Annotated in this window: 40 protein-coding genes, 1 tRNA gene and 2 pseudogenes (1 of these 43 running past the window's edge); 19 read left to right on the plus strand and 24 right to left on the minus strand. The window is 48.9% G+C overall.

All coding sequences use genetic code 11. From position 1 onward, the window contains the following. Positions 1-241: 241 nt before the first annotated feature. On the minus strand, positions 242-1,375 hold the full coding sequence (locus tag FN808_RS14575) for a hypothetical protein (protein WP_142715350.1): 1,134 nt from the start codon (positions 1,373-1,375) through the stop codon (positions 242-244). A gap of 248 nt (positions 1,376-1,623) precedes the next feature. Here FN808_RS14575 and FN808_RS19485 point away from each other — a divergent pair. Beyond that, positions 1,624-2,655 (plus strand): annotated as a pseudogene (locus tag FN808_RS19485) (recombinase family protein); the annotation flags it as partial. 566 nt (positions 2,656-3,221) lie between these two features. Here the strand turns inward: FN808_RS19485 and FN808_RS14590 are convergent. Beyond that, a tRNA-Asn gene (locus tag FN808_RS14590) sits at positions 3,222-3,296 on the minus strand. A 266-nt stretch (positions 3,297-3,562) separates the two neighbouring features. Between FN808_RS14590 and FN808_RS14595 the strand changes: the two genes are divergently transcribed. Both FN808_RS14595 and FN808_RS14600 read left to right on the plus strand, forming a co-directional pair. Further along, positions 3,563-5,218, plus strand: coding sequence for a UxaA family hydrolase (locus FN808_RS14595; protein WP_142715351.1), 1,656 nt, complete (start codon positions 3,563-3,565; stop codon positions 5,216-5,218). Between the two features lie 28 nt (positions 5,219-5,246). Next, positions 5,247-6,062 carry an SDR family oxidoreductase gene (locus FN808_RS14600; RefSeq protein ID WP_142715352.1) on the plus strand — a complete coding sequence of 272 codons (816 nt, stop codon included), beginning with the start codon at positions 5,247-5,249 and terminating at the stop codon, positions 6,060-6,062. Here the strand turns inward: FN808_RS14600 and FN808_RS14605 are convergent. From FN808_RS14605 to FN808_RS14645, 9 genes are all read right to left on the minus strand, one after another. Beyond that, entirely contained in the window at positions 6,059-7,306 is a 1,248-nt protein-coding gene (locus tag FN808_RS14605; protein ID WP_142715353.1) for a tagaturonate epimerase family protein, read from the minus strand. The genes FN808_RS14600 and FN808_RS14605 overlap by 4 nt on opposite strands. Positions 7,307-7,550: 244 nt before the next feature. After that, a complete protein-coding gene (locus FN808_RS14610) occupies positions 7,551-8,876 on the minus strand; it encodes a Gfo/Idh/MocA family protein (RefSeq protein WP_142715354.1) in 1,326 nt (441 codons plus the stop codon). Positions 8,877-8,904: 28 nt separating this feature from the next. After that, on the minus strand, positions 8,905-10,281 hold the full coding sequence (locus FN808_RS14615; RefSeq protein WP_142715355.1) for a 3-keto-disaccharide hydrolase: 1,377 nt from the start codon (positions 10,279-10,281) through the stop codon (positions 8,905-8,907). Between the two features lie 256 nt (positions 10,282-10,537). Next, positions 10,538-11,407: a sugar phosphate isomerase/epimerase family protein gene (locus tag FN808_RS14620; protein WP_142715356.1), complete on the minus strand. Its 870-nt coding sequence runs from the start codon at positions 11,405-11,407 to the stop codon at positions 10,538-10,540. Between the two features lie 116 nt (positions 11,408-11,523). Further along, complete coding sequence (locus FN808_RS14625; RefSeq protein WP_142715357.1) at positions 11,524-12,729, minus strand: acyltransferase family protein; 1,206 nt, start codon at positions 12,727-12,729, stop codon at positions 11,524-11,526. 117 nt (positions 12,730-12,846) lie between these two features. Further along, the gene (locus FN808_RS14630) at positions 12,847-13,746 is read right to left on the minus strand and encodes a sugar phosphate isomerase/epimerase family protein (protein WP_142715358.1); all 900 of its coding nucleotides are present in this window, start codon (positions 13,744-13,746) and stop codon (positions 12,847-12,849) included. A 111-nt stretch (positions 13,747-13,857) separates the two neighbouring features. After that, complete coding sequence (locus tag FN808_RS14635) at positions 13,858-17,214, minus strand: VCBS repeat-containing protein (RefSeq protein ID WP_142715359.1); 3,357 nt, start codon at positions 17,212-17,214, stop codon at positions 13,858-13,860. Positions 17,215-17,339: 125 nt separating this feature from the next. After that, positions 17,340-19,253 (minus strand): RagB/SusD family nutrient uptake outer membrane protein, encoded by a 1,914-nt coding sequence (locus FN808_RS14640; protein WP_185958427.1) that lies wholly within the window; start codon positions 19,251-19,253, stop codon positions 17,340-17,342. Between the two features lie 33 nt (positions 19,254-19,286). Further along, positions 19,287-22,541 (minus strand): SusC/RagA family TonB-linked outer membrane protein, encoded by a 3,255-nt coding sequence (locus FN808_RS14645; protein WP_221930067.1) that lies wholly within the window; start codon positions 22,539-22,541, stop codon positions 19,287-19,289. A 376-nt stretch (positions 22,542-22,917) separates the two neighbouring features. Here FN808_RS14645 and FN808_RS14650 point away from each other — a divergent pair, with 376 nt between their 5' ends. The 10 genes from FN808_RS14650 (at position 22,918) to FN808_RS18960 (ending at position 33,198) form a co-directional block, all read left to right on the plus strand. Beyond that, positions 22,918-23,943, plus strand: a complete 1,026-nt coding sequence (locus FN808_RS14650) for a LacI family DNA-binding transcriptional regulator (protein ID WP_142715361.1) — start codon at positions 22,918-22,920, stop codon at positions 23,941-23,943. 165 nt (positions 23,944-24,108) lie between these two features. Continuing rightward, on the plus strand, positions 24,109-25,509 hold the full coding sequence (gene uxaC, locus FN808_RS14655; RefSeq protein WP_142715362.1) for a glucuronate isomerase: 1,401 nt from the start codon (positions 24,109-24,111) through the stop codon (positions 25,507-25,509). A gap of 21 nt (positions 25,510-25,530) precedes the next feature. Next, positions 25,531-26,565: a sugar kinase gene (locus FN808_RS14660; protein WP_142715363.1), complete on the plus strand. Its 1,035-nt coding sequence runs from the start codon at positions 25,531-25,533 to the stop codon at positions 26,563-26,565. Between the two features lie 51 nt (positions 26,566-26,616). Beyond that, entirely contained in the window at positions 26,617-27,291 is a 675-nt protein-coding gene (locus FN808_RS14665) for a bifunctional 4-hydroxy-2-oxoglutarate aldolase/2-dehydro-3-deoxy-phosphogluconate aldolase (RefSeq protein WP_142715364.1), read from the plus strand. Between the two features lie 2 nt (positions 27,292-27,293). Next, complete coding sequence (locus FN808_RS14670; RefSeq protein ID WP_142715365.1) at positions 27,294-28,280, plus strand: TRAP transporter substrate-binding protein; 987 nt, start codon at positions 27,294-27,296, stop codon at positions 28,278-28,280. Positions 28,281-28,291: 11 nt separating this feature from the next. After that, complete coding sequence (locus FN808_RS14675; RefSeq protein ID WP_142715366.1) at positions 28,292-28,774, plus strand: TRAP transporter small permease; 483 nt, start codon at positions 28,292-28,294, stop codon at positions 28,772-28,774. A gap of 14 nt (positions 28,775-28,788) precedes the next feature. After that, a complete protein-coding gene (locus FN808_RS14680; RefSeq protein WP_142715367.1) occupies positions 28,789-30,084 on the plus strand; it encodes a TRAP transporter large permease in 1,296 nt (431 codons plus the stop codon). A 32-nt stretch (positions 30,085-30,116) separates the two neighbouring features. Further along, on the plus strand, positions 30,117-31,565 hold the full coding sequence (locus tag FN808_RS14685; protein WP_142715368.1) for a tagaturonate reductase: 1,449 nt from the start codon (positions 30,117-30,119) through the stop codon (positions 31,563-31,565). Positions 31,566-31,662: 97 nt separating this feature from the next. Continuing rightward, positions 31,663-32,853, plus strand: coding sequence for a mannonate dehydratase (uxuA, locus tag FN808_RS14690; RefSeq protein WP_142715369.1), 1,191 nt, complete (start codon positions 31,663-31,665; stop codon positions 32,851-32,853). Positions 32,854-33,045: 192 nt separating this feature from the next. Next, entirely contained in the window at positions 33,046-33,198 is a 153-nt protein-coding gene (locus FN808_RS18960) for a cupin domain-containing protein (protein ID WP_185958428.1), read from the plus strand. A gap of 241 nt (positions 33,199-33,439) precedes the next feature. Here the strand turns inward: FN808_RS18960 and FN808_RS14695 are convergent, their stop codons facing one another. The 3 genes from FN808_RS14695 to FN808_RS14705 form a co-directional block, all read right to left on the minus strand. Beyond that, on the minus strand, positions 33,440-34,597 hold the full coding sequence (locus FN808_RS14695) for a sialidase family protein (protein WP_142715370.1): 1,158 nt from the start codon (positions 34,595-34,597) through the stop codon (positions 33,440-33,442). Continuing rightward, positions 34,522-34,965, minus strand: a complete 444-nt coding sequence (locus FN808_RS14700) for a BNR-repeat neuraminidase N-terminal domain-containing protein (protein WP_185958429.1) — start codon at positions 34,963-34,965, stop codon at positions 34,522-34,524. The genes FN808_RS14695 and FN808_RS14700 overlap by 76 nt, the downstream gene beginning before the upstream one ends. Before the next feature lie 890 nt (positions 34,966-35,855). Further along, positions 35,856-36,626, minus strand: a complete 771-nt coding sequence (locus FN808_RS14705) for a creatininase family protein (RefSeq protein WP_142715372.1) — start codon at positions 36,624-36,626, stop codon at positions 35,856-35,858. Positions 36,627-36,858: 232 nt separating this feature from the next. Here FN808_RS14705 and FN808_RS19260 point away from each other — a divergent pair. Next, a pseudogene (locus tag FN808_RS19260) lies at positions 36,859-37,416 on the plus strand (AGE family epimerase/isomerase); the annotation flags it as partial. A gap of 18 nt (positions 37,417-37,434) precedes the next feature. Here FN808_RS19260 and FN808_RS14720 read toward each other — a convergent pair. From FN808_RS14720 to FN808_RS14730, 3 genes are read right to left on the minus strand one after another with little or no spacing between them, the layout of a single operon-like run. Further along, positions 37,435-38,142, minus strand: a complete 708-nt coding sequence (locus FN808_RS14720) for a GDSL-type esterase/lipase family protein (RefSeq protein WP_142715374.1) — start codon at positions 38,140-38,142, stop codon at positions 37,435-37,437. A gap of 20 nt (positions 38,143-38,162) precedes the next feature. Beyond that, positions 38,163-38,993: a class I SAM-dependent methyltransferase gene (locus tag FN808_RS14725; protein ID WP_142715375.1), complete on the minus strand. Its 831-nt coding sequence runs from the start codon at positions 38,991-38,993 to the stop codon at positions 38,163-38,165. A gap of 31 nt (positions 38,994-39,024) precedes the next feature. After that, the gene (locus tag FN808_RS14730; RefSeq protein ID WP_142715376.1) at positions 39,025-39,966 is read right to left on the minus strand and encodes a glycosyltransferase family 2 protein; all 942 of its coding nucleotides are present in this window, start codon (positions 39,964-39,966) and stop codon (positions 39,025-39,027) included. A 119-nt stretch (positions 39,967-40,085) separates the two neighbouring features. Between FN808_RS14730 and FN808_RS14735 the strand changes: the two genes are divergently transcribed. Then, entirely contained in the window at positions 40,086-40,409 is a 324-nt protein-coding gene (locus FN808_RS14735) for a MerR family transcriptional regulator (RefSeq protein ID WP_185958430.1), read from the plus strand. Between the two features lie 14 nt (positions 40,410-40,423). Here the strand turns inward: FN808_RS14735 and porW are convergent, their stop codons facing one another. Continuing rightward, positions 40,424-42,973, minus strand: a complete 2,550-nt coding sequence (porW, locus tag FN808_RS14740) for a type IX secretion system periplasmic lipoprotein PorW/SprE (protein ID WP_142715377.1) — start codon at positions 42,971-42,973, stop codon at positions 40,424-40,426. A 321-nt stretch (positions 42,974-43,294) separates the two neighbouring features. On the opposite strand from porW, the gene FN808_RS14745 reads away from it, so the two are divergent. The 3 genes from FN808_RS14745 to FN808_RS14755 all read left to right on the plus strand — a co-directional run bounded on the left by FN808_RS14745 (position 43,295) and on the right by FN808_RS14755 (position 49,314). Continuing rightward, entirely contained in the window at positions 43,295-44,179 is an 885-nt protein-coding gene (locus FN808_RS14745) for an MBL fold metallo-hydrolase (RefSeq protein WP_142715378.1), read from the plus strand. 245 nt (positions 44,180-44,424) lie between these two features. Beyond that, positions 44,425-46,923: an SLBB domain-containing protein gene (locus FN808_RS14750; RefSeq protein ID WP_142715379.1), complete on the plus strand. Its 2,499-nt coding sequence runs from the start codon at positions 44,425-44,427 to the stop codon at positions 46,921-46,923. 357 nt (positions 46,924-47,280) lie between these two features. Further along, positions 47,281-49,314 (plus strand): M1 family metallopeptidase, encoded by a 2,034-nt coding sequence (locus FN808_RS14755; protein WP_142715380.1) that lies wholly within the window; start codon positions 47,281-47,283, stop codon positions 49,312-49,314. Between the two features lie 284 nt (positions 49,315-49,598). Here the strand turns inward: FN808_RS14755 and rho are convergent, their stop codons facing one another. After that, the gene (rho, locus tag FN808_RS14760; protein ID WP_142715381.1) at positions 49,599-51,059 is read right to left on the minus strand and encodes a transcription termination factor Rho; all 1,461 of its coding nucleotides are present in this window, start codon (positions 51,057-51,059) and stop codon (positions 49,599-49,601) included. 133 nt (positions 51,060-51,192) lie between these two features. After that, positions 51,193-52,476 (minus strand): bifunctional folylpolyglutamate synthase/dihydrofolate synthase, encoded by a 1,284-nt coding sequence (locus tag FN808_RS14765; RefSeq protein ID WP_142715382.1) that lies wholly within the window; start codon positions 52,474-52,476, stop codon positions 51,193-51,195. Positions 52,477-52,549: 73 nt separating this feature from the next. Between FN808_RS14765 and FN808_RS14770 the strand changes: the two genes are divergently transcribed. Beyond that, a complete protein-coding gene (locus tag FN808_RS14770; protein ID WP_185958431.1) occupies positions 52,550-53,632 on the plus strand; it encodes a quinone-dependent dihydroorotate dehydrogenase in 1,083 nt (360 codons plus the stop codon). Positions 53,633-53,674: 42 nt separating this feature from the next. On the opposite strand, the gene alr is transcribed toward FN808_RS14770, so the two are convergent. The 4 genes from alr to FN808_RS14790 form a co-directional block, all read right to left on the minus strand. Further along, a complete protein-coding gene (gene alr / locus FN808_RS14775) occupies positions 53,675-54,850 on the minus strand; it encodes an alanine racemase (RefSeq protein ID WP_142715383.1) in 1,176 nt (391 codons plus the stop codon). Then, the gene (locus FN808_RS14780) at positions 54,847-56,004 is read right to left on the minus strand and encodes an amidohydrolase (RefSeq protein WP_142715384.1); all 1,158 of its coding nucleotides are present in this window, start codon (positions 56,002-56,004) and stop codon (positions 54,847-54,849) included. Before FN808_RS14780 ends, alr begins: the two co-directional genes overlap by 4 nt. 129 nt (positions 56,005-56,133) lie before the next feature. Next, positions 56,134-56,739, minus strand: coding sequence for a peptidoglycan DD-metalloendopeptidase family protein (locus FN808_RS14785; protein WP_142715385.1), 606 nt, complete (start codon positions 56,737-56,739; stop codon positions 56,134-56,136). Positions 56,740-56,835: 96 nt separating this feature from the next. Next, positions 56,836-57,671: the 3' portion of an alanine racemase gene (locus tag FN808_RS14790; RefSeq protein ID WP_142715386.1), read on the minus strand. 241 nt of this gene lie beyond the right edge of the window; the window shows 836 of its 1,077 coding nt (coding positions 242-1,077); its start codon lies beyond the right edge, outside the window — the gene reads right to left on this strand; its stop codon occupies positions 56,836-56,838.

The following is a 57,671-nucleotide window of genomic DNA, read 5'->3' on the forward strand; positions in this document are numbered from 1 at the left end:
TTGTCTTGCGTAGTCATGGTGAGTCTGCGTTTAGTGATTAGGTTGTTGGATACTCTAATCTAACTAAACTGTCAGATTTCATCGTGACTACTTCAAGTCAATACAAGATGAACTAATTAATATCAGATATCTACCCTTAAATTTTCGATATAATCCTTTATTAATAGAAAGGCATACTAACCCACTAAAATACTATCAGAAGCCCTCTCGCAATAAATTTAGTAGGCAAAACACTGTTCTATTAGGCTTGAGCCTTATGCTCATCCTCATAACTATCAAAAATCCTTCCCAGCAAATCAAAATGGCCTTTTAGGTTATTCTTCAAAATGTAATCCACATATGAATATTTTTGGGTATTGCTTCTCTTATAATAGCTCGAATCACTTCCTTCCAGATATAAGGGTTTTTCTCCACTAAACAATAACCCCATATCTACTTCAGCACTCCAAGAATTATTAAAAATATTTTTGGTAGCAGTCTTTTTAGCATATTTCTGAAACATTCTCTCCCCTTGTTGAGGTAAATCGCCAGCGTAATATTCGTTAACCTTCTTCCTGTATTTATTTAAAGTTTTAAAGCAAAGGTCATTAATTTTATCGAATCCTTTTTCAAGATCTATCGCATATAAGTTTTTTCCTCCCAAGTATTTATTTATTTGATATTTGGAGTCAAAAATATATTCAATTCTTAGGGTTGACTTATAATTATTACCAATCCCCCTAGCTCTTTCCTTTAAATCCTTATTGTAAATTCTCATTCTTTTACTACCAGTTCGCATCGATGAAAGATAACCTGTATTAAAATGATCTTTTTTTTCAGGTTTTAAATAAGGGAAATCCATATTCAAGATTAATTCCGTCAATTGTCTACAAAATACTTTAAAGTCTCTTCCTTTTATTGAAGGAAATTGGATATCTAAAGCTAAGTCACATTGTTTTACATAAACCTCATACTGTGGAACATACCCCTCAAAAAATTCATCAATTATTATAGTCTTTATATCACTTAAAAATGACTCTTTATAGTGACTAATTTCTTTATCAATATCTTTCTGTAATTTGTCTAAGCTGGATATCTTCAGAGTTATAAATCCAGTACTATTTATCCCCTTAATTTCGATCTTAGCTCTATCAGTCTTGATGTTGTAGATCTTATAATCTTGTTTTGTATACACTTCTTTAACTTTAAAATCATAAAACTTATTATTTAATAAGTTATCAATATTTTCTTCTTTCCCCACGCTTACTGATAAAAGAAGTGTATCTATCACCTTGTTTAAGGAATAATCTACTTTTTTAAAATTAACTCTACTATTACTAATAGCATTTGGGGTTATGCTTATACCATCTTTTACCAATCCTTGACTATCAATCATTTTTACTCTTAAGTAATCCAATTCTTTTTAGTTATACATATGATAATTATTCAATAGTGGTGCAATATCTGACCATTTTTAGCTCTTTAAGGAAAATACCGATCAAATCTTATATTTAGCCAACTTCTGATGAAGTAATTTCCTTACGTCAATAAACATTCATTCACTATATATTGAGTTATAGAAACGTATAAATTCTTTTATTATTACACTGTACCCCATAAGGTTACCTTAATTAATTAAGACATATGTCAATAAAAGCCGCAATTTACTGTCGTGTATCTACTTTAGAACAAACTGAAACAAAAAACGATCAAAGTTCTCATGATACACAGGAGCAAGTTTGTAGAGCTTGGATTTCTGAACGCGGATTTAAAACCTATGATGTATATACAGATACCAAATCTGGCCGAAACCTAGATAGGCCAGAGCTTCAGCGTTTACTCAATGATGCTGAATCTGGTAAAATCGATCTAATTGTGACATCACGATTAGATCGAATAAGTCGAAGTGTCAAAGATTTTCATAATTTAATAGAAGATTTGAATGGCTGGGGTGTCGAAATTTCATTCGCTACTGAATCTATTGACACAACAACACTTATGGGGGAAACCATGCGAAATATGTTGATGGTCTTTGCTCAATTTGAGAGTGACATGAATTCGAAACGAACAAAAGAACAACGAGCCAATGCCATTAAAAATGGCTACTGGATGGGTGGACATATACCACTCGGCTATGACAGAATAAATAATAAGTTAATTGTCAATGATGAGGAAACTGATGCAGTTAACTACATCTTCGACTTATACCTAGAACACAAGTCAGTACCACAAATCAGAAGAATCCTAAACAATCAGGGGTATCGGAATAAAGAATGGATAACCAAAGAAGGTAAAACCAGAGGGGGTAGTAAATTTACCTTAAATTCTCTATACAGTATTTTAAAAAGACGACTTTATATCGGTGAATTTGAATATGAAGGTAATTACTTTGAAACTAAATTTGAAGCCATTGTAGAAAAAGAGAAGTTTCAAAAAGCTCAACAGATTCGCTCAGCGAATGACAATAATTCTAAAAAATACTCCAAAGGAAATTCGCCAAATTTATTAGAAGGAATAATAAATTGTGGTCTTTGCGATTACTCCATGACTCCTACTTATACCAAGAAAAGTGACAAGAAATATTACTATTATAAGTGTGTAAAAAAGAATAAACAAGGCAAATCAACAGACCATAATCCTAAAAGCCTTCCTTATGATAAAGTTGATAACTTTGTTATTAGTACTTTAAAAGTATTTCTCGAACAACCTCAACTCCTGAAAGCTTTTAAAAAGAGAGTTGAATTTAATGCAGAAGATCGAATAGATGAATTAAATTCAAAACTTCGTGCTGTCCAAAATAACAGAAATAGGATTGAGACAGAGATCGACCAAACCATGAATACAATTTTAGATAATCCATCAAACAAAGAGCTTTGGGAAGAAAGACTTACTAAATATAAATCACAACGTGATGATCTGGATTCAGAAATAAAAAGTATTAAAGAAGAATTAGATCAAATCAAAAATTCACGAATTATTGACGATTCTTCCCATAAAGAGATAATCAAAGAATTCAATCAAGAATTCAAAAATAGAACTTTGGATCAGCAAAAAGAATTAGTTCAGACGTTAATTAGAGATGTAGAATCAACAGTACAAAATAAGGACGGTAGTTATACTGGTGAAGGAGAAATAATTATCTCTTATGTGTGTGATGAATTCCTTGAAGCAGAGTGGCAGGAAATAAAAAAGTGCGAAACTAATAAACCAAAAAATTTATCAGTTCGCACTTCATTATGTGATGGCTCCCCGGGTAGGATTCGAACCTACGACCGATCGGTTAACAGCCGATTGCTCTGCCACTGAGCTACCGAGGAATATAACCGCTGGTAATACCATGCGCCTCAAATGAGAGCACAAATATAATTATTAATATATACTCAAGTCAAGATTTTTTTAATCTTTTTTATAACTTTTTCAACGGGCACCGGGCGGTGGGGCCTCAAGTGATTACAGCGGCCCTGCCCTCTCCCCTGAACAAGATCCGACAACGCTATCCAGCGGCTGTTAAAATCAGCCTTTACTTTTACTGAACTTGATTTATTATTACATTAAGCAATCGATTGCACAAACAAAATAAATCATGGATGACAGGACGACGCTAAAAATTCACCCGGACGACAATCTATTGGTAGCTCTCAGCGACCTGGAAGCCGGCCAGGAAATCTCCACTAACGGTCACCCGGTCGTAATCCGGAATGCAATCCCTGCCAAACATAAGCTGGCTGCTTCTGATTTGAACGAGGGCGACAAGGTATACATGTATGGCTCCGTGGTGGGAACCGTCACGGATGATATCCCCGCCGGCGGACTGTTGACAACTGAAAATACCACCCATTCCGTTTCTGATTTTTCATCCCGTACCGGGGAGGCCTCCTGGCAGGCTCCCGATGTAAGCCCCTGGAAAGAGAAGACCTTTATGGGATATCACCGGGGTGATGGCCAGGTTGGAACAGCCAACTACTGGCTGGTCATCCCCCTGGTCTTTTGTGAAAACCGCAATGTCAATGTCATTAAAAATGCATTTCTGCAAGAACTGGGGTATGCCAATCCCGATATGTATCGGGAATATGTATCTGATTTGACCAGTCTTTATAAAGCGGGCAAACTGGATCAGATTTACCGCCAGCATTCCGCCCCGCCCAAAGCCGAGCTTTCCAGGCAGGATCAACTTTTTGATAATGTGGACGGCATAAAATTTTTAACGCATGAAGGTGGTTGCGGGGGCATCAGGCAGGATTCAGAGGCCCTGTGTGGCCTGCTGGCCGGCTATATCTACAACCCCAACGTGGCCGGGGCCACGGTATTGAGCCTTGGGTGCCAGAATGCCCAGGTCGACATCCTCGAAGAAAAAATTCAGCAGCTCACCCCGGACCTCAATAAACCGCTGTATATTTTTGAACAGCAGCAAAGCGGAACGGAGTACGAAATGCTGACTTCTGCTATTCGAAAAACCTTTATCGGGCTGGTGGAAGCCAACAAATGCAAGCGGCAGCCGGCGCCCTTAAGCAAACTCACTGTCGGCATGGAATGCGGTGGTTCAGATGGCTTTTCCGGCATTTCAGCTAACCCTGCTGTCGGTCACGCCGGGGATCTTGTCACCGCCCTGGGGGGATCGGTGATCCTTTCGGAGTTTCCCGAACTGTGCGGCGTCGAGCAAGAGCTGATCAATCGCTCGGTGAATGATGAGATTGCCGAACGGTTCATCGATTTGATGAGTCGCTATTCGGATGCCGCTGAAGCATCCGGTTCCGGTTTTGACATGAATCCCTCACCGGGCAATATCAAGGACGGCCTGATTACTGACGCCATGAAGTCGGCCGGGGCCGCCAAGAAAGGAGGCACCTCTCCCGTCAACGCTGTTCTCGATTACACCGAGTATGTACGCGAAGCCGGTCTCAACCTGCTCTGTACCCCGGGCAATGATGTGGAAAGTACCACGGCCATGGCCGGATCAGGCGCAACTATCATTCTGTTTACCACCGGACTCGGCACGCCGACGGGGAATCCCGTGACTCCAGTGGTCAAGGTCTCATCCAACAGCACACTTGCCAACCGTATGCCCGATATCATCGACATAGACACCGGACCCATTATTTCCGGCCAAAAATCGATTGAAGAGATGGGAGCAGAAATTTTGGATTACATCATTGAACTTGCAAGTGGACACATACAAACGAAGGCGATGCAGCTGAACCAGGACGATTTCATTCCCTGGAAACGAGGCGTATCCTTATAATAATTAATTATTTAGGCATTCATTATTTATGACCCATTTATTTGACTTATCCGGTAAAACAGCAATTGTAACAGGCGGTAACGGCGTATTGGGTGGGGCCATGGCGGAGGGGCTTGCCCAGGCAGGCGCCCGGGTCGCCATCCTCGGTCGTACTAAAGAGACCGTTGACCAACAGGTTGCGGCAATCAGGGAAGACGGCGGACAGGCACTGGCTCTTTATGCTGATGTATTGAATACTGCTGATCTCAAGGAGGCCAATGAGACCGTGCGCAACGAGTGGGGCAAAACTGATATTCTCATCAATGCCGCCGGAGGTAATATTGCCGGAGCCATTATCAACCCGGATCAATCCTTCCTGGATCTGGATGACGAGGCATTTAAAAAAGTTGTGGATCTTAATTTCCACGGAACCTATCGGCCGACCAAGATTTTCAGCGAGTCGATGATTGACTCGAATGAAGGGTGCATCATCAATATTTCATCCATGGCCGCACAGAAAATCATAAGTCGCGTTATCGGCTACTCTGCAGCAAAATCCGCCATTGACAATTTCACCAAATCGTTAGCCGTGGAGCTGGCCAACAAACATGGCGAGGGCATGCGCGTAAATGCAATTGCTCCGGGCTTTTTCATCGGCAAACAAAATAGGGATCTCCTGCTGAATGAAGACGGATCCCTGACTGACCGCGGACAGACTATCGTGGATCATACGCCCATGAACCGCTTTGGGGAGCCGGAAGAGCTGGTAGGAACAGCCGTTTGGCTCTGCAGCGATGCTTCCAGGTTCGTAACGGGAACCGTGATCCCCGTCGACGGTGGATTCAATGCGTTCAGCGGAGTTTAACGTCCCACAAACAACGGGCGGATGTGACGATTGTAGAGGTTATGAGTCACCCGCCCCCCTATCACTTTACTGTGCTCCTTCAGCAAGCGGATGAAGCTGTCTCCCTGCTCAGCGGCTATCTTGTATGCACAGTGCATAAATTGCCGAAGCTGAGCATCGAATAACGGCTTGTCCGGTTCATGTTCAAGCTTTGATACTATGGTCTGCCCACTCCACTCTGCAAAGGTTGGGGGTGCAGGCAGCCGCTCATGCTTGATATTGATTACCGTCTCATAGGGAGCAGTCAACTCTTCATATCGACCGAAAGCTTCACTGTATATTTTTTTCACCATGGCCAGTCCTGATGCACCGGCATCAGCCAGCCCGATGAGCTCTTCCAGCCAGGTGGTCCCCGCTGTCTTGAGGTGTATACCGGCATCATGCTTTTTCAAGAGCCTGTGGATATGCGGATACAGTGAAAACTTATCGCTTCCCGAGTGGATACTTATTTTGAGATCCGCGGGCAAATTAAACCTCTCTTTTGCATATGCAAGTACCAGCAGGTCCTGTTCAAACTCCTTTACAAAGGTCTCAAGATTTCCCACATAGTCCACTCCTTTGTAAAAATCACCGGTAAATTTGGGTGCAATAGTATTTACTGGAATTCCCTTCCGGGCAACCATCTTCAGGATAAAATACAACTCCAGCGGGGTTTGGGGAGTATCCACCTCATCCATCGAAATTTCAAAGACGGCGGTCCCCTGTTTGTGGCTTCGGATATGCTCAAATATTTCCTGCGCCTGGCGAATGGGCTCCAGGTACTGGTCCGCCCAGTCAGACAGAAAGGCATCCGTAACCTGGAAATGCTCTGCAATACCGGGGATGGACAATGACCCGGTCACGTTGTCCTGTTCCCTGATAAAATTTTCTTTATCGGCTGCCCTGCCCTCTTCCCCGATATAGTCTGCAACGTCAATGGTAAAGAAATTGGAACAGGGGATATACGGATCCACGATATCTTTTGTAATATGATCCGCATCTACACCGTAAGGGGCTTTCCAGTGTAATGCAGCCACAGCCTCCTCAGCCTCCCTGCGCACATCGCCGGGTGTTGTACCAATGATTTGATGTTCCCGGTGTGACTTGTTCCAAACCGGAATTATTAAACGATCAAACTTATGTTTCGCTTTCTGAATGGATGCAAGCTGTGCTTTGCCCTGTTGTCCAAATCGATCACCAATTCCAAGTGAATAACGTCCCAGCATACCCTTTGGATTATATTAACCTTCTTGTGAATTTCCTCCCTTGGCCTATATGAATCAATAGTTATGGTCCCTGAGTTCCTTCTTACCCGCATACCATCTCTTTGTTACAGCGGAACAGCCCCTAACCCTGTATATGGCAGGTGACAAGCAATCAATCTATTTAAAAAATAAAAAAATGGCCACCACCTCCCGGAGAAGATGATGGCCATTACTACCAACCGGTGGTAACCGATTCAGTGTCTGTCTAGAGCTTGGGTTCCCATCCGGGTTCATACTCTCGTCCCCACAGACCCATCGCTTCCCGGTCGTAGATACGGCCGGTTGATGGATCTGTCTCCAACGGTTTATTGACCCGGTACGCTATATTAGCCAGGTGGCACATATGAACACTCTTGGCCCCCTCATCAATAGGAGAATTCTGCTGCTCGGCTGTTCCCCGTATGGTATCCAGGAAGTTGACTACATGCTGGGTCGACATGCTCCCGCCGCCGCCGAGGGCTGTACCCTGCTCGCTGCCGCCCGAAGACTGCTCACGAACCAGTTCGCCATCGCGGTCGTACAGGCGATACACCGATCGGTTGACGAATACGGATCCTTCCGTTCCGTATATAATGGTTCCCCGGCCCGCACCGTAGGTATTCAATCCATTGCGACTCTTTCCGTCCCAATTGATTACTTTTCCGTCGGGAAATTCAAATGTTGCGTACATGGTATCGTACATTGTCCAGCCGTCGTCCGGAAAATGCTGCTTGGCTGCATCCACATAGACCTGCTCGGGGTAGTCAACCTGCAGCGCCCAGCGGGCGATATCCACCTCGTGCGTGGCGTTGTTGCCCGTTTCTGCGGTACCCCATTTCCAGCCGTACCAGTGCCAGTTGTAATCCCAGGTATTATGGTGATACGCCTCTCGCGGGGCCGGTCCCTGGAACAGCTCCCAGTTGAGGTCAGACGGCGGATCCTGGGGCACGCGATTGGTCACTTCTCCCCGGCGATTGCTGTAGAAAGCCACCGCCTTGTAAACGTCGCCAATGCGTCCGTTATGGATCTCGTCAATAATTTCAGTGGTATGAGCAGCAGACCGCTGCTGGTTGCCCATCTGAACCACTTTTCCAAATTTCTCCTGTGCTGCGATCAGCAACTCGCTCTCCTGCGGGTTATGGCTGCAGGGCTTTTCCACGTAGACATGCTTGCCCGCCTTCATCGCCATCAGCGCTCCGGGTGCATGCCAGTGGTCGGGGGTAGCGTTAAAGATGGCATCCACCTCCGGATCGTCCAGGACTTCCCGGATATCATCCGTCATCTGGGGGGTGTATGAAAGCTGGTCCTTCAAATCCTCAGCAACTTTATCACGCTGGCTCTTTTTAACATCACAAATATAGGCCAGCTCGGTATTGTACGGGTCCTCAAGGCTCTCATAGTATGCCCCAACGCGTCGTCCACAGCCCATAAAAGCCACACGAATCCGGTCATTCGCCCCCAGAACTCTTCCATAACTTTTCGCTGAAAGCCCCAGGGCAAGTCCACCAGCACCCAGGGTCGTTTTTTTGATAAAATCTCTTCGTGATCCCATAATCAGTTTATTTACAGTTAATTATTGTTTACAGTTCTCGAACTTTAATACTCCGGAAACTTACCTCGTTTCCATGATCCTGCAGCAGGATATGTCCCTGGGGCCAGCGGCCAAATTCTTCCCATTTCTGGTATTTGCTATAGGCCACCAGGGCCGCAAACATTTGTGAAAATCGCTCATACTCTACTACTTTCTGGTTATTCATCCAGTGTTCCACATGACCGTCTTTTGAAATAATGCGTGCTTTGTTCCATCGACCTACACCGTTGAATGGCTTCCCCCTGCCCGGTACGGACAGGTTTTTGGCAGCAATAAGGTCGTAAAGCGAACCGACCTTTCTGTTTCCGGCCACGCCCTTGTTGGCATCAGGGTGGTTGTCATCATCAAGGATCTGAAATTCCGTGCCAATAGCCGATCCGGCTCCTTTATTGAGATCAGGATCCACAAAGTACTTAATGCCGCTGTTGGCACCCTCGGTGATCTTGAATTCAAGTTCAAGCTCAAAATCGCCGTATTGTCCTTCAGTCACAATGTCACCTGGGCCCGTTGCTTCCCCCCCATCGGTCTGCTGGACGGTGAGCACGCCATCACTGATCTCCCAGCCGCTTTCCGGGAAGTGATCGAGTTTGGCCCCGCGCCAGCCCTCGGAGGTAGCCCCGTCCCAGAGCAGCCGCCAGCCGTGATTTTGTTCCCATTCAGTAAGTTCATTTTTAAGATAACTAATCTGCCGCACTTGTGGGTCGGGTGTTTGGCGATGCTCCTGCAGATCTGTAGTACGAATCCTGATATTGCGCCACTTGATCTGCGCACCGACCAGGCTTTCATCATGAATAGAGTGCACCTGCAGTCCGATAAATCCTTCAGCTGTCATATCGTCCACCAGCCGGCTGCACTGTACCCCGTTGATCCAGGTATTGATGGAGGAGCCCACCGCTTCCACCCGGATGGTATTCCACTGGCCAACCTGGAAGGCAGAGCCCGCTTTTTTGTTCACCGAAAGCGGGTAAAGCCATCCGCGTCGTGCCTCGTCATAAATCCCCCCGCTCCAGGCGCGGCGGGATGGATCCAGTTCCACCTGGTAGCCGTGTACCCGGCCATCACGGTAATCGGGATTGCTGTTGCTGCGAATCTGTACCCCGCTGTTGATATGCGTGTCCAGATAGACCTCATATTCCAGGATAAAGTTGCCATAATCCTGCTCGGTCGTCAAAAAGGAGTTGCCCGTATTGGGCACGGCCTCGCCTACAATAGCCCCCTCCTCCACAAAATAATTGGCATCCCCTCCGAGCTGTGTCCACCCATCAAGTGTTTGCCCGTCAAACAGCTGCTGCCATCCATCCTGCCCCATAAGCACCTGCGGGATTGAAAACAAAAAGCATACGAAGATAATTTTTAAATAGTTCATGGGTTATTTCTTGTGAAATTTAGACTAAAATTTATTGTGATAATCTTTATTGGCTGCTGCATAAAATTTTAAAGGCATGAAAACCTTTAAGCCTAAATATGCAAACGATTGCACAATATCAATTCAAATATAAAAAAACGGGCCAAAACCTATACCGAGGAGTCCGGCTCTTGGAAGCAAATTTTAGCAAACATCATCGACAACCATTGCTTGTTTCACGGTCTCCCCGGCGGGAAGATCGGCTCCCGGCCTTCTTCTACTTGGTCAGGCTTTTGAGGTACTCGATGCTTTCAGGGACACGGCGGACCACGGCATCGCTCTCATCCTCGATATAAAAATATTCAATATTAGTATCCTGAGCCGCTTTCAACACAGCTGGAAAATCAATCTGTCCGGTACCCAGACGTACATCATATTCGTGGGGAGCACTTCCGGAAAAATCGCCCTCTACGCCCTTCTTGAGATCCTTCAGGTGCATCAGAATAAAGCGATTGGGGTATTTATTCAACAGATCGACCGGATCGGCTCCCGGATGCGCCACCCACAGTAAATCCATTTCAAAGCCCACGTACTCCGGATTTGTATGCTGAACCAGGTAGTCAAAAAGGGTGCCATCTTCATAAGGCCTGAATTCGTAGCCGTGATTGTGATAGGCAAAACTGAGCCCTTCCTTCTTGAGCGCCATTCCGGCCCGGTTAAAATCTTCAGCTGCCCTCTTAGCGTCCTCAATACTAAAGGGCGATTCATGGGGAATCCATGCTATGCGCACATAATCGGCCCCCAGGGTATGGGCATCCCGGGCCACCTGGGCGGTATTGTCTACAAGATCATCATAGCCTACACCGTAGGATGTGCAGATGAGCCCGCGTTCGTCCAGCATTGCGCGCAGCTCCTGTGCGGTCTTTCCAAACAGGCTTGAAAACTCAATATTCGTTACCCCCATGTCTTTGATAAGATCCAGGGTACCGGCAACATCTTCTTCAAACTGATGCCTGAAACTATAGGAGACCACCCCCGGATCCGGTAGCAACTGCTCCTGTGCCTGCGCCTGTACAGACGTAGTGACAGGATTTATTATACTTGTTAAAAGAAAAACACTGATTCCGATAATTATTCGAGTAACCATACAAATGATTGATATGAGTTAAGGTGAAGAGGTATTACATACCTTGTTTATAAAATTACGTACCCAGAAATATGCTGGATCATTTTGAAAACCGATGAAGCCATCATAAAACCTGGCTACACTTTGACGAAAATTTTCTTCCGGTACAGGAAATACAAAAGCAGCCAGACCAGCATCATGGCTCCAAAAGCCTGGAATACTTCATGCCAGGGCTCGGGAAAAATGGAATAAACACCTCCAAACAGCAGGCGTGAAGTTTGCCCAAAATCAATAAACCGATAGCCCAGATAAATGGTAAGCGAATTCAGGCCAATGACCTGAAAAAAGAACGCCCATTTCCTGTATTTCAGCACATCGATGATTCCATAGAATGCAAACATAAACAGGAACGCCATCCCTCCCGTCAATAAAATGAAAGAGCTTGACCAAAGGTGCTTGTTGATGGGAAAATGTGTACTCCAGAGGAGTCCGATTCCGAGACAGCCGACCCCTGCCAAAAACAGCAACTGCAGCTTCTTCATCTCATTTCTTCCCGAGCGCAGAATATCTCCGGCAAAAGATCCGAGCATTGTTAAACACAGTGCGGGAAACTGCGTAATCAGCCCCAATTCATCATAGGTATCCTGGAGCAGTCGGCCGGGCAGCAACTGGCGGTCAATCCAGCCTACCAGGTTGCCTTCAAATGAAAGGTCACCCGCCCCATAGCCGGGCACGGGGATGAGAAACAGCGCCGCATAATACAACAGCAAAATTGAACCAACCCATATTAGCCGGCTTCGTCTGGAAAAATTCAGATACAGGATCATAGTGATGAAGACTGCAATGCCAATTCGACCCAATACACTCACATACCTGATCTGTGAAGGCTCGAAGATAGAGACAGGGGCATTCTTGTACAAGATCCCCAGGCCAATCAGGATGAGCATGCGCCTGAAACCTTTACGGTACAACATGGATTTGCTCATTCCCACCGACAGGCCCTTGTTCAGCGAAAACGGCAATGATACGCCAGCAATAAAAAGGAAAAGAGGAAAAATAAAATCGTAAAAGGTAAAACCGTGCCAGGCGGGATGGGTCATCTGTACAGCCAGCCAGTCGATCCAGCCCCATTCTGTCTTGCCTTCCATCAACCTGATAAAAAGAGCCCCGCCCGAAATCAAAAGCATATCAAAACCGCGTAGCGCGTCAATAGAAAGGAGTCGCCTGGATTTTTTCACTCCTTCTGATCCATTGGTCCGCTCCGGCACACTGCTGCCAAAAAACAATTTTTGTTCAAATCGTTGCCACTGCTCCTGAATAACAGAAAAATTGATCGTATCCATTTTATATTCGCTTATATTTCAAAAAATGAGAACACCACTCCAGAACGTTATGTTTTCCCTGTTAGCTATCCCCTGTTCCATATTTGTCGATGGCCGTTAAGTATAAATCCATGCTTCTTATCCATTTGCCAGGGCCTCCCGCACTTCTTCCAGAAAACGAGGCACCTTCTCCATGGGATCCCCACCCAGCGTTTCAATCGGGATATATCCCCTGTAATTCACTTCCTGCAAAATGGCTACAATTTTGTTCAAATCCGTTCTCACGCGCTGATCCCGAAATCCCAGGTATTCTTTTATCTGCCATGACACGGCGTGGGGAGCAACCCGTGCAATATCCTCATAAGGGTCTTCCGTCGAAAAGCTGCCCACATCCAATATAATACCAAGCCAGTCTGAATCAACCAACCGCAAAATCTCCAGCACATGATCCGCAGTTTTGAGATAGTCGTTGTGATTTTGGACGCCAATCATCACGCCGTGGGCCTTGCCACAGGCTACACATTCTTTCAATGCCCCTGCAATCCACCCATTCATTTCATGCCGGCTGTAGCCTTCCGGGATGCCCCGGCCCGCAAAGACTCTTATCACAGGAGCGCCCAGTTTTGCAGCCACGCGAATCCATTTTTTGACATGGGCGACGTCATCTTTTCTTTTTGCCGGGTCGGGGTCGGTAAAATTATTACGCACCCCCGTACCACTGATTTCCAGTCCCTCCACGAAGGCCTTTCGTTTTAACTGATAGACATATTCATCATCCGGCACCCCGGGATAATTCGGAAAATAGTATCCTGTAGGATCAAAAGCATCAAAATTCAACTTGGCACAGTACATAAGCAGCTCCTCGAGGTCCATATCCCCTTCCTGCAAGTAACGGTTAAAAGAATAAGCATTCAAACTAATCTTGATATGCTCGTTTCCTACGCTGCCGCCCCCCCTTTGTTTAAAGCTGGCTTGCCCCGAGAATCCAAATCCCCCTGCTGCCAGCACTGATGTTTTAACAAAATTTTTCCTATTCATAACAGTAGTATTTAATGCATCGCGATCATTATAAAATATTCCCGGGGCGTTCCCTGTATGAGGCATCCGGCCATACATCGCCGCACGCTAAGACAGTAAAAATATCCCGGTTCAATCTTTGACATTTTGCCTAAAGAATTGCGGGCGCTGGTTATTTTTTATAACAGCAACAGCGGTATCGCCTTTTACTGCCGCAAGCGGAACCAATGCCCGTACTTCACCTTCCACAACAAATCCGCTGGCATCCAGCTCTACAGCGTCAAAGGTTCCCTTACCACTTCCCTTCAGCACCAGTCCCCGACTGGCATCCTGTCGTCCTCCCAGCCCTGGTTTGACATCATGGATATTACCACCCAGCAATATGTCCATAGCTCCATCGCCATCAAAATCGCCTGAGTGCAGTCCCAATACCGGTGCAATCTGGGCCATATCGGGCAGTTCCCGGACTGTATAAGTTTGATCCCCCCGGTTTTCAATGTACAATGAAGCAAAAGTGGTAATTTCCCTAATCGTTGCGGAATCCACAAGCTCTTCACCAAAAAGTTCTTCCATTGACCTGGTAGAATATTCGGCAAACCCGGACATTTCATTCGCCAGGGATGGAAACTGTTCAACAAGTTCGTTTACGCTTTCTAAGGGAAAGTAGCGGCCTTCTTCACGGTAGGCAATAACCGGGGACAACTGGCCCTTTCCTTCGAAATCCTGTATATAGAGCCGCAGGGGAGATTCCTTCGAAGCTTCCAGGCGGGAGTTCGTCCCAAAGTTCCCGGCGATGATATCGGGTTTTCCGTCACGATTGAAATCATCCACCAGCAATTTCGACCAGAGCCCCCGGATTTGCTCCAGGCCCGTATTGTCCTCATCCGGTGACAGCCGCTGTCCGTTGTTTGTGAATATCTTTACCGGCATCCACTCGCCGGCCACTACCAGGTCGGGATGCCCGGAGCCCGTCATATCAGCCCATACTGCATCGGTTATCATGCCTGCTTGTTTCAGTTCCGGGGCAATCTGTTCAGTCACATCTGTAAAATGGCCGGTTCCGTCATTTTGGAGCAGGTAGTTCCTGGATGGAGCCCCATAATTCCACGACTTCCTGCTTCCAACAAACAGGTCGACGGCACCATCACCGTTAAAATCGGTGGCAGCGGCAACCGAGCCGTTCGTATTAATGCCGGGCAGCTTGTCCACCGCCTTGCTGAATGTTCCATTGCCCTGGTTCAGATAAAGACGGTCAGCCAGAATATCGGTATTGTTGTGATACTGGTTCCCGCCGCTGACAACATAGATGTCCAGTAGATCATCGCCATCAGCATCCAGGAAAACCGCTGATACATCTTCGCTGCCCCTGTCCAGTGCAAATAGCTTGCTGTTGGACACAGAAGCCGAGAACGTGCCGTCAGCCTGCTGGATATAAAGCTGTGCCGACTGTCCATGAGCACCGCCCAGGAACAGATCATCCCTGCCATCGCCATTGATATCACCCCGGGCCACGGCCGGACCAAGCCGGGACATCTTATATGGCAGCGAGGGCTCGCGCCGGAAATCACTGAATTTGTTTTCCCTGTGAACATAGTCGAGGTTCACCTGCTCCGTAATATCCGTAAATAACCGGGAACCCGGCTCATTCCTCAGCCTCTTGTAATCAAAGGTACCTACAGCATTTCGCTGATCGACTTCCAGCGTCTTGTTTAACCGAACACGACCCAATGTCTGGAAGGAGTGATCGGGCCAGACAACCGTAAGCGAATCGATAGCGGAGCTGTTGCCCAGACCAAAATGCATGGTGTGGCTGACCGACGACTGAAACCCCCTGGTAGGACTCTGCTCACGGTATAAAACCTGCTGCCCCCTGTACAGTATTACTTTGGCACCAATGCCCGAGGTATTCATATCCCTGCCATGCAGCCGGATGTTCAGATAGTTATTTAAACTATCCTGTTGCACCGTTTTATTTCGGTAAATGAAAGCAGGCATGTTTACATTATTGACAATCAGATCCAGCGCCCCGTCGTTATCAAGATCGGCATAGGCGGCCCCGCTGGAGTAGCCTGGATGATCGAGCCCCCATTCCCCGGCCTTATTGGAAAAATTCCAATTGGCCTTGTTTTCATAGGCATAGTTGGGAATCCTGACCGATGGCATCTCTTCAATGAGCTTGAGATTTTCCTCCTCGATATCATCACTGAGCGATATTTGCCGGCTTTGTTCCTGCAGCAACCGGTTATAGTCCATATCCGTCGGCCGACCCACGATGCCATTGGTTACAAAAATATCGTTGAGGCCATTGTTATCCATATCCAAAATCAGGGCCGCCCAGCTCCAGTCCGTGGCGGCGATACCCGACATGAATCCTATATCACTGAATAAAGGGGCCGCTCCACCGGGCTTGGGCCCCCTGTTCAGCTGCAGCGTATTGTGAGAATACTGCGGCTGGTACCCAAACCTGCGGTCGGTCTGTACTCTGCCGTAAGTATTGAGAATCCCTGATCGCTTTACGACATCCTTCTCTTCCGGCAGCATATCCAGCGAGACAATTTCCATACGTCCATCATTGTTTAAATCTCCGATATCGTTGCCCATCGATGACTTGCTGGAATGCCCGACGTACTGGTAAAGTGCTTCCCTGAATGTCCCATCCCGGTTGTTGAGATACAGGTAATCGTCTTCGTGATAGTCGTTCCCGATATAAATATCCGGCCAGCCATCCCTGTTGATATCACTCACTGCAATACCCAGCCCGTAACCGAGGGCACTGCTGTAAATGCCCGATTCCCCAGTGACGTCCACAAAATTCGTGCCGTCATTGCGGTACAGGCGGTCTCCTGCCAGGGAGTCGTTCTCCGCCCGGAGTATGTCGGCCCTTCCATTGGTTTTCTCACTGTGAAAGGAATGGTTCAGCAAATACATGTCCAGGTCACCGTCCAAATCGTAATCGAAGAAGGCAGCTTGTGTCGAATACCCTTTAAAATCAAGCCCATATTCGGAAGCCCGCTCTGTAAACGTACTATCTTTATTATTTATGAAGAGCTGGTTCGCACCGGTTTTGCCTCCATAGTTGACCCGGCTGACATAGATATCCAGGTAATCATCACCATTAACATCGGCCATGGTCACCCCGGTCGACCATCCCGTGGTGTCGCCATCCACCCCTGCCGATGCCGTAATGTCTTCAAATACAAAATCACCCTTGTTCAGGTATAATTTGTTTTTCAGCTCGTTACCCACAAAATAAAGGTCAACCAGACCGTCATTATTGATATCACCCGCGGCCACGCCTGCCCCATCATAGAAATACCCGTAATTCTGAATATTCAGCGCCTTGGTATTCGTAATATTGTTTTCAAAATCAACTTGGGTCTGTTCTGCCGGCATTAACTCAAACCGTTTATCAGTTTCCCGGTCAGACGAGCACCCCAGGATCCCCCACAATGGGAGTACCGCAGCCAGACAGAAAAATACGTTTCGCACTGTTAGGTCTTTTAAATTTGGTGTATGGTATTGAATACGATATAAAATAGCCTTTAAATAAAGAGAGGCAACCCCTTTGCGGCTGCCTCCCTTCTGGTCACTTATTACGGTGTTGTGTTTATCAATTAATTGTAGCCGGGATTCTGCTGCAGCACCGGCTCACCACCAACGGTACTCAGGTCAATCTGATTTTGCGGAATGGGATAGTACTCATTTTTTCCAGGTGTAAACTGTCCATCCCGTGTGGGTATACCCAAAGCCGGCCCCTCGTAGCTAAAGAATTCATTCAGCTTTTTGTCGGCTTCACCCCAGCGCACCAGATCAAAGAAGCGGTGGCCTTCCATCGCCAGTTCAAGCTTGCGTTCAAAATGAACCGCCTGTTCGGCGAAGGCCGGATCACTGAATTGAGCTGCCGTATACAGACCGATATTGTAATTCGGGATCTCATACTCCTGCCAGTTGTCCGCATTGTCGGAAGATCCGCCTCCCAGGAATACGAAGGTTGTGCCAGTATCCTCTCTGATCACCCAGTCGAACTGCCCCACTTCTTCAAGACTGAGCATCTCCTGCTCGCTTGATACCTCTGCAATGGCCTGGCCGCGATTGAGATCAATGCTGACCCAGCCGTCTTCGTTGGCCGCTCGTTCACGAACCCGGTTTACATATTGTCGGGCTTGTTCCAGAGATCCGACTTCAATCTCCGTTTCCGCGGCCAGCAACAGTACGTCGGCAAAACGAATCACATAAGTATTGATAGCGGAGCCCGGCGCCCACGAGTTGAGATCGGCATACTGTGCCTGCTGCTCAGCCCAGTAGACGTGCTTTTTGGGACCGTAGGGACCAAAGTTTTCAGGTTCACGAGCCCAGGCTGTTCCGGGATAAGGACCCCAGTCGTGATACGGCACCCCTCGTCGGCCCACCGTCCAGTCCAGGCGGGGATCCAGAGTACCCTGGTAGGGCTGAAACTGCTCCTGGGGAGATACGCCCATATCATTGGTCACCATCTCACTGTTATAGGGATCAGGATCACTGACATCAATAATGGGCAGACCGTTGCTGCTTGTCCTATAGGAGTTGACCAGATCCTGTGTGGGCTGAAAATAGCCGCAGCACGAGAAGGGGCTGGTATCTCCGTAAGGGAAAGCCGGTGACATGCCCAGATTGGCATTGCTTGTGTGTCCCGTGCCATCGTTGGCAACCATCTCGACGGCAAAAACCGCTTCAGGATTGCCATCTTCACGGGCGGGATTATAATTCTGTCGGAACTCGTCAATCAGGTCGTAGGGTACGCCCTGGGAGGTAACGCCATTGGCAATGATCTCATCAAACAGAGGCTTTGCATCCCCCCATTTTTCCTGGTAAACATAAGTCTTGGCCAGGTAGGACGCTGCTGCCCATTTATTAACGCGAGCCGCATCATTCTGCACTTCAGGAAGGTTCTGGTAGGCAAAATCAAAATCCGCTTCTATATTCGGCCAGATGTCCTGATCGTTCGGCTGATTTGGATTTTCCGTTTCCTCATCAACCCAGGGCACCTTATTGAACATCTTTTTCAGCTCAAAATAATAGTGTCCCCGCAAGAAGCGCGCTTCTGCAGCCACTCGCTGCTTATCCGCTTCACTCATGTCTTTCACACGGTTGATCAGATCCAGAACTGCATTTGCACGCCGGATGCCTTCGTAGAGCGCCGTCCATTTTCCATCGAGATAACTGATGGTGGCCGAAGCATTACCGTTTCCAATCTGGACGTAACCGTTGGTGTTTCCCAGCGACTCGCCCTTGTGCGCATCGCCCCCGGCGATACTTCCGTAGACCCAGTTGCTCACATCTGTGGCCCCTCTTCGTTCGGAGTTCAGGCTTTGCCCGTCCAAGGCGCCATAGGCCCCGACAAGCAGGGTTTCAACCCCTTCTTCGTTCGCCAACACGTCCTCACTCAGTGCCCCTTTAGCCGGCACATCGATAATCGAATCGCAGGCATAAAAGAGTCCACCGATTGCTATCAGACTCGTAATGATTATTGCATTTCTTACACTATTCATAATATCATCCTTTTTGTTTATTAAATTCATTTATCAGAATGAGAGGTTAAGTCCCAACAAAAACTGTCGTGTGCTGGCGTAGGCACCCTCATCAATTCCAAAGTTTGTACTCCCGCCACCGATCTCAGGGTCAATTCCACTGTAGCCCGTGATGGTGAATAAATTGGAAGCCTGGACATAGAGTCGCAGTCGAGAGGCCGAAATTTTCTCTGTGAGTCGCTCAGGGAAAGTGTACCCCAGCACCAGCTCCTTCATCCTGAGATAGGAACCGTCTTCCACAAAATAGGAGTTGGGGACGGTGGACGTACTGAATCCGCCACCTGTAGTCTGAAGGGGAAGCGACGCATTGGTATTCTCAGGCGTCCATGAATTGTACAGTGCTGCATGGCTCTTCGCCCCTGCAAAGTTGGAGTAAAAGTCGGTCCACCATCTTACCTGGTTCCATATATCATTGCCCTGCGAACCGTAGAGGAACGCATTCAGGTCAAATCGCTTGTAGTTCAGACCGATATCCAGGCCATAGGTGAAGTCCGGATTCGGGTCGCCCAGGAAGGTCCGGTCGTCTGCAGTGATCTCGCCATCGCCGTTCAGGTCTGCATAGCGGAATGTACCCACTGCGGCATCCGTCTGGAAACTTCCGTCCGGAGCGCCGGCATTGGCCTGGTCGAGCTCGCTCTGACTGTTGAAAAAGCCTTCAATCTGGTAGCCATAGAAAGAGGAGATCGGCTGACCTACCTCATTGCGGATGATATCTGATCCGAACCTCCTGCTGTCCTGACTGAAGTACTCGCTGATCTCGGAAATTTTAACAATTTCGTTTTCATAGGAAGTAAAGGTCAGGCTTACATTATACTGCAGATCTTCACTTCCGATGTTGCCCAGCGTGGTGACCATGGCATCAATTCCACGGTTTTTCATATTGGCAACATTAACATAGGGAGGTGTTGCCGTACCAGCCGTACCAACAAGCCGCGGGTTGAACAGCAGGTCTTTTACATCCTTCCAATAGTATTCGGCTACGATTTCCAGTTTGTCATTAAACAGCGTGGTTTCAACCCCGATGTTTCCGCTGATGTTTTTCTCCCACTTGGCATCCGGGTTACCGATGCGGCTTTGCTCAAATCCCTGCTGAACATCACTGTTGCTGGCATTGATGGGATAGAAGGAAGAAGCATTATCCCCGACGTACAGGTTGTACGGGTTGTTGGGATCTACGTTCAGCTGGTTCCCCATGACTCCGTATCCAGCACGCAGGCGCAGTTCGGAAATCCAGGAAATATCCTGCATAAAAGACTCTTGTGACACCCTCCATCCGACACTTCCCGCGGGGAACATGCCCCACTGGTAGTTCTCGAACCGGGAGGAGCCATCGCGTCGCAAAGTGGCACTCAGGATGTATTTGCTGTCGTAGTTGTAGTCAATACGCCCGAACACGGACAAGAGCCCATCCTCGTACTCATAACTATAGTTGGTTCTGTTTCCGGAACCGGTCGACAGGTTCGTGTAATTGGGATTGAATGAAAAGTAGCCCTGTGAGGAACCGCCGAAGTTCTGACCCTCGTTGTGGTAGGCTTCCGTTCCCAGCAGTACCTCAAGAGAGTGAACATCATTGAAGTCCTCCTGGAAGGTCAGCGTATTACTCCAGGTGAAGTTATACCCTTTGGATCCGTTGACGCTAAACTCGTTGACGGAGTTGTTTTCCGCATTTTCATATTCCGGGAAGGTAAACGACTTGCTGGTCACTGACGATATCTCTCCGCCAAAATTGGAGCGGAACTGGAACCGGTTGTCGGCAAAATCAACCTCGGCAAACACATTTCCGAACAACCTGCTGTTGTTGGCTTCGTTATTGCGGGTTCGATACTGCTGAGCTACCGGATTTGAAGCCTGACCCAGCTGCTGACCGGCCGAGCCTGCAAAATTTCCGGCAATATCGTATACCGGTACAATCGGCTGCTGCCGGTACGACATACCGATGGCGCTTCCCTCGCTGAGGGCACTGACCTGTGGACTTTCCGAGAAGGAATATGACAGGTTCTCCCCGATCCGAACATTATTGCTGATTTTGAAATCAGTGTTAACCCGTATGGTAGAACGCCTGTTGAAGGTTCGATCCAGCGTTCCCTGCTGATCGTAATGATTCAGGGTTAAAATATAGTTACCGGCATCTCCGCCTCCACTGATGGAAAGGTCATGATTCATCGTCATGGCCGGCGAAAATATTTCGTCGTACCAGTCGGTTCCCTGCTTATTGGCGCGAACGATCTGATTAAACTCATTCAGCTGAGCAGGATCCTTGTATTCAGGTTTCAGGTAGTAGGAATCTTCATTTACATCTCCTTCCATCTCGCCTGCAGGACGAATATAATCGGGCAGAACCGGCTCTGATCCATTGCCATACTGCGGATCAGGCGCCGGGTTACCGCCGGAATTTCGAATGGCCGCCCATTTGAGTTCCGCCATTTCCTGGGGACTCAGGATATTCCAGACGTTGCCCTGCTTGGGAATTGAATAACCGGCATAGCCGCTGTAATTCACCTGCACATCACCGCCGCCTTTCTTGGTAGAAATGACAATAACCCCGTTAGCGGCCCGTGCCCCGTAAATAGACGCCGCCGATGCATCCTTCAGTACCTGCATCGTTTCGATGTCATTCGGGTTGATGGAATTGATATCCTGGGTAGGCACTCCGTCTACAATGTAAAGGGGTGCATTATTGCCAAAGGTGTTGATTCCGCGTATTCTGACATCCGGCTCCTCGCCCGGCTGCCCGGAAGAGGTAACAGAAACGCCCGAAGCCCGTCCCTGCAGCTGCTTGGTCACCTGCCCGGAAGTTCCCTGATTGAGTCCTTCAACATCAACACTGGCCACCGAACCGGAAATATTCTGCCGCTCCTGGGTGGCATAACCGACCACAACCAACTCTTCACCGGAAAAGGTCTCCGCTTCCATCGTTATGTTGATGGAATTTCGCCCGTTGATGGGAACGACCTGTTCCCGATAGCCGATAAATGAAAACCGCAACGTATCAGACTCACTGTCAACAGTAATTTCATATTCACCGTCGCCGTTGGTCGTGGTACCCGTTGCTGTTCCCATCACAAGGATATTCACCCCGGGTAGCGGAGATCCCGTAGCCCCCTCCGTTACCACTCCGGAGACTGTGAAGGATCCTGATCCCTGTCCGTATGAAACGCTGCCCACCATCAAAAAACACAGCAATGCCGGTAAAAACATGCGATGCCTGATGGCCTTTAACACTACATAGATATGCGATATCTGTATCATTCTACTCACCATAGTTACCCTTTAAGTTTAAACGAAAATAACCTTCCCTTTAATCAACATGCATTCAGTAACAGTTTAACTGAGTCCCTAAACCAAAGATGTGCCAATTAAACCAGTATCCCTTCGTACAAATTAACTAAATCGTGGCATTTCCTTTTGTGCAATCGTTTGTTCACGCACTACTTTAACCGTTTTCAGGCGGGATTACAAATTTTTTTTAAAATAATTTCAGGAAAAACGAAACTTTTTTGGGTACTGCCGGAAGCATAGCGGATCTTCTTGCAGGAAAAACCCCTATATCCCTAAAGATTATTTTTATTCCTCGTCAGAAATGATAGTTTTGTTCTTATTTGTCCAAATTGGAATGAAAATTTTTATGAAAAATAAGAAGACGACCATACACGACATAGCGGATGAACTGGGGGTGACCGCCTCCACGGTTTCCAGAGCCCTGCAAGACCATCCGCGCATCAGCGACTCCACCAAAGAGGCCGTCATAGAGACCGCAGAAAAGCTCAATTACCAGCCGAATAACATTGCTGTAGCCCTGCGAAAAGGAAAAAGCAATATCCTCGGTGTCATCGTGCCCACTGCCGACCGTAACTTTTTTGCTTCAATCATCAGGGGCATTGAAGAGGTCGCGAATGATGCGGGATACAACGTTATCATTTGCCAATCCTATGATTCCTTTGAAAAGGAAAAAAACAATATTAAAGCACTCCTGGAGGCCCAGGTGGATGGCATCCTGGCTTCCATTGCGATGGAAACCGTGGAGCATTCCCATTACGAAAAAGTCCTGAAAAAGGGTGTACCCCTTATTTTTTATGACCGCGTCAATGAATCCATTAACGCCAGCACAGTCGTTATTGACGACTTTCTGGGGGCTTACCGGGTGGTAGAACATTTAATTGAACAGGGATACCGGCGAATTGCACATTTTGCGGGACAACAGCATATCAACATCTACAAAGAACGGTTGCGTGGCTACCGGCAGGCGTTGAGAGATCACGACCTTCCCATTGACGAGAATCTAATCATTGAAAGCAAACTCAAGATCGAATCAGGCAAGAATTCTACCCAGAAAATGCTTTCCCTCTCCACTCCTCCCGATGCCATCTTTTCAGCCAGCGACTATGCCGCCATGGGCGCCATTCAGGTTTTAAAAGAGCGGGGTGTCTCCATACCGGATGACACCGCCGTTGCCGGCTTCAGTAATGAATCCTTTACATCACTGGTGGACCCCCCGCTGACCACCGTCGACCAGCACACGAATCGCATGGGAAAATTTGCCGCCGAGCTCTTTCTGGAGCAGGTCAAGGCGGAGGAAGGCAACTTTATTACCCGTAAAACCGTCCTCAAACCGGAGCTGATCGTACGCCCCTCCTCGTTAAAAGAAAAATGATGCTTAACAAACATTTGTAGGTTCTTATACTGCCAATGCCATACAACTTGACTTTTTTCCATTGGATTTATTAAAAAATTATGGTCAAAATTTCCATTTTTCCAGTTGAAATAAACGTATACAATGCCTTAATTGCGCAATCGATTGCATCTAAATAATATTTTTATGGGTTCTTTTTTATCTGAGCATTTTTTACTCGAAACCGACACGGCGAAAACATTATATCACGAATATGCCGCTCCTCAGCCAATCATTGATTACCACTGCCATCTCCCCCCGGCGGAAATAGCAGCCGATAAAAATTTTGAAAATCTGACAAGCATTTGGCTCGACGGTGATCATTATAAATGGCGTGCCATGAGAACCCTGGGTATTGATGAGGACTACATTACCGGGGAGGCCCCTGACCGCGAAAAATTTCTAAAATGGGCTCAAACTGTTCCCTATACAGTCCGAAACCCTCTCTATCACTGGACGCACATGGAACTCAAGAACTATTTCGGGGTAACCAAACTGTTGTCGCCGGACACTGCGGAAGAGATTTATGACTACTGCACCGGGGAGCTCCAAAAGTCGTCCTTCAGCACTCAGAGCCTGATTCAAAGAAATAATGTGGAGACGGTATGCACGACGGATGATCCGGTGGATTCCCTCGAATTTCACAAATATATCAAAGAATCATCTTTCGGGACCAAGGTACTCCCTGCCTTTCGCCCGGATAATGCCTATGCTTTTGAGAAGGTCGATGATTACAACAGCTATATCGACGATCTCGCGCGGGTGAGCGGAATCGAGATTAACAGCCTGGACACCTTGCTGGCGGCCCTGCAGAACCGTGTGGACTACTTCCACAAACAGGGAGGTCGCCTGGCCGATCATGGCGTCGAGAAAATTTACTACGCGGAGGCAACCCCCGCCGATCTGGAAGAGGCCTTTGCACAGGTTCGCAAGGGCAATGCATTGACCGACCATCAAAAAAAGAGCCTCACCTATCGTATCATGCTGGAACTTGGTAAAATGTATGAGCAGAAGGGATGGGTTCAGCAATATCACCTCGGTGCATTACGCAATACCAACGAACGCATGCGTCGAAAGCTGGGGCCTGATACTGGTTTTGACTCCATCGGTGATTTCTCCCAAAGCCAGACGCTGGCTCACTTTCTGAATGAACTCGATTCCACGGATCAGCTGGCCCAAACCATTCTTTACAACCTCAATCCCAGCGACAATGAAGTCATAGCCACCATGATCGGCAACTTCAACGACGGCTCCGTAAAAGGAAAGATGCAGTTTGGTTCTGCCTGGTGGTTCCTCGACCAGAAGGATGGCATGGAAGAACAGATGAATACATTGTCCAACATGGGGTTGCTTAGTTGTTTCGTAGGAATGTTGACAGATTCACGAAGCTTTTTATCTTACCCAAGGCACGAGTACTTCCGCCGGATTTTATGTAATCTTTTGGGAAATGATGTGGAAAAGGGGTTGTTGCCGCATGATCTTCCCTGGCTGGGAAAAATTGTGTCCGATATTTGTTACAACAATGCAAAAGAATATTTCAACTTCTAATAACCATAAAGCCTTTGTGTTATGAAAAAAGTCATTACGTTCGGAGAAATCATGCTGCGTCTGTCACCCCCCGGGAAACTGCGGTTTTCCCAGGCCGATTCTTTTGATATCATCTATGGGGGCGGAGAATCAAATGTAGCGGTGTCGCTGGCCAATTATGGCGTACCGGTGGAATTTGTCACCCGCCTGCCTGAAAATGATATCGGCCAGTGCGCCATGATGGAGATGCGCAAGCGGGGCGTCGGCACCGACCATATTGTATACGGAGGTGAACGGCTCGGAATCTATTTTCTGGAAACCGGGGCGGTCAGCCGGGGAAGCAAAGTCATTTACGACCGGGCTCACTCCGCTATTTCCACCATAGAAAAGGGAACCATCGACTGGGAAAAAGTTTTTGACGGAGCCCAGTGGTTCCACTGGACCGGCATCACGCCCGCTCTCTCACAGGGAGCTGCTGACGTCTGCCTGGAAGCCATAGAAGCCGCCAATGAACTGGGCGTAACGGTTTCTACCGACCTGAATTACCGGGCAAAGCTATGGAACTACGGCAAGGAACCGGGCGAGGTGATGCCCGACCTGGTCGCCGGCTGTGATATCATCCTCGGAAATGAAGAGGACGCTGAAAAGCACTTTGGCATCCACCCGGACAATGTTGATGTAACGCAGGGAGACTCCATGGACAGCCAGGCCTACCTGTCGGTCTGCAAGAAATTGATGGAGCGTTTTCCCCGTGCCCGGAAAATTATTACGACGCTGCGCGGCTCCATCAGTGCTTCGCACAACAGCTGGTCGGGCGTCTTGTACAACGGTGAGGACTTTTTAGAAGCCCCTACCTATCAAATCACCCATATCGTGGATCGTGTAGGCGGCGGCGACTCCTTCATGGGAGGCCTTATTTACGGACTGCTCACCTATGAAACCGACCAGCAGGCCCTTGAGTTTGCCGTGGCGGCCTCCTGCCTGAAACACACCATCTACGGGGATGCCAACTTATCCACCGTGGCCGAAGTTGAAAAGCTGATGGAAGGGGATGCATCCGGACGTGTTTCCCGCTAAGGCCCGGCCGTCAAAACAAATAACTACGGTAATATGATAAATTAACAGACTATGGCACGATTTAAACGTATACATGTAGCATCCGTGATGGAGTCTACGGGCTTGGTCCCGCTCTTTTATCACGACGACATTGAAGTAAGTAAAAAAGTGCTCCGGGCCTGCTATAATGGCGGAGCGCGGCTACTCGAATTTACCAACCGGGGTGATTATGCCCACGAAGTGTTTGGTGAACTCAATAAGTTTGCCGCCCGGGAACTCCCGGAAATGATCCTAGGTGTCGGTTCCGTCACGGATGGCGGAACGGCTTCCCTTTACATGCAGCTGGGAGCTAACTTCGTAGTCACACCGGTACTGAGAGAGGATATTGCCACCGTCTGCAACCGAAGAAAAGTGCTTTGGTCACCAGGTTGCGGGTCGCTGTCGGAAATCGCCCGGGCCGAAGAACTGGGAGCGGAAATTATCAAGGTGTTTCCGGGTAGCCAGCTGGGACCCGGTTTTGTTAAAGCAATAAAGGGACCGTGTCCGTGGACCAGCATTATGCCAACAGGCGGAGTAACGGCAGAGGAAGAAAATCTTCGGGGATGGTTCTCGGCCGGTGCAACCTGTGTGGGGATGGGGTCCAAGCTCGTGACCAAGGAATTTCTGGCCAATCGAAGTTACGACAAGCTGGAAGAACATGTCCGAAGCACTCTGGACTTAATTAACAACATACGCAGTGAACTGTAGATATGACAAAATACAGGCCTCTCCTTTTATCGGTTTTTCTTACAGTATGGGTGTTTGCCGGATGCAGTGAAATAACCGACACACGTACCATTAAATTAGCCCACGGGCTGGATGTCACGCATCCGGTTCACAAGGGGATGGTACGGATGGCGGAACTGGTAGACGAAAAATCAAATGGAAAGCTCCAGATTGATATCTACCCAAGCCAGCAGCTCGGCTCAGAACGTGAAACCCTGGAACTTCTTCAGATTGGAAGCGTGGATATGACAAAGGTGTCCGCAGCTGTCCTCGAAAATTTTGTGCCAGAGATTCGGGTATTCAGCCTGCCCTACCTGTTCAGAAATACTGAACATTATTATAATGTGCTGGATGGGGAGGTTGGCCGGGACCTCCTGCTTGCCGGACAGGACTACTGGCTTCGTGGACTCACCTATTATGATGCCGGCCAGCGCAGCTTCTATACCAAAGAGCGCCCCATCCGGACCCCGGAGGATCTAGAGGGTCTGAAAATACGGGTTCAGGAAAGTCCCATGGCCGTGAGCCTGATCAACGCCCTGGGAGGCTCCCCCACTCCAATTTCCTGGGGCGAGCTGTATACGGCCCTACAGCAGGGGATTGTTGATGGGGCTGAAAACAACCCCCCCAGCTTCCACAGCTCCCGCCACTATGAAGTAAGTAATTATTTCAGTCTTGATGAACACTCCGCCATTCCGGATATACTGCTTGTCAGCACCCACCTGTGGAACGACCTGAATGAACAGGAACAGCAGTGGGTACAGGAGGCGGCCGACAGCTCCAAGGTATACCAGCGGAAAATATGGGCTGAAGCGGAAGAAGAGGCCCTGGAAGTTGTGGAAGAAGCCGGCATTGAAGTGATACGGCCGGAGAAGGAACCCTTCAGAAAAAAAGTTGAGGTCATCTACGACCGATATGAAAACAATGAACCGGAATTCTATGATCTGATTGAAAGCATCAGAGCCGTAAAATAACAGGACGGATTATGAGGGAACAAGTTGACAACGTGGTAAAGAAAGCACTTATTTTTTTAATGGGCCTAATGCTCATTAATGTAGTCTGGCAGGTTTTCAGCCGATACATCCTGGGGATGCCCAGTACCTTTACCGGCGAACTGGCCCGCTTTCTGCTCATCTGGGTAAGTCTGCTGGGTGGGGCCTACGCATCGGGACAAAACATGCACCTGTCTATTAACCTGCTGCCGAATCAACTGGGTGACAGGGGTAGACGAAAACTGTCAATATTCATCTCTGTTGTCATCATCCTGTTTGCACTGCTGGCCATGGGTCTTGGCGGCGGACGCCTGGTCTATATCACATACATACTGGGGCAGTCTTCGCCGGCGCTTGATATACCACTCTCATACGTCTACAGTGTTCTACCACTGAGCGGGTTTCTCATCACCTATTACAAGATCCTTGATATCCTGGAAGTGAGAAAGCCGAGCACTGAACCTCAAAATATTTGATCCTATCACACACTATGGAGTATATAGAAGTATTTATCCTGGTTCTTAGTTTTATTTTCCTGCTGGGCCTCGGCGTGCCCATCGCATGGACCCTCGGCATTTCGGGACTGGTCACGATTCTGGTAAGTGTTGAATCGATCTCCGCTTTTACAACCATCGCCCAGCAGATGGCCACCGGCCTCGACAGCTTTACGATGCTTGCCATACCCTTTTTTATTATGGCCGGAGAAGTAATGAATCGCGGAGGTATTGCCCGGCGGCTCATTAACTTTGCCAAAACGCTGGTGGGTTCCCTGCCCGGCGGACTTGCCTATGTAAATATTTTTGCAGCCATGCTCTTCGGAGCTATCGCCGGTTCGGCTGTAGCGGCAGCTTCAGCCATCGGATCCATCCTGGGTCCCCGTATGGAAGAAGAGGGTTACTCCAAGGAGTTTTCGGCTGCGGTCAACATTACCTCATCGACCACCGGTCTCATTATCCCCCCTTCCAACATTCTCATTATCTATTCCCTGGCCAGTGGCGGGGTTTCCATTGCCGCCCTCTTCGTGGCAGGCTATATTCCCGGCCTCATCATAGGCGGACTACTGATGGGGGTGGCTGCTTTCTGGGCCAAGCGCAAAGATTTTCCCGTCGGTGAACGCAGCAGCCTCTCCGAAATTTTCAGTACCTTTACCAAGGCCTTTCCCAGCCTGCTCCTCCTTGTTATTGTCATCGGAGGCATCATTGCAGGCATTTTCACAGCCACCGAAGCGGCGGCCATTGCGGTTGTCTATACCCTCATCCTGGGTTTTTACTACAGGGAGGTTTCCGTCAGGGATCTTCCCGGCATCCTGATGGAATCAGTGAACACAACGTCCATTGTCATGCTGCTCATCGCCACTTCCATCGGCATGTCCTGGGTAATGTCCTATGAAAATATTCCACAGGATATTAGCACGGCCCTGCTCTCACTAAGCGACAGTAAAATTGTTATCCTGCTTACGATTAACCTCATTCTGCTATTTGTCGGAACCTTCATGGATATGACACCGGCCGTGCTGATATTCACCCCGATTTTTCTGCCCATTGTGACGGAACTGGGCATCGCCCCTGTCCATTTTGGTATTATGATGGTTCTGAACCTCTGCATTGGCTTGTGCACCCCGCCAGTAGGCACGCTGCTATTTGTGGGTGTAGGTGTCGCGGGGACGACTATAGAGAAAGTCATCAAACCGTTGCTGCCCCTCTTCCTTGCCATGATTGTTGCACTCATGCTGATTACCTTCTTCCCCCAGCTGACTCTCTGGCTGCCTGAAATGCTTGGCTTTTAACCACAATAACACTTTTTAAATATCCGCTAACCATGGAACAAGCACTCAACAGAACGACTGCAGGAACAGGAGAGGCTCCGCCCGTTAAGATTTTGCAATTCGGCGAGGGAAATTTTCTGCGCGCTTTTGTTGATTGGATGATTGACATTCTGAACGAACAAACATCGTTCTCCGGCGCTATCGAGGTTATCCAGCCCATTCCACATGGCCGTGTCGATACGTTAAATCAGCAGGAAGGCCTGTACCATGTCTTGCTGGAAGGTATAAGGAAAGGGAAACCGCATGCAGAGCGAAGGCTGATCACATCCGTTAAGGGGGGACTAAACCCCTATGAAGATTACAAGGGCTACCTCCAGCTGGCTGAAAATCCCGGGCTGGAGTTCATCGTCTCCAATACCACAGAAGCCGGGATCGCCTTTGACAATACGGATACTTCTGCCGACACCATTCCCAACAGCTTTCCTGGAAAGCTTACGGCTTTGCTGTACCATCGCTTTACCCATTTCCAGGGAGCCCCCTCAAAGGCACCGGTGATCGTCCCCTGCGAGTTGATAGACCGCAATGGCGACAAGCTCAAGCAGTACGTTTTGCAGTATGCCGATCTCTGGGATACAGATCCGGCCTTTCACAGCTGGATTAAACAGCACTGTATCTTCTGCAATACCCTCGTTGATCGCATAGTACCCGGCTATCCCGAAGAGAAAGCGGATAGCATACAAAAGGAAATGGGCTATAACGACCAGCTGATTGTCGCCGGCGAATACTTCCACCTCTGGGTTATCGAGGGGCCATCCCATATACAGAAGCAACTTCCATTTCAGGAAGCCGGACTCAATGTGTTGTTTGTGGACGACCTCACGCCCTATCGAACCCGCAAGGTTCGTATTCTAAATGGCCTTCATACAAGTATGGTACCGGTGGGCTATCTCAACGGCAACCGAACCGTCAAACAGGCCGTTGATGATGAAGTTCTGGGGCCTTTTCTCGAGAAAGAACTGTTTGAAGAGATCATACCCACACTCGATCTGCCGGAAGAGGAGCTGAGTGATTTTGCCCATGATATCCTTGACCGGTTTCGAAACCCCTTTATCAAACATGAATTGAGTGCCATTGCCCTCAACTCGATTTCCAAGTACAAGGTTCGCGTGCTGCCCTCCCTGTTGAAATATCATGAACTTCACGATACCCTTCCAGACAGACTGGTCTTCGCACTGGCAGCCATGATCTGTTTTTACCGGGGAGAATGGGAGGGAGATAAAATGCCCCTGAATGATTCCGAAGAAGTCATTGCATTCATCCAAAAAGCCTGGCGGAAGAAAGATATTCGAGACACCGTACAAATGGTGTTAGGCAATAAGTCCTTCTGGGGTCAAGATTTAAATGATATACAGGGGCTTACGCAGAAAATCACAGCCTCTGTTATGGAGATCCAGCAAAACGGAATCACATCTACTCTGCAGAAAGCTGAACTATGGGGATAAAATACCAACCCTGTGCCACCCTGTTCCCGATGTAATTGCACTGGAACAGCTGATTAATTTAACACAGTGACCTCTTAAACAAAACGAACAATCTACTATGCATTTTGAACAAACCTGGCGGTGGTTCGGATCCTATGATACCATCCCTCTTTCCGACATTAAACAGACCGGTGCTACCGGTATTGTAACCGCCCTGCATCATATACCGCATGGCGAAGTATGGCCCGTAGACGAAATTAAGAAGCGAAAAAGACGCATTGAGGAATCCGGCCTGCGATGGTCCGTTGTAGAAAGCATCCCTGTGCATGAAGACATCAAGAAACAAAAGGGAGATTACCAGACCTACATAGACAACTACAAGCAGTCCATCAGGAACCTGGCAGCCTGCGGAATCGATACGGTATGTTACAACTTCATGCCCCTGACGGATTGGACACGGACTAATGTCAACCAGCCCCTGGAAGAGGGAGGAACCGCTTTACGCTTTGATGCCACCGCTTTTGCAGCCTTTGAACTGTTTATCCTCCAGCGTGACGGGGCAACACAAACTTATTCCCAAGAGCAACAGGAAAAAGCCAAAAGCTACTATCAGTCGCTGAGCGACGATCAAATTGATGAGCTTACCCAGACCATATTGCTGGGATTGCCAGGGGATGAGGAGATGACGCTCGAAAAATTCCGTGCGCTGCTGGACGAGTACCGGAATATTGATGATCAAAAGCTGCGGGCCCACCTACACCATTTCCTGGAGGCCATCATACCTGTGGCCGAGGAGGAAGGCGTCCGCATGGCCATCCATCCCGATGACCCTCCATTCTCCCTCTTTGGCCTTCCGCGCATAGTCAGTACCGAAGAGGACGCGCGTCAGCTTCTCGAGGCTGTGGATTCTCCCTTCAACGGCTTGACCTTTTGCACAGGCTCTTACGGGGCGCATTCCCGTAATGATCTGGCCGGCATGGTAGAACGACTGGGGCACCGCATCAATTTTATTCATCTGCGGAGTGTAAAACGCGATGAGGATGGCAGTTTCCAGGAAGCCCGCCACCTCGAAGGCGATGCCGGTATGTACGACGTGATGCTGGCCCTGATCAAGGAACAGCAGAAACGAGCATCTGCCGGCCGTGAAGACCGCTCCATGCCCATGCGTCCCGACCACGGGCACAGGCTGCTGGATGATTTACAACGAGAATCCTATCCCGGCTATTCCGGACTGGGACGAATGCGTGGCCTTGCCGAACTGAGAGGTCTTGAAATGGGAATCCGAAAGTCCCTGGCATCCACCCAGTAACCACGGCCCGCCCATTCCAGCGATTCTTTTAAACGTTCAAGCTATTAACTATGTCCTGTCCGGCAACCGGCCGGGACATAGTTTTAACAGCTCTCCTCTCGCATAGCTTTTTCCTTGTTTTTACCGGCCCGAATATTGATCTCTTCATGCTGAGATACAGCCGGATAATATAAACATACTGCAATAAGGGGAGTGCGACTTAAGAAGAATGTCGATTCAGCTACCTCCTTCACCCTCAAAGATGCCATTGGCCAGTCATTTTACGGCATCTGGCACTGTCATGATGAGTATGAGCTGGTCTATATCTGGGAAGGCAAGAGCCAGAAGATAACAGATGGAAGCTGAGAATAGGAAGTCTGTTTTTTTCGGTTCAGATCTGCCGCACGCTTTCAGCTGTAATCAATCACAAGGAGGAGACCGGCTCCTTGTGATTGCTGTAATCTACATAATTATGATTGGTAAACCTGATACCGCCAGTGTCGGTATCCAAGGGGTCCGGTCTCAACAAAATCGTTCAGGGGAAAACCCACGCTGGTCAGTGCCGGACTATCGCAGTAACAGAATGCCTTTACGGGTGCTGCTCCTGTTACTTCCCGGTGAGTTCCTGCAGTGTAATTTTTTGAAAATACAGCTCTTTGACACCTTCATACAATATGCCGATGGTGTGTTTATCGATGACGGTCATGCAGGAATAGCCATAACCGGTATTTTCATTCAGCAGCAGCTGATATTCGCCGGGCCAGGTCATCCCATCATCCTTGCTCAGCTTAAGCGTCATATTTTTTCGGTATTCGGTACTGTTTGGATTTGAAAAAAGCAGCCAGTTGGGCCCTCCTTTCCCCTGAGGGTCGGGAAACTGTATAATACTGGCCATGGAAACCGGTTCAATCAATGCGCTCCGCGAGGTGGGATGCTTCTGCCAGCTTTTTCCCAGATCATCCGTGGTATATACCGAACGCGCCCCACCCCGGTTATCGCGCATATTAAGCATCAGTGACCCATTGCTCAGTTCCACCACCTGGGCCTCCGTGGTATTGGCTTTGGCCCCGGTACCTATCTCCCAGTGTTTCCCATGATCCCTGCTGTAGATAATAGTGGCGTGAGGAACCTGATCTTTATCCTTAAACTGTGCCGGAAAAACAAGTGTGCCATCGCTCATGGTGATTCCCTTGCCGGGCCCCTGCAGCAGAAGCTGCCAGTCAGGATCCTTTACCTGCCGGGTAATGTTGATGGGACCAGACCACGTTCGGCCGTCGTTATCACTTTTAACGAGCATGAGCTGTCCCGTCTGTTCTGGTGCAAGCCCCGCTTCAGAAGCATCCCAGGCCCGCTCTCCGGGCATTCCGTGGGTCCACAAGGCGGCCACCCATATCGTAGCCGTTTGGTCATCTACCAGTATGGAGGGATCACCAATACCATTCTGCTCCTCGGGCAGACCTCCCCACTCCTTCATGTCCATAATCACTTGCATCGGCTCCCAGCTTTCTCCCCCGTCGAAGCTCCGGCTGATCCCTACATCAATATCACCCTGCAGGTCTGCGGCATTATCATAGCGAATATCATAAGCAGCAATAAGGGTACCCTCATTTGTCGTTACCAGGCCCGGTATACGATAGGTATCAACGCCATCCTGGTTATGGCCCCGCAAGACCATGCCCACTTTTTTTGTTATTGATGGAGACGTTTCTTCCGATTCCAGGCGTACTCCACTATCCAGGGCGAGGTATTCAACCCCCGTATCCATCCTGTCAAGCAGCGGGGTATTGGCCTGAAGTTTATAGGATATCCAAAAATAGTTCTTCCCGTCACGCAGCTGCTGCCGACCGGTAATGTCAACCGTTCCAGCCGCCTCCCCGGAACGCCCGAAGAGAGTGTTCGGCCTGAAGGTTGAACACCGGCCGTATAGAATATTTCAACCGCTGAGATATCCCCGATATTGGAGCTTCCCTTCGTGTTTATACCGATGCTCTGTACTGCCGGGCTTCCTTGCCCTGCTGCGCCATCCACCAAGATGCGCATCATGGGATTGTGCTCGCGGCCTCTCAATACCGGAGTAACCTTTTGATGGAGAGACACGGACCAGTTGGCGTCATTTGAAGGTGCCGGGGGCATGCCAGCATGCTGTTCCGAACTTTTACAGCCTGGCCCGGCAGTAAGTAGTATGATCAGTAATAAAGCCGTCTTGAAGTCTTTCATCTCTTTTGGAAACTTGGTTAGCGAAAGAAAAACCCAGCCCTAACTTGCTTGCTACAGCGGAGCCGATATGAAGTCACAGGCCAGGAAGGGAAATTATAAACTTTTTGTATTTAGCCAAGACAATAAATGGATCAGCACCCCGGATTCTGTTTCAGCTTGCCATTCTGACTCAGCTATGTTGGCGCTATCAATAGTTGAATACCCATTTACGGGAATCTCAAGGTAGCAAGGCCTGCTCCGCTGGATAACAGAACGGCTTACCCGGATACCCTTATTTCGTATTGACCATTGTCATCGGTAGAGGTACCGCGGTCCAGGGACAGCTGACAAAAAATGCATACCATCAGCACTTATTTTGAATGTCGTCTCATATTCATCGCGTGTTATTCGTTGAAATTGGATCTTTTCATATGCCTTACTGATCGTACTGCATTTATTTACCCATCCCATATGCTGTTATTTATTTAAAATGATCGGTTATGCGTCATTGCAAAATCAGCCTCCAGTCCTTATTTCCCCACCATAATGTCATACAAAAAAGCTGATCTTGACTCAAAAATTAACCTATCCTGCCATTATACTGTGCCATAACCAGGAAGACATACGCTTCTTGAAGGCGGGAATTAAAAAACAGCAGAAAAGAAGAGTGGCTGGAGACACTGATAAATGAAAAAAGCCGAAACCGGGATACTGTGGAACCTCTGATAACAGGACCTGCCTTCTGTGGCCCGGAGCAGGCCCTGTCGCAGTATTTTCATATGAGAATGGCAGCTTACAGATTAGAATAAAAACTTCCGTATAGCCTTTTAAGCATAGAGATCGTCATTTTGGGTCCCGGCAAGTTCAACAAAAAAATCAGCGATCTTGTCAGATACCGCATCCAGGAATGCCCGACCCTTCCCCGGGGTTGAGGCCGCAGGATTCCCCACCCCTGTATCCTCTGTAACCTGGGTCCATTCACGCTGAACAAAAGTCCATCCTTCGTTCAGTGCGGACACTTTGAAACTTCGTGCAGATCCGTCTCCCGCTTCCGAAAGCGGTAATACCAGTTCAGGTGCGATATGCATCATGGAACTGGTTTCCAGCTCTCCGGCGTGATCGCCGGGCTCATTAAAAAAATCTGCTGCCTCCACAGCCTGGTACCAGTTAAGGGCGCAGGAGAACAGGCCTGGAAAATCCACGGACAGGGTACGCAGCATCTGTTTAAAATGATTCCCCCCATGACCGTTTAGGATCACAAGCTTTGGAATTCCCTGGCGATGCAGAACGTCTGCAATATCATTCAATACAGCCAACTGGGTAGCAGGATTCATATTGAGACACAGATCCACATCCAGCTGCCCCGTGTTAACACCGAAGGGCACCGTCGGCAAAATGATCACCCGCGCTTGCTCTTCCCAGGCCTTGCGGGCAGACTCGGCCGCCACATAGTCACACTGCAGGGTATCAGTTGCATAAGGAAGATGATAATTGTGAGCTTCCGTAGCGCCCCAAGGCAATACGGCCACCTCATACTGCTCTTCTCTGACGGTTTTCCAGTTTGTTTCTGCAAGAATATAGGGTCGGGGTGAATTCATAGAATCCGGATATTTTGAATTAAGGGTTCACTAATGACAACCTAACTATAAAAAATTTTGAGCTTTTTATTTCTTTTATTATTTGTGGTACAGCCCTTCAGGACAAAGTATAAGAAATGAGAAAGCATTCATTGTGTTTCATTTTATCAGTATCCTATAACCAAACTTTGGCATTTCAGTATTATTCCCGATAACTGTTATCTGCTGCCAAACCTAAACTGAGGGCTTCTTACAGCATAAATATGTACTGGAAGATGACTCCTGTTCCGACAACCAGGAAGGACAGCTGGTGAATCCCGGCCACGGCATAGTGGCCATACGGTTTATCATAGGGATCGGACGAAGGCGAGAAGACCAGAAACTCATTGAACATGCAACCGACATCACTCTCGATTTACTCAACTTTAGCTGGGACTTCGCGTATGGCGGCAGTTATTATTTCCTGGATGCTCACAAACATCTGCCCCTCCAGCTGGAATGGACCCAAAAACTATGGTGGACTCATCTGGATAAGCTTATTGCTCTTGCCCGAAGTTAGCTGTCGACCGGACGGCAAGAGTGTCTAAAATGGTACCAGCAGGACCACAACTACAGCCGGGGCCACTTTGCCAATCCGCAATATGGCAAATGGTATGGCTACCTGAATCGACGGCCAAACGCTATACGACACTTAAGAGGTGCGCTATTTTCACCTGCCGCGCGCCCTTTTCGAATGCTGGCAGACATTCGAAAAGATGACGCGCCGGGCACATTAGCAAACACCCCGGACAGGCGCAAACAGATGGTATGAATCAAACAGCCAGGGCTGTCAGTCCAGGAATTTTTCAAGCTCTGCCTTCCATACCATATAGCCATTGCCGTTCAGATGAAGGCCATCTTCGGTGTACTCCGGGTTCAGCTTATCCTCTGCTGTGCGCATGTCATCAAAGAGATCGATATACGTGATCCCTTTGCCGGCGCACAAGCTTTTTAATCCGTCATTGACAGCCTTGATCTCGGGCAGCTTGTCGTAATGAGAGGTAAATCGGGAATAGTTATCGTTGACCGGCAGCAAACTTTGAATATAGATCTCGGTACCCGGCGAATCACTCACAATCCGATCTACTATCTTTTCATAATTTGAGAGCACATAATTCACTGATCGGTCTCGCGCCAGGTCATTGACGCCAATCATAATAAATATTTTTGCTGGTTTAGACTCCGTAACCTCATCCAGGCGATACAGAACGCCGTCCGTCACATCGCCTGAAATGCCCCGGTTCTTCAGGCGGTCATTTCCAAAAAGCTCCGCCCACTCATTCCCATCGGTAATACTGTCGCCCAACAGAATAATTTCTTCATCGGCGTTGGGAAGCTGTTCAAACAAGGTCTTCTTGTGATAGTAGTAAGCGCCATAATCCGGTTTCTCATCGGCTGTTTGGCCATAACTGTATTCAGGGGTCAGCCCGCAAAGCAAAACAACACCCGTAAGAAAGATCCCGAATAGCGACTGCGGTTTCAATAATATGCAATGCATAGAAAGAATTTTTAAGGGTTTCAGTTGTCTTCCTTCTGAGCCAATGCATAGATGCCGGCCCCTTTTTCATTGTGATCATACAGGTCCAGCCCCATCAGCAGCAGACCGACCGGCAGCATAACGATATAGTACAACGTCATTACAGGAAGTGCCCACAAGCCGATCTTGGTAAGCCAAAGCATGGGATATTTAATCAGCCATTCCCAGGCCCGGTGGCCTTTGCTCCCATAGGTATAGGCAATATCCACAGGGGTAAACCCAGAAGCTTCCAGCTTCTGACGAATATCCTCCCTTGAATAGCCCGTTCGGGCATGTTCGTCTACAAACGATTCGTCCTCCCCCGCATCCTCCTTCGAATAGATGGAAGGAGAATGCATCAGGAAGTAGCCATCGGACTTCAGTGCCCGGTTGATATTGCGCATAACCTGTTCATCTTCTTCAATATGCTCCAGCACATCAATACATATCACAAAATCAAAATCAGAGACGGCATCCAGCGCCAGCAGGTTCTGTTGCTCAAAAGAAATACGATCCCGGGCTATCTCCTGTTCAAAATAGTGTCGGCAATCCCGCAGATAATCCTCCTTGACATCCACGGCATGGACGGTCACACGGGAAAATTGATGAAGGATAAAGCGGTCATACTGGCCAAATCCGGCGCCTGCATCCAGCATCCGCCAGTGTCCCTGCCGGTCAAGGGGGGCGGCATATTGCTTTAGCAGCCGCCGTACATACCAGCTGCGCAGGAAAAAGAGGTCCAGCAGCTTGTAGAAGAGGGTCCGCAGCCCCCGGCTCTTTCGAATGATACTGGCAAAGCGGTCTTTAACCGGATCGTAAGCGATACGACTCATGTATATCTAAAAGTCTTGGATGTTAATATCTTCACGACCTCTTGATCCCAATGGACTCCTTGATGTTCGGCCGTTGCTGTTTTTCATTCCGTTTCTGGATCAGCTCGCCCAGGAAGCCGATAGAGAAAATCTGGGCCCCCAGCACCATCAGCATGACACCGAAGAGCAACAGGGGTCGATCATCAAGATTTGCACCAAAAAACAGTTTTTCAATCGTCAGGTAACCATTGATAATACCCCCTATAAAAAGAAAAAGAAAACCAAGCGTCCCGAAAAAGTGCATCGGGCGCTGCAGATAGCGGTTAACAAACAGGAGTGTCAAAAGATCCAGGAATCCATGCATGAAACGTGAGAGACCAAACTTTGTCTCCCCATACTTGCGCGCATGATGCTTTACCACCTTTTCCTCGATGCGGTCGTACCCCTCCAGCTTTGCCAGGAATGGGATATAGCGGTGCAGCTCGCCATAGAGGTGAATATGCTCTATCACCTCCCTGCGATACACTTTGAGTCCACAGTTGAAGTCGTTCAGATCGATACCTGTGAAAAGCGACGTCACCCTGTTAAAAAATCGGGAAGGAATGGTCTTGGTTACCGGGTCGTGCCGAGTTTTTTTCCACCCACTCACCAGGTCCAGCTGCCGCTCTTTAAGCTGCTGCAGCATCGCGGGGATCTCAAAGGGATCATCCTGCAGGTCGGCATCCATCGTTGCAATATATCTGCCGCGGGCCTTCTCAAAACCAACCTGCAGCGCCGTACTTTTGCCGTAATTGCGCTTGAGCTGAATCCCTTTGACCCAGGAACACTGCCGGGTTGCCTTTTTGACCTCTGTCCACGACTGATCTGAGGAACCATCGTCCACAAAAATAAGCTCAATCGAAGATAAATCAGCCAATGCCTCTTTTACCCGGTCCGTCAATTCCATAATAGATTGCTGCTCATTATACAGGGGCACAATCACACTAAGTTCCATTCCAGATTTATGTGGAGACTGTACAGACAATAGTTTCTTATTTATTTTATGACAAAGAGTTAGAAAAAATCCCTCAGATCATGTATAATTAGCAATAAAGATACGCTTTTAGATCAGCTATGAAAAAACTTTATTATTCCATCGGCGAAGTCAGTGAGATCACGGAGGTTGATGCGCATGTACTGCGCTACTGGGAATCGGTCTTTGACGAACTCAGTCCCAAAAAAAATAAAGCAGGAAATCGCACCTATAAGGAAAATGATATTGAGATAATTTTAAAACTCAAAGAACTGATTCAGGAAAAAAAATACAGCACAAAAGGTGCTCAACAGGTCCTGAAACAGGAAGGAGCAGCCGGAGAAGATGAGAAAGTGCCGGTAGCACTAAAAAAAGATCTCAAAGAGATGCGTGTTTTCCTAAAAAACCTGCTCGAAAAACTCTGATGCTTCCAAAAGCACTACGGATTTACCGGAAAAGAGAAACGGCAGCGCAGCTCGGAGACCGGTTCCTTCACCGGAATAGCTTCGAACCGTAACTCCTCAAATGAAGCCTCCAGCACCTCCTCGATGCCTAGTGAGGTTCGGGGCGAAGTTAGCTCATACGATAGTACCCTTCCCTTCTTATCTACCACAAAAGTATACGTTATTTCTCCCGAGACCGTACCTTCCCGTACCTTCGATGGCCAGGCCACCGACGACAGAAAGTTATCCAGGCCCTGTGCTACCTTCAGCTCAACGCCGTAATCATCACAAGTGGGACCCGGCAGCCGGTCGGGCACCGTGATCTCAGACTGCAGCCTTTTAATATCCGGGTAATATGGTGAGTCAGGGAAAACGCTCGTATGCTCCGACAGCACCGCCTGTACGCTATCCCAGCGCGTTGTCGTATAGCGCAGCTCTTTCAGCGGAATGATTCCCGATGAATCAGCGTCGGGAGTAACCAGGCTGGCTTCCAGCAGGTCGTCTAGCCACTGGAAAACCCTGGCCTGCTCAATATACCTCCGGATCCCCCGGTAGTGAATATGGGGAGCGAGTGCTGAAGAACGGTGATCCAGGGCCAGCAGGCGGAGGCGGAGCCCTGCGAGCGAATCGCCCGATGCTTCGATCAACCGGAACTGACGCCGCAAAGCCTGCGTACTGTCGGGTTCTGAAATTATGGCCTTGCCGTTCTGCTTTTTTAACAAGCGGGCATATTCGCTGTCGGGATAAGCCGAAAGAGTTTGCTGTCTCCAATGACGAAGACTGTCGATAGGACCGGCAGAGCGAAAAACTTCCGTAAGGGCATACATAGCCCGTGGGAGCACGGTGGGATTATGGTTGCTGTGAATCACTTTCTGATAGTAATACCGGGCGCTATCGGCATTGTTCAGGTCCAAAAAGAATACATTGCCCATCTGATAATAATAGGACGCCCGTTCTGCCAGTAACTGGTCACGCTCTGCCGTAGTGCGGGGAATATCATCCACATCAAGGGGACTTCCTTCAGGTACTTCCCTCCCTTCGCCGTCGAACACCAGCCTCTGTACTTCTTCGGCCCTTTGACCGGTCGCCTGGCTGACCGCCTCCCTTCTTCTCCAGTTATCAGCCAATGGGCGATCGCCCCAGATAATTCTGAACTCGGCTTTCCCCTGGTTGACGAGTCGCTGACTTCGGTGATTCAAGAATCCATAAATAGCAGAACGGTTGGTGCTGTCCGCCTCGTCCGGCAGAGCTGGCTGATTCATGATCCTTTCATCAGAACGCTCCCGCTGCTCCAGCAACTTCCGGCGCCGGGCCGCCCGAATCCTATTTATAAGTGAGTCCTGTTTTTCCTGTGTAAGTGTACCCATCCATAAGAGACTGTCAATGCGCTGAATGGACTGTTTTATATCGGTATACTGCCCGAAAGCCTCGGCGAGCACAGCCGCATCCTCTTCAGAAGCCTCAACCGGGGTTTCCCGCAGCGAAGCAGAGGTATCAAAATGAGCCGCAGCCGTTTCATAGTTCTTGTAAACTTCACTGTTTAGCTGCCCCAGCTGGTAATGAACAAGCGCTTTCAGGCTTCGCGACTCCATCGGCCGGTTCCCATACAGCAGGGTTCGGTACCGCTCTTCAGCCTCCCCGGTTTTGCCTTCCATCTGCAGGGTGCGGGCAATCTCAACCTTCAGTGATTCTGCCCGCACCACATATTTGTCGTTGTTGAGCAATTGCTGGTATATTGACCGGGCGCCCCCCGGATTCTCCAGCTGTCGAAAAACTTCTGCCTGCTTAACCTGCGACCAGTACTCATATTCAACCCCCGGATAGTAGGACGAGACCTGCCCGAAAGCGTAAGATGCCTCTCCCAGTCGGCCCTGTCGCTCCAACAGCTGGCCATATAAAAAAAATGCAGGTCCCCTCACCTTTCGGTCTGACAGGTTCTTGAGGGCTGCAGAAAGCCAGTCTGAAGCCTGTTTCCAGTGCTCGAGCATTGTGTGGTGCTCTGCAACCAAGACCTGCAGCTTTCCTCGTTCTTCAGCAGGCCATTCAGGGGGGTATTGACTCAGGATATCTTCAAGATAGCGAATACCCTGGCTGTGTGTGCCCATCTCCAGCATTGTGCGTCCCTTCCAAAATATCATCTGGCGCCGCATCGGCGGGGAAATATCTGAATTCCCAAGCCGCTCAAACCATTTCATAGCCGTGGCATAATCTTCCAGATAATAGTAAGATTTGCCCATCAGAAGCACCGCATCGTCGACCCAGCGCGACTCCGGGTGATGACGCAGAAGACGGGTGCATTTAGCAATGGCTTGCCCAAAAGATTCCCTTCCCGCCGATACAGGAGCGGGATACACCCGCTCGGGGCGGTCGGGATTCAGCGACCGGGATTGATCCAGTATCGCTTGCCGGCCTTCGTTAAAATATTCTTTTGCATTATAAAAGGTATTATAATAGGCTTTAAAATCATTCCACCCACTTTTTAATGTCTTTCCACATCCTGAAAGCAATACCCCTCCCAAAAACATAAGTAGCAATACTCGGCTCATCCTTGCGGCTGATTTGTAACCTCTGTTGACCCGGGACAGTGTTCGAATCTGACTCCAATTTCGATCCCACCTAAATTTTAACAGTTTTTGTACCCGATTGCAGATATTTTTTATGCCTCACCGGCTGGCAAACTCCAGCCTGTCCTCTCTCTTCAGCCGCCGGTATAACCACCTAATCATGGACAAGTTACGTAATAAGTAAATCAGAAAAAGATAAATCATGTATTTAAAATGTTATCCTCCGGCAAACCTGCTTTTACTTCCTTCACCTTTTCCCTAAGTTATCCAGCAAATTGCCATATTCAATATCATCGTATTTCCATGCCCCTTTCAAAGCTGTCATTTGGCCCTTTTCATTTACATACTATTGAAACGGGGCATTTCCGCCTTGATGGCGGTGCCATGTTCGGTGTTGTCCCCAAGACCCTGTGGGCACGTTTTATCGAGGTAGACGACAAAAACCGTATTCCCATGGCAATGCGGTGTCTGCTGATCACTTCCGAGAACACCGGTCGAACGTACCTTGTCGACAATGGGTGCGGAACCAAGTTTGATCAAAAGTTTGAGGATATTTATCAGCTCGACTACTCTCAACACACCTTGAATAATTCGCTGGAAGAACACGGTTTTACTCCGAATGACGTTACGGACCTTATTTTCTCGCACCTCCATTTCGATCACTGTGGCGGTACAACCTTCTATAACAGCCAGGGCAACCTCAAACACACCTTCCCAAATGCCACCTACCATATTACTAAAAAACACCTGGAGACCGCTACTCATCCGAATGCGCGTGAAAGCGCCAGTTTTCTGCCCGATAATATTACCCCCATTGCCAATTGGAAAAGGCTGAATACCGTTGAAGAACATCACCGGTATGAAGAGGGGCTTGATGCTCTTGCCGTCAACGGACATACGCTCGGCCAGCAACTACCCAAAATAACCGTTGGTGACCAGACGATAGTTTTTATGGCTGACCTGATTCCCACACACGTCCACCTGCCTCTTCCCTGGGTTATGGGCTATGACATGTATCCCGTGCAGACCCTTCATGAAAAAGAAAGAATCCTGGACCAGGCCGTTGAAGAGAACTGGTATCTTTTTTTGGAGCATGATGCAACAGAGGAGGTTATAACCATTCAGAAGGAGCAGGGCAAATACCGTGTCAAGGAACGGCTTTCCCTTGGCGAGATTCCTTCTGTGTAATATGCCGTGCTGACCTTCTGCATTCAGGAAAATAATCCAGGCAGCGACATGACACCCCATAGGTCCTGCATTCCTGCAGGAGGGAAATAAAAATCCTTGTGGAACTTCTTGCGCCGGCCTTTCATATAACGTCTGGGTGCCCCTGTCCGGTAAAATACATGATTAAATTCAGAATGTAAGTTTACCTTGAAATTCATTAATTTGTCCGCTTACAAAAATTTAATATTAACAAGATTAGAAACTCAATGCGACTGATAAAGAGCATCTTACCCATGCTGCTGGTATGCATGGCCGTATCGCTGGCACATGCCCAGAACATCTCTGACATCGATTTTAAAAATATCAGGGTTGATGACCTTTCCGACCAGCAAATCCAACGCATTTATGAAGGAGCCCAGGCACGCAACCTGTCCATCGATCAGGCGGTACAGATGGCTGTTGCCCGGGGACTTCCGCAGTCGCAGGCCAGCAAGTTAAAACGACGCCTCCAGCAGGTACAGAGCGGAGGCGCCCTGGGAACCGACAGTGCAGCAGGTGTTTCCGGCCAGCTTCGGTCTCCCATACCAACGGAGGGGCCCGACTCCACCAGGTTTGATTCCCTCTATGCGCAAACTGATTCTTTGAAATGGGCCAGACAACAGCTCAAAAGCAAGATTTTCGGCTACAAGCTCTTTACCAGCGACAAAGTCACATTCGAACCGGCCCTGAATATTCCCACCCCCGAGGATTATCAGCTCGGGCCCGGTGACGAAATCATTATTGATATCTGGGGTGCAGCCCAGATGAATTACCAGCTGGAAGTTTCGCCGGACGGCTCTGTGATTATTGAAAACATTGGACCTATTTACGTCAATGGCCTTACCGTAGAAGAAGCATCCAATCGTCTTCGTTCGCGCCTGGGGGATATCTACTCAGGACTGAATCCTGCCAACAGCGAAAACAAAGATACCTATATGCAGCTGTCGCTCGGGCAGGTGCGAAGCATCAAGGTTACCGTACTGGGTGAAGCAACGGTACCCGGCACTTACACACTCTCCTCCCTTTCGACCGTATTTAATGCCCTTTACGCCGCAGGAGGCCCCACAACCACCGGGAGTTTCAGGAAAATCAACGTGATCAGAGGCGAGGAAACCGTGGCTACCTTCGATCTTTATGACCTGTTGGTCTACGGCAATCAATCTGAAAATGTCAGGCTTCGCTCCCAGGACATTATCCAGATACAACCCTATCAAAACCGTATTGAGATCGAGGGAGAAGTCAAGCGACCGGGCATTTATGAGCTTGTAGGCAATGAAACGCTGCAGGATCTTATTGTCTATGCCGGCGACTTCACAGACAAGGCATATACGGATCGCATTAAAGTGGTCGGTAATACCCCCAAACAAAAACGCATTACCGATGTCAATAAAGGCTATTTTGATGATTACATCCTCCAGAACGGCGACTCGGTGTCCGTAGGCAAAATTCTGGACCGCTTTACCAACAAGGTGGAAATTGAAGGGGCCGTCTTTCGTCCCGGCGACTACGCCCTGAATGATACCACCTCGCTTTACTCACTCATCCAGCGGGCCGACGGACTCATGGGTGATGCCTTCATGAACCGCGGCATCATCTATCGAACACGCGACGACTACACTGTTGAATCCATTTCTTTCAGCGTACGGGATCTGATGCACAACCCCGGAGCCCATGATATTGCCCTCAAGAAAGATGACGTCGTTCGAATCTCCTCAATTTTCGACATGCGTGAGAATTTTACAGTCGAGATCAAGGGCCCGGTTCAAAGCCCGGATGAATATGAATATGCCTATGGAATGACCCTCGAGGATCTGATTTACATGGCAGAAGGCTTCCAGCAATCGGCCACCCCCTATCGCATCGAAGTCGCGCGGCGCATCCGTGATGTGGATGAGCAGACAGGACAGACCTCTATCATTGCTGACATTCAGACCTTTACAGTTGATGAAAACCTGCGCCTTGGTGAAGAAGGAGCAAACTTTGAACTGCAGCCTTTCGACCAGGTCTACGTACGCGAGCTGCCCAATTACGAAGAACAACAGGAAGTATATGTGGTGGGAGAAGTAAAATACCCCGGCAAATATGCCATTTCATCGCGTGATGACCGTCTTTCTGATCTGATTGACCGCGCCGGGGGGCTGACGCCAGATGCCTATACCGATGGCGCCACCCTCTTCCGCAAAAGGGAGTTTACCCAGCAGGAATCACAACAGACCACGGCCAACGTGGAGGGGGCTGAGGGCGAACTCCAGCCACAGCAAGATAGAGAAGAAGAAAATGAAACCTCAGCCCAGATTGGCATTGAACTGCCGGAAGTGATCTCAAATCCCGGCTCCAAGTATGATCTTCTGGTTGAGGAAGGCGATTCGCTTTTCATCCCGCAGCAACTGGAGACCGTAACAGTGGAAGGCGGCGTTTTTTATCCTACGACGGTGCGGTATGAAGGCAGTCGCTCTTTCAAGGATTACATTACAGCAGCCGGTGGGTTCAATGATCTGGCTCGCAAAAAACGCGCGTACATCATCTATGCCAATGGTGATGTCGACCGGACTAAAAAAGTGCTCTTTTTTAAAAACTACCCCTCAGTTGAACCCGGGGCGACCATTGTGGTGCCGGAAGAAACGCCCAAGGAAGGGATGAGCCCGGCGGAACGCGTAGGTATTCTCTCTACCATCGCATCGACGATGGCCGTGGTTGCCACTACCATTATCCGTTTGACCAATTAGGATAATTCACAGGTTTTCTTTCTTTAAAGCACAGGCTGATATCTGGCCTGTGCTTTTTTTATGCCTGAAATTTTAGGACAACAGCAAATGAACCGGCCTGCTGATACAGCTTGCCTCGTTTGTTGCATAAACAGCCAAAGTAGGAAGTCCATATAACCAAGCAGCCCGCTCATCCCCCGGATCGGTACCAAGACCAGCAGATAAAAGTTGTAAATCCGGTTTTCAATGTATGGTCTTATATCATGTTTTTCCTATTTTTCAGTTCTTGCAACCAAAGGCTTTTCAACCTGCCTCGCATATGTTTCTTTAAAGAAACCCCATTAAATCTCATCAACATCCATCAAACAATATAATATTATGCTAGATCTCCCTAATCATATAAAAACGACCGTTCTGATGGTCGGGATTGCCCTGTTTACTATTTCGGGATGTACCGGCCCACAGCAAGCCGCAAAAACGGACCAGGCTCCCGAGCAAACCGCACAGGCCATGAAACAGGAGCCTGATAAAATGGACCGCCTGGTTCCCAATCCTATCACCAACGAAATTCCACAGGCTTTCTATCAGGCCATCGACCGGGAAACCCGCACCATGTCCGGCAAACCGGGATCCGGCTACTGGCAGCAGTGGACCAACTATGATATTGACGTTGAACTTGTTCCAGCTGATACCCTCATCAAAGGCAGCAGCCTCATTACCTACTACAACAATTCGCCGGATACCCTCAATCAACTTTTTATGGAACTGGCCCAAAACATGCATAAAAGCGGGGTCGTGCGCAATACGCCTGCAGAAGTGACCGGCGGAATCAATCTCCACCAGGTGGAAGCCGGCAATACCCCCCTCCAGGAGATGCAGTCGGTGCGTGCCCAGCAGGGATATTTGGTAGACGGGACCCTCATGGTGCTCCGTCCCGGCACCGTTCTGGCCCCCGGCGACTCTATACAGATTGAGGTGACCTGGGACTTCAAAATCCCCCAGCAGGGAGCAAGCGGACGCATGGGCTACAGCGAAGACAATCTATTTTACATTGGCTACTGGTACCCCAAAATGCGTGTGTATGACGACGTCAATGGCTGGTTTACCGATCAATTCAAAGGTAATGCTGAGTTTTACCATGGTTTCGGCAACTATACTGTAGATATTACAGCTCCCGAACAATGGATGATAGCCTCCACCGGTCATCTGACGAACGCCCGGGAAGTATTGAAAAATGAAATATACCAGCGCCTGCAAAAAGCACATAACAGTGATGAAATAGTTCATGTTGTCACAAAAGAAGATTTTGGCGATGTCACCGAATCAACCGGCAACGGCACCCTGACCTGGACTTTCAAAGCGGATAAGGTTCGCGACTTTGCCTTTAGTGCAACCAGGGAATCGATGTGGGATGCAACGCGCTCCAGGGTTGACGACCGTGATGGAGATGGGCAGGCCGATTATGTTGCCATCAATGCTATTTACCGCGACAGTGCCCCTCTCTGGACCGACGGTGCAGAATTCACACGCCATGCAATCACCGCTCTTTCTGAAACAACGGGGCTTGCCTATCCCTGGCCGCATATGACATCGGTTGAGGGAGGCGGCATCATCGGGGGAGGTATGGAATTTCCCATGATGACCATTATCGGTGACTACAACGGCCGCCCAGCCCAGTCGCTCTATGCCGTTATTGCCCATGAGCTGGCCCATATGTGGGTGCCGATGCAGGTAAGCAATAACGAACGCCGCTATGCCTGGATGGATGAGGGAACCACCACCTTCAATGAAGCCCAGTCAAAGAAAGATTATTACCCGGGCAACGACTTTGAACAGTCGGATTTTCAAAGTTATCTGCAGATAACCGGCACCGACCTTGAAGGACCTATCATGCGGTGGTCAGATTACCATTACAACGGATTTGCCTATGGCATCGCCTCCTATCCCAAACCAGCCTCCATGCTGGTTGCGCTGCGGGGCGTACTGGGCGAGGAAACCTTTCAGCAGGCATTTGAAAGCTTCCTGAGCCGTTGGCGATACAGGCATCCGTATCCATGGGACCTTTTCAATACTTTTGAAGATGTGAGTGGAAGGGACCTTGACTGGTTCTGGCGAAGCTGGTATTTCGAAACATGGGTTCTTGATCAGGCGGTGGGCAATGTACAAACCACCGATAACGGCACACAGATTGTTATCGAGGATCACGGGCAGGCTCCCATGCCGACTACTGTTGCAATTACGCTCGCCGACGGCACGACGCTGTCGCGGGAGATCCCGGTTGAAACATGGCTGAAAGGGGCTACACAGACCACACTTACTGTTGACAGCGCAAGCGAGGTAACCAAGGTTGTGATCGATCCAGAGCAGAAGTTCCCTGATGCCAATCGCATCAATAACAGCTGGGAAAAGTAATCCCTGCATTCTTTATCCATTCAAAAGAAACGGTAGAGCAAGGACCGGGAACGGTGCTTGCTCTTTTTATTTAACGGCGCTATTAAAATTTGAAGGAAAGCACACTGACTCAGGCCAGGCTAAAATGAGGCCCTGCGCCGGTAAATTCGAAAGCTACCGGCCTTTTCCCGGCTGCGGTTTCGTCTCCCCCCCCGGAAATCAGCAGCGGAAGGGGAATACCAGCCAATTGGTAAAAAAATCATCATGCAAAGGAGTCAAAAAGGGTAATCTCCTCAAGAAAAGCGTTATTGATTCATTGAAATCAAAAACTCCTCATTATTCTCGGTCCCCTTCATCTTGTCCAATACAAACTCCATCGCTTCGAAAGAGTTCATGCGATTCAGGTAACGCCGCAGCAAGACCACTTTCTCCTTCTCCGATTCCGGAACGATAAGCTCCTCGCGCCGGGTACCACTTTTGAAAATATCGATGGCAGGATAAATTCGGCGTTCAGACAGGTTGCGGTCAAGAACCAGCTCCATGTTGCCGGTCCCCTTGAACTCTTCAAAGATCAGATCATCCATGCGCGAACCGGTCTGAATCAGAGCTGTAGCAAGGATGGTAAGGCTTCCACCATCTTCGATATTCCGCGCCGAACTGAACAGCTGGCGGGGTGCTTTCAGTGCTTCAGAATCCACTCCACCCGACATGGTACGCCCCGAAGAAGGCTGGCAAATGTTGTAGGCGCGCGCCAACCTGGTTATTGAGTCCATCAGGATAAGTACATCATGCCCGCTTTCAACCAGGCGTTTGGATTTTTCAAATACAATCTCCGACAGCCCGACATGATTTTCCGGACGCTCATCAAAAGTGGATGCTACCACTTCGGCATCCTCCACATTGCGCTCCATTTCGGTGACTTCTTCCGGGCGTTCATCAATAAGCAAGATAATAACCTTCGTCTCCGGATTATTTTTATTCACGGCATTAGCGACATTGCGCAGAATAGTAGTCTTTCCCGTCTTTGGCTGGGCTACAATCAATCCGCGTTGTCCTTTTCCTACAGGAGCGAAAAGATCAACAACCCGGGTGGTATACTCGCTAGGCTTGTGTTCCAGCTTGAGGCGTTCTTCGGGATAGATCGGCAGCAGGTCTTCAAAATCCCCGCGGTTGTCCATATCCGTTGGTATCTTGCCATTCACTCCATCAACCCGTAAAAGAGCAAAATAGCGCTCTCCTACCTTGGGGGGACGTATAATTCCGATTACACAATCCCCCTGTTTCAGGCGAAACCGCTTGATTTGCGACGGTGAAACGTATATATCATCAGGGCTGGCCTTGTAATTGTAATTTACCGATCGCAGGAATCCATAGCCATCGGGCAGAATTTCCAGGGTTCCCTCCTGGATAAGATAGGGACCCAGCTTGGGTTGTATCTCTTCCAGCCGCTCTTCCAGGGTGGGTGCATCCGACTCGGGTAGAATGTCATGCACATTCTTCTTTTTCTTCTTACGCCCGGATGACCGGCTATTTCCTTTGGATTTGTCATACGACTTCGTATGCTCATCACCCGAATTCCCATTGCTGTGCGCCCGCGCCTTGTCACGTACTGACTGTGTAATTCGATCAATAAGCTGCTGTTTGCGCAATCCTGAAACGGATGAGAGGCCCTGCTCGCGAGCTAATTCCTTTAACTCCTTGACGGTTTTGTTCGGCAAAGTATCAATTTGCTCTAACGTAACTCCATCGGTCTGATAGTCCGACATAATATTCTTCTTCTATAATTTGGTATGCGTTGCGATGAATAAAAAGGTTCTACAATCTTATACTAAGCTGTAAAGAGAGTTGATCTACACTGTGGAAAAAGGGAGAAACGCAGGTAGATATGATACTAACGGTTTAAACAAGTGTTTTTATCCAATCCCGAACCGTAGCGTAAAAGTAAAAACTTCCTGCAAAAATTACTAATTCCGTCTCAAACTCTTTTAGCAAACGCTGCTGTTGATCCGGCTGGTTCGGAAAAGCCATCACTTGCGGCCACCATTCCTTGATCTCCTTAAACGGTGCCGCCCGCTCTGTGTTTAGTGAATAATAATAGATATTTTTGAATTCTGAAAATTCATTCATCACATCCGGCTGTATTTTATCACGCATGAGTGACAGCACAAGGATGGCTTCATTCATATTTCCCACCGTTGCTAAAGACTCTTTAACCTGCTTTACGGCTTCAATATTGTGTGCGCCGTCGAAATACCACCTTCTTTTTTCCGATAACTGCTCAAAACGTCCATACCCCGGTGCTACAGAACCCAGGGCCCGCTCGAACTGCTGCTCAGAAACCGGCAGATGGCCGCTGACAGCCCGAATGGCCTGCCAGGCCATGGCAACATTAAGCGCCTGTACCGGGGCAATAAGCGAGGTTCTCAGCTTCTTCTGTCCGCCTGGAGTCTTTAACAAAACCGCTCTGCCGGAAACAAGCCGGGGCTGCAGTTCCTTAATATCAAACAGCTCGCTACCCTTCTCTCGGGCTATCCCCTGAATGATTCTCTCCGCTTCTTCAGGCAAATTCCCAATGATTACAGGCCGGCCCGACTTTATGATACCTCCTTTTTCCCGTGCAATAGCCGCCAGGCTGTCTCCGAGAATATCGGTATGATCCAGTGAGATACTGGTGATGATACTCGCCAGCGGATGTATAATATTCGTGGCATCCAGCCGACCGCCTAATCCCGTTTCAATAATGGCGATGTCGACCTGTGATTTTGCGAACCACCAAAAAGCAATAGCTGTGCTGATTTCGAAATAAGTCAAACGGTGTTCTTCGATCAGGGTCCGATACTGCTGAAAAAAAGCAAGCAGTTCCGCATCAGGGATGGTAGAACCATTAATGATAAAACGCTCGTTAAAGGTTAAAATATGAGGCGAGGTATATAAGCCGGTCGTATATCCGGCCTCATGGTAGATGGCTGCCAATATTCGGCAGGTACTGCCCTTGCCATTGGTCCCGGCCACATGTACAGCTGGAAATTGTTCCTGGGGACAGCCGAGCTCTTCGCAGAATCTCTCAAATTTCGCCAGGTTGAAATCGGCAGCCTTGGCATGGTCGGACTGGAACTTCGGGATGGCAGCAAGATATTGCTCTACATCCTCTATCGTTAAAAAAGACATGGATAAAAAGGACAAAAGTTAAAATTTCGTTCTTAGCCTAAAGCTCTTTACTTTGACGGGAGCTTAAAATAAGTTCGTTTTGGATGTTATGATATATAAATCGTTGGTGAAACCCCTGTTATTTCAGCTCGATGCTGAACGGGCACACGACCTGACGCACATTTTTGCACAAAAAGCCTCCGAAAGCAGGATATTACGATCCCTTGCAAAGGCCCTTTACAACTACCAGTCGCCCGGTCTCTGCCAAAACATATGGGGACTGAAATTCCGAAATCCCCTGGGTCTTGCTGCCGGCTTTGACAAAAATGGGCATATTCCGGAAATAATGGAAGCCTTAGGCTTTGGTTTCGTAGAAATCGGCAGTATTACCGGAAATCCAAGTACCGGCAATCCCAAACCCCGCCTCTTTCGGCTTCCGGGCGACCACGCCCTCATTAACCGGATGGGCCTGAATAATGATGGGGCTAAAACCATCGTCAAGCGACTTAAAAATAAAAAACTGTCGATCCCCCTGGGAATCAATATTGCCAAGACCCACGACCCCACGGTGATGGGCGACCGAGCCATCCGTGATTATGTGCACAGCTTCAAGGAAGCACAAAAAATAGCAGATTATATCACGGTCAACATTTCTTGTCCCAACACCACCGAAGGCAAAACATTCGAGGATCCGGCCGCTCTGGATGAACTGCTTGCCGCCCTGGCCATCCGCAATGACGCCCGGGTCATCCCGACGCTGGTGAAGTTTTCCTCTGATCTGACGAAAGAGCAGCTCATGGAGCTCCTGCAGGTTTGCGAGGATCACCAGATTCCCGGCTACGTGGCCTGCAACACCTCTTCCGCCCGCGATAACCTGCAAACATCCAGCGACATCGTTAAAGATATCGGGCGGGGCGGCCTCAGTGGACGCCCGATCGCCCCGAAGAGCGTCCGCATCGTCCGGTGGATCAGTGAAGCAACAAAGGGACAAAAACCAGTTATAGGAGTAGGCGGCGTGGATTCACTGGCCACCGCTCTTGACATGATGCTGGCAGGGGCCGATCTCCTTCAGGTGTATTCGGGCCTGATTTACGAGGGTCCTGGACTTATAAAGTCCATTAACCGGCAGCTTGTCAGGGAACTCAAAGAGCTGAATATTGACTCCATCCACCAGTTGTTCAGCGTCTCATAGCCTTCCCATGCCACCAATTCAGTCAAGAACAAGCATCCCCCGCTATGAAACAATATGCCGCGGAAGCGTTGACGGAATCTGAACCAGTACTTCATAGTTCATAAAGTTCCTCATCTCGCTGAAAGAGGCAACTGTCATCTCCTGTTCTCCCTGCACGCCGATAATGACGACTTCATCTCCCTTGGTGACCGCGGGAATATCCGTGATGTCAACGGTCAACAAATTCATATTCACCAAACCTGCCACCGGCGCCCGCTCACCGTTAATCAGTACGATACCAACATTGGTCAGATTTCGACCAAAGCCGTGGGCATATCCTATGGGCACTGTGGCTATTTGCTGGTCACGGCTGGTGAGATAGGTATTGCCATAACCGACGAATTCACCGGCCGGCACCATCTTGGTACTCATGACTTCACTTTTCCAGCTGATCACCCGATTCAGCGGATCCCGGTGCTTTTTATTGATATCCGGATGGCGTTTCACAAAGTTCATATACGTTTCACGATTGGGCCAGAATCCATATTGCGCGATCCCGATGCGCACCATATCCATGATGGTTTCCGGATAGTTCAGGGCCGATGCAGAACAGGCTGTATGATAATGCTCCGCCTCAATCCCATGATCCTCGAACCAGCTCGTATATTCCCGGAACCGTTCTATCTGCTCCTGTACACGCACATAATTCCCAACGCTTTCCGCCCCGGCATAATGCGTACAGATTCCATCGAGGCGGAGGTGCTCGTGATTCTCTTTGAGCAGCTGTACGATATTCTCAAAGGTATCGGAATCGAGTCCCAGCCGGTTCATGCCGGTCTCCAGGTGCAAGTGAATGCGGGCGGGCTTGCCGATACGCTTGGCCTCCTTCACTGCGGCCCGGAGCCGATCCAGTTCAAAAACAAAAAAGGAAACGTCTCGCTCGATAGCCCAGGCAATAACCCCGTTGTTGATCATACCCATGATCATGATATGGGTATCCTCTTGAGTGGACGCGCGGCAGGCTTCACGGGCCTCATCCGAGCTGAATACTGAGAAATGGCGGATGCCGCACTCCTCTGCCAGGGGAACAAAATACTTGATACCGTGTCCATATGCATTGCCCTTGATAACCGAACTGAACAGTACGTCTTCTCCAACGTAATCTCTTAGAAAAGATATATTCTGCTGAAAAGAAGATTTACTAAGCTCAACATACGACGGGTAGAACGGCTCTTTCATCCTTTGGATACAATCTCTTTTATAATTTGCATGAACATCAACACCCCCGAGGAGATAACAGCGTCCTCAAAATCATACTGCTCAGCATGCAGGGCCGGGTGTTCGGAACCGATGCCCAGTCCAAACATGGCACCGGGAATTTCCTGCGTGAAATGACCAAAGTCCTCCGACCAGCTGAAAGGGGTTTGCTTTTCTGAAATTTCCAGATCACAGTCCTCGGCAGCCCTGCAAATGATGTCAACAGCCCGGGCATCATTGGTTGTGGCCGCAAAAGGTTCCACCCAGCTATGTGCCATGTCAAGTCCATAGGTTTGGGCCAAACCTTCAGCGATGGTAAGGCAACGACGCTGAAGATCAGACAACAGCTCGTCGTCGTAGGTCCGCAGGGTGGCACGAACGATTGCGTGCCCGGGAGAAGTTCCAAAAGCCCGCTCTCCCAGAACCGCATTGATGACGGTCACTTTCGTGGCCTGGTCCAATGAGCTGTAAAACTGGGGAACTGCCGAAAACGCTTCAATAAGCTGTGCAACAGCGGCCGCAGGACTGACCCCCTCTTCCGGATGAGCGGCATGGGCCGTCTGTCCCCTGAGCTCAACCTCCAGTCCGACAGAAGCGGCAGCGAAGACACCGGGTCGGACAACAATTTGGTGCTTGCCATGGCCCGGCAAGTTATGGAGAGCGAAACAGTAATCGAGAGACCGTGCCTGGAAGGCTTCCTCTTCAAGTATCTTCAACGCCCCCTCTCCCGTTTCTTCAGCCGGCTGAAAGAGTAGTGTTACGGTCCCCGAGGCAGGTCGATCTGCAGCCAGTAATTTCGCAACGCCACACATAATGGCCATATGGCCGTCATGCCCGCATTTATGGCCCACACCCTCCGCTTTCGATTGGTAATCAGTCTCAATCTTATCTGGTATGGGCAGGGCATCGAGTTCACACCGGAGCAGCAGATGCGGACCTTCTGACTCTCCTTTGTAAGAAGCCAGGATTCCATGTCCCCCGAGCCCCGTCCGGAGCTCATCAGGGGCAGTGTCTGACAGAAAATCACCTATACATTCGGCCGTTTCCGATTCCTGTCCGGAAACTTCGGCCTTCTGATGCAGCCGGTGGCGTAAAGCCGTCAATTCCTGCATGTGCGGAGCTATTTTTGAAGACATCTGAAAATTTTCAATAAGAAGGTTCGTGAGGGAACTCAATTAGTAAATTTTAAAGCAGAATTGCCAGTACCGGGCGATAAAGACGCAGGGCTCATCGACCCCGCCACGTGAAAATACACATAACCAGACTCATCGGCGGGGATCCCGTGGCCCCTTCTCCTGCCGGTAGAGCTCTCCAAGTATCCTGCGGGGATCAGGATACAGGCGGAGGGCTTCTTCACGCCTTTCCTCAGAGACCACGCCCGGCATATCAGCTTCCCCCGGATCTCTCACTGAGAGCTGGAAGTGAAGATGCGGAACCCAGCCCCCGTTTTCCTCCCGGCTGCCCAAAGCACCTATCTGCTGGCCACGCTGCACCCGGTCGCCCGCCGACCAGCGCTCAAGAGAAGAGCGGGACAAATGACCATACAGGGCAAACAGCTGCGTGCCATCAAGATCGTAGGCAATTATTATGGTAGGCCCGTAATCACCCCTCTTATTATTATCCTGCAGGTAGGCAACCGTTCCATTAGCAAAAGAAAAAACAGGGGCACCGGCCTCTGTCCAGATATCGATACCCATATGGATATTGCGTTTATTGCAATATTGCGCCGCCACATACATGCCGGCTCGTTTTTCATTATAACGCCCGATGCCCCACCTTTTTGAACGCACAAATCCCGGGTTGTAGCCTGATGTAAAATCAAACAGGTACATCTCATCCGGATAATTCATTACCGGAGCATATTTGCACATAACTGAACCTGTTTTTTTGTTCCACGGCCGGCTTGACGGTATGGGATAAGCATACGACGCATGTTCCACCTCTTCTTCGATTTCACGGGCCTGCCTTTACTCCACAATCTTATCAATATAATCGGAATTCATGATTCCGAGCGCCCCCATGTATTTCATCCTAAACCGGATAAAGTCTCCTACCTCGTAGCCCGCCTGGTTGTCCCCGACATCCAGGATAAGCATATCAGAACTCGCATCAACGATATTTACTTCTCCATCTCTTTCGACGTCGATGATGTGTTCCGGATTGATATCCAGGTAACCTATATCCAGGATGGCCCGGTAGGAAGTTTCACCATAATCCTCTTCGTCAATGTCTGTAACCTGTCCCTGGGGGTTTTTCCCCAGCTCACCACTGGGAACCTTGGGCTTTTCGGCAATCTCAATAATCTGGCTATAAAGTTCCAGTACATCGTTGTGCATTCCCTCAATGGTTCCACCGGTGAAGAGATCCTTGCCAAAGAAAAGCGCTTCGCCCACCCGGAAATGGTTAATCCCCCTGGGCAGTTGATTGCGCAGGAGCAGTGGTATAGTAACCGTGGTTCCGCCGGAAACAAGCGGGATGGTTTTGTTAAAGCGCAGTTCAATAATCTGTTTGTACAAGGAGAGCTGGATCAGCTTGTCCTCGTCCGGCATCACCCCATGCATACAGTTCAGGTTCGTGCCTATGCCCAGCACTTCGATATTGGAAAGCTTGAATACCTCCTCATAGAAGTCAACTATGTTCTCCCGGATAACCCCTTCACGCAGATCACCCATCTCAATCATGATGATCACTTTGTGCACCTTGCCCTGCTTCTTTGCTTCATCAGAAAGAGCATGCAGGGTGGAAAGTTCGGTATTGAGACTTGCATCCGCATATTTTACCACCGACTCGATAATATCCTTGG

Origin of the sequence: Fodinibius sediminis (assembly GCF_900182555.1) — a bacterium.
GTDB classification, from domain to species: Bacteria; Bacteroidota; Rhodothermia; order Balneolales; family Balneolaceae; genus Fodinibius; species Fodinibius sediminis.

Excerpts from the sequence above, each read along its gene's own strand:
- FN808_RS14575 (WP_142715350.1), bottom strand. The coding sequence starts at position 1,375 with ATGATTGATAGTCAAGGATTGGTAAAAGATGGTATAAGCATAACCCCA.
- FN808_RS14595 (WP_142715351.1), top strand. The coding sequence starts at position 3,563 with ATGGATGACAGGACGACGCTAAAAATTCACCCGGACGACAATCTATTG.
- FN808_RS14600 (WP_142715352.1), top strand. The coding sequence starts at position 5,247 with ATGACCCATTTATTTGACTTATCCGGTAAAACAGCAATTGTAACAGGC.
- FN808_RS14605 (WP_142715353.1), bottom strand. The coding sequence starts at position 7,306 with ATGCTGGGACGTTATTCACTTGGAATTGGTGATCGATTTGGACAACAG.
- FN808_RS14610 (WP_142715354.1), bottom strand. The coding sequence starts at position 8,876 with ATGGGATCACGAAGAGATTTTATCAAAAAAACGACCCTGGGTGCTGGT.
- FN808_RS14615 (WP_142715355.1), bottom strand. The coding sequence starts at position 10,281 with ATGAACTATTTAAAAATTATCTTCGTATGCTTTTTGTTTTCAATCCCG.
- FN808_RS14620 (WP_142715356.1), bottom strand. The coding sequence starts at position 11,407 with ATGGTTACTCGAATAATTATCGGAATCAGTGTTTTTCTTTTAACAAGT.
- FN808_RS14625 (WP_142715357.1), bottom strand. The coding sequence starts at position 12,729 with ATGGATACGATCAATTTTTCTGTTATTCAGGAGCAGTGGCAACGATTT.
- FN808_RS14630 (WP_142715358.1), bottom strand. The coding sequence starts at position 13,746 with ATGAATAGGAAAAATTTTGTTAAAACATCAGTGCTGGCAGCAGGGGGA.
- FN808_RS14640 (WP_185958427.1), bottom strand. The coding sequence starts at position 19,253 with ATGAATAGTGTAAGAAATGCAATAATCATTACGAGTCTGATAGCAATC.
- FN808_RS14645 (WP_221930067.1), bottom strand. The coding sequence starts at position 22,541 with ATGATACAGATATCGCATATCTATGTAGTGTTAAAGGCCATCAGGCAT.
- FN808_RS14650 (WP_142715361.1), top strand. The coding sequence starts at position 22,918 with ATGAAAAATAAGAAGACGACCATACACGACATAGCGGATGAACTGGGG.
- uxaC (WP_142715362.1), top strand. The coding sequence starts at position 24,109 with ATGGGTTCTTTTTTATCTGAGCATTTTTTACTCGAAACCGACACGGCG.
- FN808_RS14660 (WP_142715363.1), top strand. The coding sequence starts at position 25,531 with ATGAAAAAAGTCATTACGTTCGGAGAAATCATGCTGCGTCTGTCACCC.
- FN808_RS14665 (WP_142715364.1), top strand. The coding sequence starts at position 26,617 with ATGGCACGATTTAAACGTATACATGTAGCATCCGTGATGGAGTCTACG.
- FN808_RS14670 (WP_142715365.1), top strand. The coding sequence starts at position 27,294 with ATGACAAAATACAGGCCTCTCCTTTTATCGGTTTTTCTTACAGTATGG.
- FN808_RS14675 (WP_142715366.1), top strand. The coding sequence starts at position 28,292 with ATGAGGGAACAAGTTGACAACGTGGTAAAGAAAGCACTTATTTTTTTA.
- FN808_RS14680 (WP_142715367.1), top strand. The coding sequence starts at position 28,789 with ATGGAGTATATAGAAGTATTTATCCTGGTTCTTAGTTTTATTTTCCTG.
- FN808_RS14685 (WP_142715368.1), top strand. The coding sequence starts at position 30,117 with ATGGAACAAGCACTCAACAGAACGACTGCAGGAACAGGAGAGGCTCCG.
- uxuA (WP_142715369.1), top strand. The coding sequence starts at position 31,663 with ATGCATTTTGAACAAACCTGGCGGTGGTTCGGATCCTATGATACCATC.
- FN808_RS14695 (WP_142715370.1), bottom strand. The coding sequence starts at position 34,597 with ATGGATACGGGGGTTGAATACCTCGCCCTGGATAGTGGAGTACGCCTG.
- FN808_RS14700 (WP_185958429.1), bottom strand. The coding sequence starts at position 34,965 with ATGCCCCCGGCACCTTCAAATGACGCCAACTGGTCCGTGTCTCTCCAT.
- FN808_RS14705 (WP_142715372.1), bottom strand. The coding sequence starts at position 36,626 with ATGAATTCACCCCGACCCTATATTCTTGCAGAAACAAACTGGAAAACC.
- FN808_RS14720 (WP_142715374.1), bottom strand. The coding sequence starts at position 38,142 with ATGCATTGCATATTATTGAAACCGCAGTCGCTATTCGGGATCTTTCTT.
- FN808_RS14725 (WP_142715375.1), bottom strand. The coding sequence starts at position 38,993 with ATGAGTCGTATCGCTTACGATCCGGTTAAAGACCGCTTTGCCAGTATC.
- FN808_RS14730 (WP_142715376.1), bottom strand. The coding sequence starts at position 39,966 with ATGGAACTTAGTGTGATTGTGCCCCTGTATAATGAGCAGCAATCTATT.
- FN808_RS14735 (WP_185958430.1), top strand. The coding sequence starts at position 40,086 with ATGAAAAAACTTTATTATTCCATCGGCGAAGTCAGTGAGATCACGGAG.
- porW (WP_142715377.1), bottom strand. The coding sequence starts at position 42,973 with ATGAGCCGAGTATTGCTACTTATGTTTTTGGGAGGGGTATTGCTTTCA.
- FN808_RS14745 (WP_142715378.1), top strand. The coding sequence starts at position 43,295 with ATGCCCCTTTCAAAGCTGTCATTTGGCCCTTTTCATTTACATACTATT.
- FN808_RS14750 (WP_142715379.1), top strand. The coding sequence starts at position 44,425 with ATGCGACTGATAAAGAGCATCTTACCCATGCTGCTGGTATGCATGGCC.
- FN808_RS14755 (WP_142715380.1), top strand. The coding sequence starts at position 47,281 with ATGCTAGATCTCCCTAATCATATAAAAACGACCGTTCTGATGGTCGGG.
- rho (WP_142715381.1), bottom strand. The coding sequence starts at position 51,059 with ATGTCGGACTATCAGACCGATGGAGTTACGTTAGAGCAAATTGATACT.
- FN808_RS14770 (WP_185958431.1), top strand. The coding sequence starts at position 52,550 with ATGATATATAAATCGTTGGTGAAACCCCTGTTATTTCAGCTCGATGCT.
- alr (WP_142715383.1), bottom strand. The coding sequence starts at position 54,850 with ATGAAAGAGCCGTTCTACCCGTCGTATGTTGAGCTTAGTAAATCTTCT.
- FN808_RS14780 (WP_142715384.1), bottom strand. The coding sequence starts at position 56,004 with ATGTCTTCAAAAATAGCTCCGCACATGCAGGAATTGACGGCTTTACGC.
- FN808_RS14785 (WP_142715385.1), bottom strand. The coding sequence starts at position 56,739 with ATGTGCAAATATGCTCCGGTAATGAATTATCCGGATGAGATGTACCTG.